The sequence below is a fragment of the Tateyamaria sp. Alg231-49 genome, assembly GCF_900143535.1.
GTDB lineage: Bacteria > Pseudomonadota > Alphaproteobacteria > Rhodobacterales > Rhodobacteraceae > Tateyamaria.
Genome location: NZ_FRFA01000004.1, coordinates 1 through 57,671 on the forward strand (window position 1 = coordinate 1; position 57,671 = coordinate 57,671).

54 protein-coding genes and 1 pseudogene (1 of these 55 running past the window's edge) are annotated in these 57,671 nt (G+C 56.7%); 45 read left to right on the forward strand and 10 right to left on the reverse strand.

What is annotated here, in order from left to right:
• Positions 1–227 (reverse strand): annotated as a pseudogene (locus DHN60_RS22605) (IS110 family transposase); the annotation flags it as partial.
• Between the two features lie 339 nt (positions 228–566).
• Between DHN60_RS22605 and DHN60_RS07880 the strand changes: the two are divergent.
• Complete coding sequence (locus DHN60_RS07880) at positions 567–1,487, forward strand: DMT family transporter (RefSeq protein WP_108836757.1); 921 nt, start codon at positions 567–569, stop codon at positions 1,485–1,487.
• Here the strand turns inward: DHN60_RS07880 and DHN60_RS07885 are convergent.
• On the reverse strand, positions 1,453–2,238 hold the full coding sequence (locus DHN60_RS07885) for a hypothetical protein (RefSeq protein ID WP_159089150.1): 786 nt from the start codon (positions 2,236–2,238) through the stop codon (positions 1,453–1,455). The two genes, DHN60_RS07880 and DHN60_RS07885, sit on opposite strands and share 35 nt — an antisense overlap.
• A 247-nt stretch (positions 2,239–2,485) precedes the next feature.
• Entirely contained in the window at positions 2,486–3,778 is a 1,293-nt protein-coding gene (gene pncB, locus DHN60_RS07890; RefSeq protein WP_108836759.1) for a nicotinate phosphoribosyltransferase, read from the reverse strand.
• 169 nt (positions 3,779–3,947) lie between these two features.
• On the opposite strand from pncB, the gene DHN60_RS07895 reads away from it, so the two are divergent.
• Positions 3,948–4,565: a hypothetical protein gene (locus tag DHN60_RS07895; protein WP_108836760.1), complete on the forward strand. Its 618-nt coding sequence runs from the start codon at positions 3,948–3,950 to the stop codon at positions 4,563–4,565.
• A gap of 3 nt (positions 4,566–4,568) precedes the next feature.
• Here DHN60_RS07895 and pncA read toward each other — a convergent pair whose 3' ends face one another.
• Positions 4,569–5,165 (reverse strand): bifunctional nicotinamidase/pyrazinamidase, encoded by a 597-nt coding sequence (gene pncA, locus DHN60_RS07900; RefSeq protein WP_108836761.1) that lies wholly within the window; start codon positions 5,163–5,165, stop codon positions 4,569–4,571.
• Positions 5,166–5,277: 112 nt separating this feature from the next.
• A complete protein-coding gene (locus DHN60_RS07905) occupies positions 5,278–5,670 on the reverse strand; it encodes a hypothetical protein (RefSeq protein WP_108836762.1) in 393 nt (130 codons plus the stop codon).
• Positions 5,671–5,735: 65 nt separating this feature from the next.
• On the opposite strand from DHN60_RS07905, the gene DHN60_RS07910 reads away from it, so the two are divergent.
• From DHN60_RS07910 to DHN60_RS07960, 11 genes are all read left to right on the forward strand, one after another.
• On the forward strand, positions 5,736–6,659 hold the full coding sequence (locus DHN60_RS07910) for a rhodanese-related sulfurtransferase (protein WP_108836763.1): 924 nt from the start codon (positions 5,736–5,738) through the stop codon (positions 6,657–6,659).
• 105 nt (positions 6,660–6,764) lie between these two features.
• A complete protein-coding gene (locus DHN60_RS07915) occupies positions 6,765–7,604 on the forward strand; it encodes a flagellar motor protein MotB (RefSeq protein ID WP_108836764.1) in 840 nt (279 codons plus the stop codon).
• A gap of 103 nt (positions 7,605–7,707) precedes the next feature.
• Positions 7,708–9,009, forward strand: coding sequence for a flagellar hook protein FlgE (locus DHN60_RS07920; protein ID WP_199913646.1), 1,302 nt, complete (start codon positions 7,708–7,710; stop codon positions 9,007–9,009).
• A gap of 44 nt (positions 9,010–9,053) precedes the next feature.
• A complete protein-coding gene (flgK, locus tag DHN60_RS07925; protein WP_108836766.1) occupies positions 9,054–10,508 on the forward strand; it encodes a flagellar hook-associated protein FlgK in 1,455 nt (484 codons plus the stop codon).
• Between the two features lie 2 nt (positions 10,509–10,510).
• A complete protein-coding gene (locus tag DHN60_RS07930; RefSeq protein WP_108836767.1) occupies positions 10,511–11,518 on the forward strand; it encodes a flagellin in 1,008 nt (335 codons plus the stop codon).
• A 20-nt stretch (positions 11,519–11,538) separates the two neighbouring features.
• A complete protein-coding gene (locus DHN60_RS07935; RefSeq protein WP_234423573.1) occupies positions 11,539–12,615 on the forward strand; it encodes a flagellar basal body P-ring protein FlgI in 1,077 nt (358 codons plus the stop codon).
• 483 nt (positions 12,616–13,098) lie between these two features.
• The gene (locus DHN60_RS07940; RefSeq protein WP_108836769.1) at positions 13,099–15,198 is read left to right on the forward strand and encodes a hydantoinase/oxoprolinase family protein; all 2,100 of its coding nucleotides are present in this window, start codon (positions 13,099–13,101) and stop codon (positions 15,196–15,198) included.
• The gene (locus DHN60_RS07945; RefSeq protein ID WP_108836770.1) at positions 15,195–16,844 is read left to right on the forward strand and encodes a hydantoinase B/oxoprolinase family protein; all 1,650 of its coding nucleotides are present in this window, start codon (positions 15,195–15,197) and stop codon (positions 16,842–16,844) included. The genes DHN60_RS07940 and DHN60_RS07945 overlap by 4 nt, the downstream gene beginning before the upstream one ends.
• Complete coding sequence (locus DHN60_RS07950) at positions 16,841–17,923, forward strand: histidinol-phosphate transaminase (RefSeq protein WP_108836771.1); 1,083 nt, start codon at positions 16,841–16,843, stop codon at positions 17,921–17,923. The genes DHN60_RS07945 and DHN60_RS07950 overlap by 4 nt, the downstream gene beginning before the upstream one ends.
• Positions 17,920–18,699 carry an Asp/Glu racemase gene (locus DHN60_RS07955; RefSeq protein WP_108836772.1) on the forward strand — a complete coding sequence of 260 codons (780 nt, stop codon included), beginning with the start codon at positions 17,920–17,922 and terminating at the stop codon, positions 18,697–18,699. Before DHN60_RS07950 ends, DHN60_RS07955 begins: the two co-directional genes overlap by 4 nt.
• A complete protein-coding gene (locus DHN60_RS07960; RefSeq protein WP_108836773.1) occupies positions 18,692–19,660 on the forward strand; it encodes a D-2-hydroxyacid dehydrogenase in 969 nt (322 codons plus the stop codon). Before DHN60_RS07955 ends, DHN60_RS07960 begins: the two co-directional genes overlap by 8 nt.
• A gap of 3 nt (positions 19,661–19,663) precedes the next feature.
• Here the strand turns inward: DHN60_RS07960 and DHN60_RS07965 are convergent, their stop codons facing one another.
• A complete protein-coding gene (locus DHN60_RS07965) occupies positions 19,664–20,053 on the reverse strand; it encodes a carboxymuconolactone decarboxylase family protein (protein ID WP_108836774.1) in 390 nt (129 codons plus the stop codon).
• A 129-nt stretch (positions 20,054–20,182) separates the two neighbouring features.
• Between DHN60_RS07965 and DHN60_RS07970 the strand changes: the two genes are divergently transcribed.
• The 3 genes from DHN60_RS07970 (at position 20,183) to DHN60_RS22270 (ending at position 22,310) form a co-directional block, all read left to right on the forward strand.
• Positions 20,183–20,872, forward strand: coding sequence for a glycine cleavage T C-terminal barrel domain-containing protein (locus DHN60_RS07970; RefSeq protein ID WP_234423574.1), 690 nt, complete (start codon positions 20,183–20,185; stop codon positions 20,870–20,872).
• Positions 20,761–21,813 (forward strand): alcohol dehydrogenase family protein, encoded by a 1,053-nt coding sequence (locus DHN60_RS07975; RefSeq protein ID WP_234423582.1) that lies wholly within the window; start codon positions 20,761–20,763, stop codon positions 21,811–21,813. Before DHN60_RS07970 ends, DHN60_RS07975 begins: the two co-directional genes overlap by 112 nt.
• Positions 21,814–22,163: 350 nt before the next feature.
• The gene (locus DHN60_RS22270) at positions 22,164–22,310 is read left to right on the forward strand and encodes a hypothetical protein (RefSeq protein ID WP_159089151.1); all 147 of its coding nucleotides are present in this window, start codon (positions 22,164–22,166) and stop codon (positions 22,308–22,310) included.
• Here the strand turns inward: DHN60_RS22270 and DHN60_RS22890 are convergent.
• A complete protein-coding gene (locus DHN60_RS22890) occupies positions 22,307–25,018 on the reverse strand; it encodes a calcium-binding protein (protein WP_159089152.1) in 2,712 nt (903 codons plus the stop codon). The two genes, DHN60_RS22270 and DHN60_RS22890, sit on opposite strands and share 4 nt — an antisense overlap.
• 258 nt (positions 25,019–25,276) lie before the next feature.
• Here DHN60_RS22890 and DHN60_RS07990 point away from each other — a divergent pair, with 258 nt between their 5' ends.
• From DHN60_RS07990 to DHN60_RS08020, 7 genes are all read left to right on the forward strand, one after another.
• Positions 25,277–26,266 carry a DUF2793 domain-containing protein gene (locus DHN60_RS07990; RefSeq protein ID WP_108836777.1) on the forward strand — a complete coding sequence of 330 codons (990 nt, stop codon included), beginning with the start codon at positions 25,277–25,279 and terminating at the stop codon, positions 26,264–26,266.
• A gap of 175 nt (positions 26,267–26,441) precedes the next feature.
• Complete coding sequence (gene rfbC, locus DHN60_RS07995) at positions 26,442–27,002, forward strand: dTDP-4-dehydrorhamnose 3,5-epimerase (RefSeq protein WP_108836778.1); 561 nt, start codon at positions 26,442–26,444, stop codon at positions 27,000–27,002.
• Positions 26,999–28,042 (forward strand): dTDP-glucose 4,6-dehydratase, encoded by a 1,044-nt coding sequence (rfbB, locus tag DHN60_RS08000; RefSeq protein ID WP_108836779.1) that lies wholly within the window; start codon positions 26,999–27,001, stop codon positions 28,040–28,042. Before rfbC ends, rfbB begins: the two co-directional genes overlap by 4 nt.
• Positions 28,039–28,890 carry a dTDP-4-dehydrorhamnose reductase gene (rfbD, locus tag DHN60_RS08005; RefSeq protein WP_108836780.1) on the forward strand — a complete coding sequence of 284 codons (852 nt, stop codon included), beginning with the start codon at positions 28,039–28,041 and terminating at the stop codon, positions 28,888–28,890. The genes rfbB and rfbD overlap by 4 nt, the downstream gene beginning before the upstream one ends.
• Positions 28,887–29,759: a glucose-1-phosphate thymidylyltransferase RfbA gene (gene rfbA, locus DHN60_RS08010; protein WP_108836781.1), complete on the forward strand. Its 873-nt coding sequence runs from the start codon at positions 28,887–28,889 to the stop codon at positions 29,757–29,759. The genes rfbD and rfbA overlap by 4 nt, the downstream gene beginning before the upstream one ends.
• Positions 29,760–29,955: 196 nt before the next feature.
• Entirely contained in the window at positions 29,956–32,274 is a 2,319-nt protein-coding gene (locus DHN60_RS22895; protein WP_108836782.1) for a M10 family metallopeptidase, read from the forward strand.
• Positions 32,275–32,353: 79 nt separating this feature from the next.
• Positions 32,354–33,220, forward strand: a complete 867-nt coding sequence (locus DHN60_RS08020; RefSeq protein WP_108836783.1) for a sulfotransferase — start codon at positions 32,354–32,356, stop codon at positions 33,218–33,220.
• 13 nt (positions 33,221–33,233) lie between these two features.
• On the opposite strand, the gene DHN60_RS08025 is transcribed toward DHN60_RS08020, so the two are convergent.
• A complete protein-coding gene (locus DHN60_RS08025) occupies positions 33,234–34,037 on the reverse strand; it encodes an ABC transporter permease (protein ID WP_234423575.1) in 804 nt (267 codons plus the stop codon).
• Between the two features lie 92 nt (positions 34,038–34,129).
• Between DHN60_RS08025 and DHN60_RS08030 the strand changes: the two genes are divergently transcribed.
• From DHN60_RS08030 to DHN60_RS08135, 22 genes are all read left to right on the forward strand, one after another.
• Positions 34,130–35,482, forward strand: a complete 1,353-nt coding sequence (locus DHN60_RS08030; protein WP_234423576.1) for a capsule biosynthesis protein — start codon at positions 34,130–34,132, stop codon at positions 35,480–35,482.
• 9 nt (positions 35,483–35,491) lie between these two features.
• On the forward strand, positions 35,492–36,178 hold the full coding sequence (locus DHN60_RS08035) for an ABC transporter ATP-binding protein (RefSeq protein WP_108836784.1): 687 nt from the start codon (positions 35,492–35,494) through the stop codon (positions 36,176–36,178).
• Complete coding sequence (locus tag DHN60_RS08040; protein WP_108836785.1) at positions 36,175–37,380, forward strand: hypothetical protein; 1,206 nt, start codon at positions 36,175–36,177, stop codon at positions 37,378–37,380. Before DHN60_RS08035 ends, DHN60_RS08040 begins: the two co-directional genes overlap by 4 nt.
• Positions 37,381–37,523: 143 nt before the next feature.
• On the forward strand, positions 37,524–38,741 hold the full coding sequence (locus DHN60_RS08045) for a glycosyltransferase (RefSeq protein WP_108836786.1): 1,218 nt from the start codon (positions 37,524–37,526) through the stop codon (positions 38,739–38,741).
• Positions 38,728–39,681: a glycosyltransferase family 2 protein gene (locus tag DHN60_RS08050; protein WP_234423577.1), complete on the forward strand. Its 954-nt coding sequence runs from the start codon at positions 38,728–38,730 to the stop codon at positions 39,679–39,681. Before DHN60_RS08045 ends, DHN60_RS08050 begins: the two co-directional genes overlap by 14 nt.
• 108 nt (positions 39,682–39,789) lie before the next feature.
• Positions 39,790–41,121, forward strand: a complete 1,332-nt coding sequence (locus DHN60_RS08055; protein ID WP_108836788.1) for a UDP-glucose/GDP-mannose dehydrogenase family protein — start codon at positions 39,790–39,792, stop codon at positions 41,119–41,121.
• The gene (locus DHN60_RS08060; RefSeq protein ID WP_108836789.1) at positions 41,121–42,134 is read left to right on the forward strand and encodes an SDR family NAD(P)-dependent oxidoreductase; all 1,014 of its coding nucleotides are present in this window, start codon (positions 41,121–41,123) and stop codon (positions 42,132–42,134) included. Before DHN60_RS08055 ends, DHN60_RS08060 begins: the two co-directional genes overlap by 1 nt.
• Positions 42,135–42,237: 103 nt before the next feature.
• Positions 42,238–43,440: a 3-oxoadipyl-CoA thiolase gene (gene pcaF / locus DHN60_RS08065; RefSeq protein WP_108836790.1), complete on the forward strand. Its 1,203-nt coding sequence runs from the start codon at positions 42,238–42,240 to the stop codon at positions 43,438–43,440.
• Between the two features lie 3 nt (positions 43,441–43,443).
• Entirely contained in the window at positions 43,444–44,421 is a 978-nt protein-coding gene (paaA, locus tag DHN60_RS08070) for a 1,2-phenylacetyl-CoA epoxidase subunit PaaA (RefSeq protein WP_108836791.1), read from the forward strand.
• 4 nt (positions 44,422–44,425) lie between these two features.
• Positions 44,426–44,710 (forward strand): 1,2-phenylacetyl-CoA epoxidase subunit PaaB, encoded by a 285-nt coding sequence (gene paaB / locus DHN60_RS08075; protein ID WP_108836792.1) that lies wholly within the window; start codon positions 44,426–44,428, stop codon positions 44,708–44,710.
• Between the two features lie 20 nt (positions 44,711–44,730).
• A complete protein-coding gene (gene paaC / locus DHN60_RS08080) occupies positions 44,731–45,426 on the forward strand; it encodes a 1,2-phenylacetyl-CoA epoxidase subunit PaaC (protein ID WP_108836949.1) in 696 nt (231 codons plus the stop codon).
• On the forward strand, positions 45,420–45,887 hold the full coding sequence (gene paaD / locus DHN60_RS08085; RefSeq protein WP_108836793.1) for a 1,2-phenylacetyl-CoA epoxidase subunit PaaD: 468 nt from the start codon (positions 45,420–45,422) through the stop codon (positions 45,885–45,887). The genes paaC and paaD overlap by 7 nt, the downstream gene beginning before the upstream one ends.
• Entirely contained in the window at positions 45,884–46,948 is a 1,065-nt protein-coding gene (locus DHN60_RS08090) for a 2Fe-2S iron-sulfur cluster-binding protein (protein ID WP_108836794.1), read from the forward strand. Before paaD ends, DHN60_RS08090 begins: the two co-directional genes overlap by 4 nt.
• A 13-nt stretch (positions 46,949–46,961) precedes the next feature.
• On the forward strand, positions 46,962–48,974 hold the full coding sequence (paaZ, locus tag DHN60_RS08095) for a phenylacetic acid degradation bifunctional protein PaaZ (protein WP_108836795.1): 2,013 nt from the start codon (positions 46,962–46,964) through the stop codon (positions 48,972–48,974).
• Entirely contained in the window at positions 48,967–49,722 is a 756-nt protein-coding gene (locus tag DHN60_RS08100; RefSeq protein WP_108836796.1) for a PaaX family transcriptional regulator C-terminal domain-containing protein, read from the forward strand. Before paaZ ends, DHN60_RS08100 begins: the two co-directional genes overlap by 8 nt.
• Before the next feature lie 42 nt (positions 49,723–49,764).
• Positions 49,765–50,379 carry a ribonuclease D gene (locus DHN60_RS08105; RefSeq protein WP_108836797.1) on the forward strand — a complete coding sequence of 205 codons (615 nt, stop codon included), beginning with the start codon at positions 49,765–49,767 and terminating at the stop codon, positions 50,377–50,379.
• Complete coding sequence (locus DHN60_RS08110; protein ID WP_108836798.1) at positions 50,376–51,359, forward strand: KpsF/GutQ family sugar-phosphate isomerase; 984 nt, start codon at positions 50,376–50,378, stop codon at positions 51,357–51,359. Before DHN60_RS08105 ends, DHN60_RS08110 begins: the two co-directional genes overlap by 4 nt.
• A 10-nt stretch (positions 51,360–51,369) precedes the next feature.
• The gene (locus tag DHN60_RS08115; RefSeq protein ID WP_108836799.1) at positions 51,370–51,966 is read left to right on the forward strand and encodes a hypothetical protein; all 597 of its coding nucleotides are present in this window, start codon (positions 51,370–51,372) and stop codon (positions 51,964–51,966) included.
• Between the two features lie 7 nt (positions 51,967–51,973).
• Positions 51,974–52,462 carry an LptA/OstA family protein gene (locus DHN60_RS08120; RefSeq protein WP_108836800.1) on the forward strand — a complete coding sequence of 163 codons (489 nt, stop codon included), beginning with the start codon at positions 51,974–51,976 and terminating at the stop codon, positions 52,460–52,462.
• On the forward strand, positions 52,462–53,220 hold the full coding sequence (gene lptB / locus DHN60_RS08125) for an LPS export ABC transporter ATP-binding protein (RefSeq protein ID WP_108836801.1): 759 nt from the start codon (positions 52,462–52,464) through the stop codon (positions 53,218–53,220). Before DHN60_RS08120 ends, lptB begins: the two co-directional genes overlap by 1 nt.
• A 231-nt stretch (positions 53,221–53,451) precedes the next feature.
• A complete protein-coding gene (gene raiA / locus DHN60_RS08130; RefSeq protein ID WP_108836802.1) occupies positions 53,452–54,015 on the forward strand; it encodes a ribosome-associated translation inhibitor RaiA in 564 nt (187 codons plus the stop codon).
• A 38-nt stretch (positions 54,016–54,053) separates the two neighbouring features.
• Positions 54,054–54,518 carry a PTS sugar transporter subunit IIA gene (locus DHN60_RS08135; RefSeq protein WP_108836950.1) on the forward strand — a complete coding sequence of 155 codons (465 nt, stop codon included), beginning with the start codon at positions 54,054–54,056 and terminating at the stop codon, positions 54,516–54,518.
• A gap of 31 nt (positions 54,519–54,549) precedes the next feature.
• On the opposite strand, the gene DHN60_RS08140 is transcribed toward DHN60_RS08135, so the two are convergent.
• Together DHN60_RS08140 and DHN60_RS08145 are read right to left on the reverse strand one after the other, a co-directional pair.
• On the reverse strand, positions 54,550–55,977 hold the full coding sequence (locus DHN60_RS08140) for a nodulation protein NodH (protein ID WP_108836803.1): 1,428 nt from the start codon (positions 55,975–55,977) through the stop codon (positions 54,550–54,552).
• Positions 55,978–55,983: 6 nt separating this feature from the next.
• A protein-coding gene (locus DHN60_RS08145; protein ID WP_108836804.1) for a beta-1,6-N-acetylglucosaminyltransferase crosses the window boundary here: on the reverse strand, positions 55,984–57,671 show its 3' portion. Its footprint extends 10 nt past the window's final position; 1,688 of the gene's 1,698 nt are visible here — the last part of the coding sequence; the start codon falls outside the window, past its right edge; it ends in the stop codon at positions 55,984–55,986.

Genomic DNA, 57,671 nt, shown 5'->3' on the forward strand with positions numbered 1-57,671 from the left:
GCCAAAGGGAGTCGCCGAGAAAGTGCGCGTTCAAAACGTCTGTGATACGGACCAGTGGCCTCAAATACGACACGAGCAGGTATGTCCGCGCCCAACCATGCTGAGAGGGCACGGAAACCGGTAGGTGCATTGGGAAAGCGCGCTGTGCCTCCATCGCTTAACCGATGCGCTTCCAGAAAGTCCTTCGAAATATCAATGCCTATGCTATCATCTGTCATCATCGTCATGTCCTATGCTTGTCATGCAAGCCCATGAAAAATCCAGCTTGCGTATCCGTTCAGGCCTCATGCGAAGACGGCGGCTGACCATACTCGAAAACGGTCCCTCACGACCAAGCCCAAAGCGATCCAGCCGCCACCACTGCCAGCCATAAATGGCTTGGCCGGCAGTGGCTCAATCTTTGCAGATCGATAAGGAAAGCATAAGACAAGCCTTAAAGGCGTTTGCGCGCGGGCCGACGACGATAAACCCTCGCAAATGTCCGTGTTCGCGCACTCGCTGCGTGACACAGGCTGCAAACAGCGTAACGTCGCCAACGAACACTTCTTCACCAAATCGAGTTTCCCTTGCGCCCCAACGATCGCACCGGCCTGGCCATTGTTCTCAGCCTCGTGGCACTGACCCTGTTTGACGCGATGGGGTTGGTGATCAAACATTTGTCGGTCACCTATTCGGCCGCAGAACTGTCAGCATGGCGCAACCTGTTCGGGATCATCCCGGCGGTGGTGGCACTGGTCTTGTCCCGACAATGGCATACAGATGGGCGACGGCTGCGCATCCGACAGTGGAAGCTGGCTCTGTTGCGCGGTGCGATCGTTACGTTTGCCCAGCTGTTTTTCTACTTTTCTTTGGGGGTGATGGCCTTTGCCACCGCTTCAACGATCACCTACGCCAACGCACTGTTCATGACGGCGTTGGCTGTTCCCCTGTTGGGCGAAAAAGTTGGGTGGGTCCGATGGGGCGCTGTTTTGATCGGCTTTGTCGGCGTCTTGCTGGTGATGCAGCCGGGTTCAGACACCTTTTCACCCGTCGCGCTGTTACCCCTTGGCGCGGCCGCGTTTTATGCGTTGGTTGGGGTTACGGCGCGCATGATGGACGACGATGTGCCCAGCCCTCTGATCAATCTGTATTCGACCGTCACATCCCTTGTCGGAGCATTCCTGCTTGCCCTGTCCTTTGGCGGATTCACTCCGATCCAAAGCGGCACAGACCTGGCATGGATTGTTGCCATGGGTGGGTTTGGTGGCACAGCGGTGTTGTTTTTGGTGATCAGCTATCGGATGACCGAACAAAGCAATCTGGCACCGTTCAGCTATTTCGGCATCCCGCTGGCTTTCCTGCTGGGTTGGTTGTTTTTTGGCGAAACACCATGGGATGCATTGTTCCCCGGCGCGCTGCTGATCGCCGCCGGGGGTCTTTTGATTATCTGGCGCGAACGCCAGCGTAGCCGTATCAGCGAAGTTCGCCAGGACGTGGCAGGAAATTGATTTGATCTGCCGAGACGTAAACCTGTGCGTTTGAGGCGACGTAATCCTGAACAACCGGCGCTGACTGTTCCAGCAATCCAAGTTGGGCCCGCGCAACCTCTGCTTCGCGGGCCAGCTCTGCTGTCGCACTCAGATGCCAATCAAGTCCAGCCTGTCCACGCTGGCTGGCGGTTTGCATGTTGAAATTGGCCAGTTCAGCTTGGGTTGCGGTCAGGGCCAACGCGGCATCAAGGCGTGTGCGGATCTGATTGATCGCTGCGACCTCTGCGTTGAAGGTGGACTCTGACACGGCACCCTCTTCGCGGCGTGCGTTCAGTTCAGCAAGCTCTGCGTCTTGCTGTGCAATCAATGCAGGTAGGCCGGTTTCAACCGCATCCATTTGACCGCTGATGTCCTGAATGTTGTCGACAAGCGCAACCGCTGGAACCAGTTCCACGTCTTGGTCACGTCCACCCATCGCCCGACGCTCACCACCAAGGTTGCACCCCGTCGCCTTTGCCGGAGCAAAGATCGCAACCCCGCAAGACACAAGGGCGCTGTTATACGCCCGCGGCAGTGCGGAGTCCTGCGCAAGTTGATCTGTCATCTGCTGTAACGCGTCGGCCTGAATCTCGATCGCAGTCGCATTCGGATCTTCGCGAAAGCTCAACGGATCCAATTCGGCGCCGGTGGTAATTTCATTGGCCGGGGCACATGCGCCCAAAATCGCCATCACGGACAACGACGAAAATAGAATAGTAATACGTTTCATTTTGCCTGCCTCAGATTTTTTGTGTTTTTGTTGGCTGAGGGGTAGGAAGCAAATGTGACCACTTTGGGGCAAACCGCCCAAATCCCGCCACAATTGCCTTGTTTCTAAATGTGTGTGTTCTAACGACCACAGGCCGATTTTCGCAAAAAGTGTATGTTTCATTCCCGATAGACTCATCAATCAGGCCGGAGAAAATATCATATTTGCAAGAGTTTAGAGGGTTTTAACCCAATATTTACAGGCTTTCTTAGACCTCGACACCCATTGGTGATTGTTCTCCGACCCCAAACACACGCTTGTAACGCGCGATCTCTGTTGCCGGACCCATTGCCTTATTCGGGTTGTCCGAAAGCTTCACGGTGGCGTTCCCATTGGCCGACACAGCCTTGCAGACCAACGAGAATGGAGCCAGTCGGTCGTCGTTGGTCAGCCCTTTGAAATCGTTGGTCAGCATAGTGCCCCAACCAAAAGAGACCCGCACACGGTCTGAAAACTGGTTGTGGAGTTCGATGATCTTGTCGGCATCCAATCCATCCGAAAAGATCACCAGCTTGTCACGCGGATCCTCACCACGTGCCTTCCACCAGTTGATCGCAGTCTCTGCCCCTGTCGCCGGATCGCCGCTGTCGATGCGGATACCGGTCCAGCCCGCCAGCCAGTCCGGGGCAGCATCCAGAAATCCCTTGGTGCCGTAGGTGTCCGGCAGGATGACACGCAGATTGCCATCATGTTCCTCTTGCCAATCACTCAGAACATCGTACGGAGCGTGGGCAAGCGCCGTATCATCCTCGGCCAGTGCAGAATAGACCATCGGCAACTCGTGGGCGTTGGTGCCAATGGCCTCAAGATCGCGGTTTTTGGCGATCAGACAGTTGGACGTGCCCGCAAAAGCACTCCCTAACCCCTCGCCCATCGCCTGCACGCACCAATCCTGCCAAAGGAAACTGTGCCGCCTACGTGTGCCAAAGTCAGCCAGACGCAGGCCTTCAAGCGTGCGCAGGCGCTCAATCTTTTCCCATAGCTTGGTCATCGCGCGGGCATAAAGCACCTGCAACTCAAACCGACCCATCGTGTTCAGAACTGCGCGCCCCCGCAACTCCATCAGTACCGCAAGGGCAGGGATTTCCCACAACATGACCTCGGGCCATGATCCTTCAAAGGTCAGCTCGTACTGATCTCCGCGCCTCTCCAAATGGTAAGGCGGCAGGCGCAAAGCTTCGAACCAGTCCATGAACTCCGGGGTGAACATCTGGCGCTTGCCGTAAAATGTGTTCCCCCGCATCCACGTGCTTTCCCCCCGGCTGAGCGATAAGGAGCGAATATGGTCCAGCTGCTCACGCAACTCACCTTCATCAATCAGTTCGGCCAAGGGAACGTGCTTTGATCGGTTGATCAGGCTGAAGGTCACCTGGGTGTCAGGCTTGTTGCGAAACACTGACTGGCACATCAACAGCTTGTAAAAATCCGTGTCGATCAACGAGCGCACAATCGGATCGATCTTCCACTTGTGGTTCCAGACTCGGGTGGCAATGTCGACCATAACGGGCTCTTTTCCGGCTAAGCGCGATGCCGTTGTGCCAACTCACAAGGTCAGGGGCAAGTGCCCAGCAAAACATAGGTCAACTTGCATTTTTTGCTATTTCGCTGCAGTTTCGTCCCACATACATTTGACGACCATTTTTTTAAACGTTCTTTGAAAGGTAAAAATCATGGCTGAGGCCGAAAACCCTCTCATTCCTGTTCAGGCCAAAGTTGCACGCATTCACGCACGGCTTCTTGAGTTCTTTCGAAACGTCTTGATCAAAATCAAACCGGTGATGATGTCGCTCAAAGGGTTTCTGGTGAACCTCAAGAAATCTGCGAAGGAGATCGGCCAAACGGTGGGCAAAGCCGCCGTTGATAGCGTGATCAAGGCAGGGCAAAAACTGCTTCAGATTGTGGCATTCGTCGAAAAGAACACGATAGTCGCGATCAAGATGGCGACGAAAATGCTCGCCTTCATTAAGAAGTCTATGAAGTTCCCGGAAAAGGTTTTTAAGGCGGTCAAGGCGATGGTCGCCCGACTGGCAAAGGTTTTCCGCCTCATCGTCACAAAGGTGCATGAGGTGATGGTCATCCTGAATCCGATCGATACGATCCTTCAGGTCATCGATAGGCTGAAGATGATGCTTCAGCTCATTTTCAAGTGGATTACACAGGTCAGTGGTATTTCCAACGGCGTCAAGAAGGCGAAGGCGCTGATCAAAAAGTCAGTGAAGATGCTCAAGTCTGAGGCCAAACAGGTGACCGAACTGGTCAAAGAGGTAAACAAGCTGAAGCCAGCTTGAACCTCAATCCAGCGTTACGCCCGCGGCCTTCATTCCTTCTTGTGCTGCGCCCAAAGATCCATTCAGATCGATGGCGCGGCACAAATCCGACCTGACCGTCGCGTCAAACCCCAACTTCGCCGCGTCTACCGCAGAAAAGTTCACACAGAAGTCCGTCGCCAGTCCCACCAGTGTCAACTGAGTGATCCCACGCGTGCGCAAATATCCCTCAAGCCCCGTTGGGGTCGTTTGATCGTTCTCAAAAAACGCAGAATAGCTGTCGATTGCTGAACGATACCCTTTGCGCACAATCATATCGGCGCGGGTGACATTTAAATCGGCGTGGAACGCCGCTCCGGTTGAGCCTTGGATACAGTGATCTGGCCACAAAACCTGCGGCCCATAAGGCATATCGATAACCTCATAAGGAACTGCCCCTTCGTGACTGCTCGCAAATGAAGAATGCCCGGCAGGATGCCAATCTTGGGTGAGAACAACGGCATCCGCCTGATCCATCAGCGCATTGATGCCGGGCACAATTATGTCGCCCTCTGGCACGGCCAGCGCACCTCCGGGGCAAAAGTCATTCTGGACGTCGATCACGATCAGGGCGTGTGTCATTGGCTGCTCTCTTTAGGGACTATGCCGCAGACTAGTCCCAATTCACCAATGACGAAAAGCAGATAACCCACCTAGGCTAACCCCCAAAAGGACTGGCATCACGCACGGCGCGTTATATCCCCAGAACACAATATGGGCACAACGCGAGGAAGCTACCGACCAACACGACGCCACCCACAACTTCCCCTACAGAAACTGAACCATCTTCATTCATATCAAACATTTTGGATTCCGTTGTTTCTGATTCGGTGACATCTGATGAAAACTGCTTTGCTTGCGGAACTTCCTGCTGGATTTCGGTGGAAGGCGCACTGGCGCCCAAGGGCAGACTGACGGCAACCACAAGGGTAAAGGTTTTTGCATTCATCATTTTTGTATCACTTTCAATATCATAGCTCGATGTTGGCCGAGCAAATGCTGCTCCAAAAGTGTGGAATACCAGACCCTGGGCGCAGGTCGCTGGCAGGCCGGTTGTGTTGAATGGCGCGCCGTTGCAACCAGTCACTTTCAGGAGACGGCGGCATGGCGAAAGGCTTGCAGGGCTAGGCGGACAAGCGTAATTGAGCGCGCATGTTCACCATCGCAGCTCTTTATCACTTCACTCGCTTTGCGGATCCGTCTGCGCTGAAACCGCCGCTCTTGGCGTTGTGTCAGGCGCAAGACGTGACCGGGTCCTTGTTGCTTGCGCCCGAGGGGATCAACGGCACGATCGCCGGCCCGCGCGCGGGCATCAACGCTGTGCTGGCCCATATTCGCGCCTTACCTGGCTGTGCAAATCTTGAGTGGAAGGAAAGCCACAGCCCATCTCCTCCGTTCGGCAAGATGAAGGTCCGCCTCAAGCGCGAAATCGTGACCATGGGCCAACCTGACGTCGATCCCGCAGCGCGCACAGGTCACTATGTCGAGGCCACTGATTGGAACGACCTGATCAGGCGTGAAGACGTGGCTGTGATCGACACCCGCAACGATTACGAAGTCGCCATCGGAACCTTTGACAGCGCCATAGATCCTGAAACTGCAAGTTTTGGCGAGTTCCCTGCATGGTGGGAGGCCAACAAACACCGATTTCACAACAAGAAAGTGGCGATGTTCTGCACAGGCGGCATCCGCTGCGAAAAATCCACCAACTACCTACTCGGCCAAGGCGTAGAAGACGTCTATCACCTCAAGGGCGGCATCCTGAAATACCTCGAAGAGGTGCCGCCGGAAGACAGTTCATGGCAAGGCGAGTGTTTTGTCTTTGACGGCAGAGTCAGCGTTGGGCACGGGCTGGAAGTGGGGCCACATATGCTCTGCCATGCGTGTCGCCGCCCGATCCTGCCCGCAGATCGCAATCGCCCGGAATATGAACAGGGGGTCAGCTGCCATCACTGTGCAAATGAGACCTCAGATCACGACAAAGCGCGGTTTCGCGAACGACAGAAACAAGTCGCGCTGGCCAAAGCCCGCGGAACGGACCACCTGACCGGCAAAATGGTCCCGGACAAGGGCTAGCCCAATGCACGCTCTGATCGGCAAAATCAGCGCAATTGTATTTGTTAACAATCGTGAAACTCTGACGCTGTAGGACCATCCTCGGGTGAAAATGAGGTGTGGGATATGAGCGTGCAAGCCAATGCGCGGCCGATCATTATTAAACGCAAGAAAGTCTCGGGTGGTGATGGCCACCATGGCGGCGCTTGGAAGGTCGCTTATGCGGATTTCGTGACCGCGATGATGGCGTTCTTTATGTTGATGTGGTTGCTGAACGCGACGACCGAACAACAACGCAGAGGTCTGTCCGACTATTTTTCGCCAACGATTCCAATCAGCCGGACGTCTGGTGGTGGTGAAGGAAACTTTGCCGGAGACTCTGTTTTTTCCGAGGACACTCTGCCACAGAATGGTGTCGGTGCTTCAGCTGATCGCCCGACAGAATCCAATAAAGCACGTGGTGCATCAGGCATGTCTGAAGACGAAGTCGGCGAGGCGCAAGATGAGGTCTTTACCTCGCTTGAAGCTTTGTTGACTGGCCACGGTGGCGAGTCCCAAGTGATGGAAAACGAACTCCGCCATATCACGACGCGCCAGACCGACGAGGGTCTTGTGATCGAACTGTTCGCGACCAAAGAAACGCGTTTGTTCGAACCGGGAACGAATACACCCACCGGTATGCTGCGCGGGCTTGCTGACCTGATCGCCGACACCGCGCGTACTGTGTCCAATGGGATCGCTGTCAGCGGCCATGTCGCGGCGGAGCCTGTCGTTTTGGCCAGCAACCAAACGTGGGACCGCTCCTCCGATCGGGCGACGATCATGCGCTTGCTGCTGGAAGAGGCGGGCATTCCTCCCAATCGCGTCAGGCGCGTCGCCAGTCACGCGGATCGCGAACCGGCCGTGAAGCGTAACCCTATGGCCATACGCAACAACCGCCTTGAGATCATTCTGTTGCGAGAGTGACGATCTGAGAGGGAATATATTGAATTGTATCTGTTAGCCTGACGTTAAGTGGGCGCCCCTATCTGTAGGCCAACTTTGGTTGATACAGCAGAAAGGCGTGTCCATGACCATTTCTTCTTCTCTAAATGCAGGTGTCGCGGGCCTACAAGCGAACGCGACGCGACTTGCGGCCATTGCGGACAACATCGCGAACTCATCCACGTATGGATACAAAACTGTAGAAACCGATTTCAGTTCACTGGTAATTTCGTCAAGCGGTGGGTCGTATTCTGCAGGTGGGGTACGCGCAACCACTGTGCGTCTCATTGATGAAAGTGGTTCGCTCGTATCAACATCGAGCGCGACCGATTTGGCGGTGCGCGGCGGCGGCATGTTACCCGTTGCGCAAATCAGCGAGATCGAAGCTTCAAATGGCATGCCCAATATGCTCCTGACGACAACAGGGTCATTTGGGACAGATGCCGACGGATATCTGGTTTCTGACTCTGGCTTGGTTTTGCTGGGCTGGCCCGCTCTGCCTGACGGGACAATTCCAAATTTTCCCCGCGATACTTCAGACGGCTTGGAACCAGTTCAAATCAACGTCAATCAGGTCTCTGGCGAGCCAACGACGCAAATGTCCCTTGGCGTAAACTTGCCAGCGACCGACACCGACGCCGGATCAATCGGAGACGTGCAATATTTGTCCGTGGAATACTTTGACAATCTTGGGACGTCTGAGAACATCAACATCAGCTTTACCCCAACAGTCCCGGCCACCGGTTCTTCAAATGAATGGACGGTTGTGATAACGGATTCGGCGCTCGATAACGCGGTCGTCGGGGAATATGTGCTGACATTCGACAACAGCCGTACCTCTGGCGGCACGCTTGCAAGTGTGACCACGATCAGCGGTGGCGCCTATGATGGGGCAACAGGCAATCTGATTATCGCTGCCGAAGGTGGCCCATTGGAAATCAACATCGGCGCACTGGGCGATGATGATGGAATCACACAATTGTCCGACAGTTTTGCACCCGTCTCCATTTCCAAGGACGGTTCACCAGTGGGGAACATGACCAATGTCGAAATAGACGCCAACGGGTTTGTTACAGCATTCTTTGACACCGGCATCAGCCGCATAGTCTACCAGATTCCACTGGTCGACCTGCCAAACCCCAATGGGATGGTCGCACTTGATCACCAAACCTATTTGCCCTCTCCGGAAAGTGGCAACTTCTTTTTGTGGGATGCTGGTGACGGTCCGACAGGCGACATCGTTTCCTATGCACGCGAAGAATCCGCAGTAGACGTTGCCAATGAACTGACAGCCATGATCCAGACCCAGCGCGCCTATTCCTCAAATGCGAAGGTCATCCAAACCGTTGACGAGATGTTGCAGGAAACAACCAACATCAAGCGGTAATCACGCGTGGATGATCATCCACGCCCGTAACAAAGGGTCACGTAATGACCATTTCAAGCGCTCTCAATTCGGCAATGTCTGGCCTTCAAGCAGCCAGTCAGGCCTCCGGGTTGGTATCCAACAACATCGCGAATGCGCTGACGCCTGGATACGCGCCGCGCACTCTTTCGTTGTCGTCTTCCTCGATCGGCACAACGGGCGGCGTTCAGATCAACGGTGTGGTTCGCCACCTCGACATGCAGGTCATCGCCGATCGCCGGTTGGCCGGCGCGGAATTTGGCTACCGGGCAACGACGTCCGACTATCTGAACCAGATCGAGGATATTATCGGAACTCCAGACGAAGAGGCGTCTCTGTCTGGTCTACTGGCAAGTTTCGAAAGCACCCTTATTCTGGCAAGCAGCAGACCCGATGCCGTGGAACGGCTAGATGCCACTACTTTGAGCGCGGACGATTTGGCCAAATCGATAAACGACGTTGCTGATGGTATTCAATCCGCGCGCACGGACGCAGACCAAAGTATCGCTGAGCAAGTCGATCGTTTGAACCAAGCCTTGCAAGATGTTCAAAAACTCAACGAAAGCATAACTGCAGCAAACGTCCAGAAAAACGATGCCTCGGGTCTTCTGGACCAGCGTCAGGTTCTGATTGATGAAATCAGCGAAATCGTTCCGGTCAGAGTGCTGGACAGGGACAACGGAACCGTCGCGCTATATTCGACAGGGGGCGGAATCCTGTTGGACGGGAACGCGGCAGAGGTTGGGTTTGAACCTTCAAACGTTGTTACTCCATTCATGTCCATCGAAGACGGAAGCCTGTCCGGGCTGACAATAAACGGGGTCTCGGTCAACACGTCATCCGACAACGGCCGGTTGCATGGCGGCACACTTGGCGCGCAATTCGAAATTCGAGATGAACTGGCGCCGGAAACACAGACTCAGATCGACGCGCTCGCTCGCGATTTGATCGAACGGTTTGAATCAAGTGCAGTTGATCCAACCCTCGCACCAGGCCAGGCTGGCTTGTTTACAGACCAGGGCGACGCCCTGGATCCAACTCTCGAACTCGGGCTGGCCAACCGGATTTCCCTGAACACGCTCGTCGATCCCACCGCGGGCGGGGAAACATGGCGTCTCAGAGACGGCCTTGGCGCGGTCACTCCGGGAGATACAGGCGATGCCACCCTATTGAACGCTTTTTCAGATGCACTCACTGAAACTCGGGTGCCCCTATCGGGATCATATGGATCGGCAGCACTATCCGCTGCCGGAATAGCAACCAGCCTGTCTTCACAAATCGGAACATCTCGTTTGCGAGAGGACCAGCAGCTCAGTTTCGCTTCGGCGCAGTACTATGAGCTCAGCGAACTGGCGCTCGCCAACGGTGTAGATACAGATGTCGAACTCCAGAACCTCATGGTGATCGAGCAAGCCTATGCCGCGAACGCGAGAGTCATCGAAACGGCCGACGAAATGTTCAACACACTTCTAGGGATCTAAGAATGAACAGTTTTTCTCTTGGCGACCTCGCTCATTCATTCATGCTGCAAAGGCGTGGGGCAGAATTGCAGGCTGAATTTTCCCGTGTGACGGAAGAAGTCGCCAGCGGACAAGTGAGCGATATCAAGTCAGTTCTGGCCGGGAACACCGGATACCTGATCGACATTGAAAACAATTTGCAGGCACTGACAAGCTATGCCGTCGCCACAGTAGAAGCCGCACAATTGGCTGACGCAACCCAAGCTGTGCTTGAGCTGGTGAACACAAGCGTCGAACAGCTGAATTCAGTACTCGTCGCCATGCCCAGCAGCGCTCAGGGCGCTATTCTGGATCAGTTTTCAAATGACGCCGAAATAGAGATGGCGACAATCGTAAGCGCATTAAACACGACTTCGGGTGGACGAAGCGTCTTTGCCGGTCTCGCCACAGACCGGAGCGCATTGGAAGGCGTTGGCGTCATCCTTGATGCACTGCGCGCCGCGACCGCAACAGCGACAACACCAGACGAACTAAAAACACTGGCCGAACAATGGTTCGACGATCCATTGGGCTTTACTGCGGTCGCTTACACCGGCACCGATGAAGCTCTTGCGCCCTTTCGAGTTGGCGACAATGAAACGGTGAGCGTCAACGTCACTGCCAATGACTCAGCGCTGCGTGACATCTTGATGAATGTTTCAGTTGCTGTGATCAGCAAAGATGAGGCTTTCGGGTTCAGCACCATTGAACGCCAAGACCTGCTGCGGGATTCCGGAGAGGGTTTGTTTCAGGTTCAGACCGATCTGACGGCCATCCGGGCATCGGTTGGTTTTGCCCAGGCGAGGATTGACGCCGTATCGACCCGAAATGCGACTGAGGAAAACGGGCTGCTGATCGCAAGGGCCGCCCTGCTTCAAGTTGATCCTTTTGAAGCGGCCTCTGAACTGGAGGCAGTACAATTTCAACTTCAAAGTCTATACACAGTGGCCGCGCGCATGTCCGACATGTCGTTTGTGAATTTCATCCGATGAGATGGTTTCTTTCATTCATAATGGCCGCTTTTTTTGTTCAGGCGGCAGTCGCTGGCCCCGTTCGGATCAAGGACCTCGTTGAATTTGATGGAGTTCGAGGGAATGACCTCGTTGGTTACGGTTTGGTCGTTGGTCTCGATGGGACGGGTGACGGATTGCGCAACGCGCCTTTCACCGAAGACATAATGACGAACATCCTTGAACGGCTTGGCGTGAATATCACAGGGGAACAGTTCAGGCCCAAGAACGTGGCAGCCGTTTTTGTGACTGCGACACTTCCACAGTTTTCCCGCAGCGGGTCGCAAATTGATGTGACCGTCTCTGCGATCGGAGACGCCCAAAGTCTTTTGGGTGGGACGCTTATTATGACACCGCTGAACGCAGCGGATGGTCAGATCTATGCCGTGGCCCAAGGCACCATAATCGCCGGCGGAGCTGTCGCTGAGGGAGATGGCGCACGCGTCACGCAAGGCGTTCCGACGTCAGGTGTCATTCCTTCGGGTGCTCGGGTGGAGCGCGAGATCGAGTTCGAACTGAGCAGTTTGACAGACGTGCGATTGGCATTGCGCAATGCAGATTTTACCACCGCTGCAAGGATCGAAGAGGCAATCAACAATGACTTTAGGCGAGCCGTTGCCACCATGCTGGATTCTGGCACCGTAAGCCTGAATATCCCAAACACGCGTATGCGATCCGTCGCCCACGCCATAGGTCGGGTTGAGAATATTACTGTCGAACCTGAGCGCAAGGCGCGGGTCGTCGTCGATCAAAGATCTGGAACAATCCTCATGGGGGACGACGTTCGTATTTCGCGGGTCGCAGTCTCGCAAGGCAACCTGACGCTCCGCATTCAGGAACAACCCCTTGCCGTGCAACCGAACCCTTTCGCCGAAGGCTCGACCGTTGTCGTTCCTCGCACGACCGCAGACATACAGGATGATGAAGGCATCGGTTTGGCGGAGATTCCGGAGGGCGCTTCGCTGTCAGAGGTTATTGCTGGCCTGAATGCGTTAGGCGTCGCGCCCCGGGACATGATCGACATCCTGAAAAGCATCAAAGCCGCAGGCGCACTGCACGCCGAATTCGTCGTGCGGTAACATAGTCGAAACACCGGCTAAACACAGATCCTTGCTTCATTCGAAGTGCGACAAAGCATAGTTAGCCTAGCGCACAAGCAGCCGATAAAACGGGTGGGCAGTCTCTCGTCAAACTTCGACTTTCCAAGTTTGGGCAAATGCTGATGCCAAGGACGCCCCGTCAAAAGGACTTGAAGAATCCCCTTTTCAAGCAGCGCGGATGGTTTGCGTATACAATGCAATTGGTCCGTTTCGAGGCACCCCAAAAACCGCACGCACAATAGCGGACACTCACCGTCACCAGATCGTTGACATGGCAATGATATGTATGCGTAGAGTTTCGACAGAAACAGAACAAATGGTCGCTCAAATGACACGCGCCCTTCGCAACCCAATGCTGCGCCGCGAGACAGGCTGTGACCTCGTCACCTGACGCTTGCCAGAACAACCGCCGTTCTTTGGCGGGATTGCACCGTTCTTTTTCCTTACGACTGGCACCCCTAAATGACTTCCACAGATGAATACCGTCTGGCGATTGATATCGGTGGCACATTCACAGACACCGTTCTGATCGACGGGGTCCACGGCATCTTGGCCACTGCCAAGACCCCTACAACGACGCACGCGCCAGACCTCGCGGCGATGGAAGGGGCGACGCGGGTTTTGCAAACAGCCGGTATCGGTTGGGACCAAGTCGGGACGTTCATTCATGGCACAACGCTCGCCACCAACGCGCTGATCGAACGCCGGGGCGCATCCGTTGCCACGATTACGACAGAAGGGTTTCGGGACATTCTGGAGATCGCGTTTGAGCGTCGATACAGCCAATACGCGATCAACATCGAAAAACCTGATCTGATCGTGCAACGCAAACATGCGTTCACGATTCGGGGCCGAATGAATGCCCAAGGTGAAGAGGTCGAACCCATCGACTTGAGCGGTGTCGTGGCGCTGGCAGAGACATTGCGGACCCAAAAGATCGAAGCCGTCGCAATTTGCCTTTTGCATGCTTACGCCAATCCGGCGCATGAGCGCGCCTTGCGCAACGCGCTTCTGAAACAGATGCCTGACCTTGTCATCTCACTCAGTCACGAAGTCAGCCCGGAAGCACGAGAGTTTGATCGGCTGTGCACCACTATCGCCAATGCCTATATCCAGCCACTGATGGCCGGATACCTCGCCAATATTCAAACACGGTTCAAGGCTGCGGGGCTGACGTGCCCGATCCTGATGATGACGGCAGGGGGCGGGATGACCACGCTCGAAACCGCGGCACGCTTACCAATTCGTCTTGTAGAGTCTGGCCCAGCGGGGGGTGCCATTTTGGCGGCGCGCATTGCCCGGGAGACCGGGGCTTCTGAGGTGCTGTCCTTTGACATGGGCGGCACGACCGCAAAGCTGTCGCTGATCAATGGTTTTCGCCCGCAGATGTCACGCAAGTTCGAAGTGTCACGCGCCGCTCGTTTTATCAAAGGGTCCGGAATGCCAGTGCGCATCCCCGTAATCGAGATGATTGAGATTGGGGCAGGCGGAGGGTCGATCGCAACCGTGGACACCCTTGGCCGCGTGACTGTTGGCCCGCAAAGTGCAGGGTCCGATCCTGGGCCCGTGGGATTTGGCAAAGGTGGAACCGCTCCCACAGTTACAGATGCAGACATCGCTTTGGGTTACATCGACCCTGACCGCTTTGCCGAAGGGCGATTGCAGATAGACAGGCCCGCATCCGAAGCCGCGCTTGCAGACAGCATCGGTTCTCAATTGGGCCTAAATGCCGGGTCATCCGCCACCGCAGTGACTGAAATTGTCGATGAGGCGATGGCCAGCGCCGCCCGAATGCACGCGGTAGAGTCGGGCAAAGACGTGTCAGAACGGCTGATGATCGCATTCGGTGGCAATGGCCCCCTGCACGCGACTCGGCTGGCGCGTCGTGCAGGAATCAGCCGGATCTTGATCCCGCAAGACCCCGGTGTGGGTTCAGCGGTGGGCTTCCTGTTCGCGCCCGTCTCGTTTGAGATCATTCGTTCGCATTACACAACGCTCGACGAACTTGATCCCGATGCCATTAATTCATTGCTCAGCGATATGCAGGCCGAAGCAACCGAAGTTGTGCGAGCAGGTGCCCCGGCAAGCAAACTGCACGAGCGGCGCGTCGCATTCATGCGCTACAAAGGGCAAGGACATGAGATCGAGATCGAACTGGACCCACGGGCACTGAACGCCTCGGGCATCACAGACCTGACCACCGCCTTTGAAGCAGAGTACCAGCGCCAATTTGGCAGACGCGTTCCCGGCATGACCATCGAAATCCTGAACTGGGGACTGTCCATGTCCTCGACCGCGCCAGCCCTGACAGAAGCGCCGCCACCACCCGCCGCAAACCACATCTCGGCGACCAGCGCGCGCATGGTATGGTGCAACATTGCCGAGGACTGGCGGAACGCCGGAGTGTTTGACCGAGCAGATTTGCAACCCGGAGATACGTTTGATGGACCTGCCTTGATCGTTGAGCCGCAAACGACAACGTTTGTCAGCACCGACTTTCGCGCCAGCATCGACGCTCGGCGCAACATCTGGATGACCACAAGACACGAGGCCGCTTCATGAGCATCTCAAGCACCAAACTGCAGGTCATGTGGAACCGATTGCTGGCTGTGGTCGAGGAGCAGGGACAGGCCCTCATCCGCGCCGCGTTCAGCCCGATTGTGCGCGAATGCGGTGACATCTCTGCTGGGATTTTTGACTTCGAGGGGCGGATGCTGGCGCAAGCGGTGACCGGAACACCCGGCCATATCAACACGATGGCCGAGGCGGTGATCACCCTGCGCGCGCAGTTCCCGGTGCAAGACATGAAACCCGGTGACATCTACATGACCAACGATCCGTGGATCGCATCGGGGCACCTCAACGATTTTCTGCTGCTCATGCCCGTATTCCATACAGATCGCGTCATCGGCTTTACGTCCTGCACGTCGCACCTTGTAGATCTAGGCGGTTTGGGCATGGGACCAGAGGGAAGCGATATCTATGACGAAGGGTTGCTGATCCCACCCTGCAAACTGGTCAGTGGCGGTGAGGTGAACGCCCTGCTGATGGACATCGTCAAGGCAAACTCCCGCGAACCAGTCGCCAATGAAGGTGACATCTATGCCCTCATCGCCTGTTGCGAAGCCGGGGCCACACGCCTGAGCGCTATGATGACCGAGTTCGGGATCGACGATCTGCAGGCCCTTTCGGACTACATTATCGATACCTCACACACAGCGACAGTCGCCGCCATCGCCAACCTCCCAAAGGGCACGTGGCACAACACGCTTACCGTCGATGGATACGACAGCCCGATTACGCTGCGCGCATCTCTTACGATCGCCGAGGATCACCTATTGATCGACTTCACCGGCACAGACCCTTGCAGCGGTAAAGGCATCAACGTGCCGCTAAATTATGCGACTGCCTACACGGTCTTTGCCCTGCGCTGCATCATAGGACCCGAAACGCCGAACAACGCAGGTTCCCTTGCCCCTTTTCGCGTCACAGCGCCCAAGGGATGCATCTTAAACGCTCAGGCTCCCGCTCCAGTCGCAATGCGCCACACGCTGGGGCAGATGACCCCGGACCTTGTGTATGGCTGCCTATCCCAAGCTTTGCCCGACATAGTGCCGGCAGAAGGCGCGTCATGCATGTACGACTTGCCTCTGCGCAACGCCCCGGCCACGGGCGCGCAGTCTCGCGAGCATTTCGCCGTTGAGTTGGTGTTCAACGGCGGGACTGGCGCGCGCCCAAAATTGGACGGCTTGTCCGCCACCGCATTTCCCAGCGGCGTTTGGGGCAGTCAGGTGGAAACCACCGAGGCAGCAGCACCTGTTCTTATCCACCGACGCGAATTGCGCTCCGATTCCGGGGGGGCTGGTCGGTATCGCGGTGGCCTTGGCCAACGGATCGAGCTGAGTTCTTCAATTGACGAAGAGATCATGTTGTTTCTGTCTGTTGAGCGTGTGAACACGCCAGCCCAGGGCCGTTATGGCGGTGAGAACGGGGCGAGCGGACGCATTCGGTTGAACGAGGCAGGAGAGAATTTGCCAAGCAAGGGTGAGTTTCGCATCATGCCCGGCGAAACGTTGATCTTTGAAACACCCGGCGGCGGTGGCTTTGGTCCGCCCGAAGAAAGGTGCAGGGATGCCCTAGGGCGCGACATTGATGCCGGGCACGTCAGCGCCGAGGCCGCCAAAATCCAATATGGTGCCAAGTCATGACCAGTGCTTTACCCCATGTCGCATGTATGTCGCCCTATGCGCTCGCTGATATGGCAGCACCTGAGGGCATCGATCTGGTGTCCTTGTCACAAAACGAAAGCCTTCGCGGTCCAAGCCCACGTGCAATCGAAGCAGCGGCAGCGCGCCTTTTTGATGCATCTGCCTACCCCGATCCGGATTGGTCCGCCCTGCGCAATTCTCTGGCCAAACTCCACGGAATTTCTGCAGATGGCATTCTGTGCGGAAGCGGATCGCTTGACCTGATTGCCTGCATCGCCCGCACCTTTGCGGGTCCCGGGCGCGCAGTGCTGGCCCCAGCACACGCCTATCCGTTTTTCCGTACTGTCGCGCAAATGTCGAATGCACGTTTTGATACGGCCGCTGAAACAGAATGCGTCGCGGATGTGGATGCCCTGTTAGACAGTGTAAAGCCTGATACGGCACTGGTCTTTGTCGCCAACCCGGGCAATCCGACGGGCACGTGTATCACAAGGGATGACCTTGAGCGCCTCAGGACTGGTTTGCGTGACGATATTCTGTTGGTGATCGACGAAGCCTATGGTGAGTTTGCAGACCACTTTGCTGATCCCTGCTGGAACTTGGTGCAGGGCACAAACACAGTTGTTTTACGTACTCTATCCAAGGCTTATGGCATGGCCGGGTTCCGCGTCGGTTGGGGGTTATTTCCGCCACATATCTCCAACGAAGTGCGCAAGGTCATGAACCCGAACAACGTATCGGCACCTTCACAGGCGGCGGCGCAGGCTGCGGTGCTGGATCAAGCGTATATGAAAGAAACCTGTGCAATAACGGGTGCCTTGCGCGACCAAACGATTGAGGCACTGCGCCTCGCAGGTTTTAAGGTCCTGCCAAGCGTCACCAATTTCGCGCTGATCCTTTTTGACAGCGAAAGCGCTGCCCAATCTGCAGACGCAAGCTTGCGCGCCAAAGGTATCTTCTTGCGCCGTCAACAGGGGGCTGGTTTGCCCCATGCCTTGCGCATGACAATCGGTCCGGAAAAAGAGACACAGATGGCCATTTCTCGCCTGAAGTCCTGGCATAAGGAGCATTCCGCATGAGACAGACCCGTGGCCGCGCGCGCATCGGCGTTTTGGTGCCCTTCACCAACGCGAATCTTGAACCTGATTTTATGATGATGTGCCCGCCCGGGATCTCCATCCACACCGCGCGCATGGGGGGATATGACGAAGACGCAGTACCAGATGAGGCCCAGATGCAAGGCCTCGGTGCGGCCGATCTGGACGACCCTCTCCGCCTTTTGGCGGGGATCAAACCAGACGTGGTTGTATATGGGTGCACATCAGCGACGTTAACCCATGGTTCCAATTTTGATCGCGCCTTGGCTCAACAGATCGCGGCAGATAGTGGAGCAAAAACTGTGACCGCTGCCGGGTCTTTGGTACATGCACTGGCCGCGTTAGGAGCAAAGAATATCGGGTTTGCATCGCCTTACGTGCCTGCCATCAACGATATGGCCGTCTCCTTTCTGGACTCGACGGGCGTTCAAACAGTCGCCCGTGCAGAAGTGGATGCCGCCCTTGGCAATCACGAACAGGGCGCGCTGACGCCGGATGAAGTTTTTGCCCTCGGTTTGCGAGCGGATCACCCAAGCGCAGAAGCCATCGTGCTGTCCTGCACCGAAATGCGCAGCGTAGAGACGATTGAACGGCTCGAGACTGCTCTTGGCAAACCTGTCGTCACCTCGAACCAAGCGATGATGTTCGAGATTTTGGGAGTTCTTGGGGTGCATGATCCGGTGCCCGGATTCGGGCGTTTGTTGGATGGAGTTGATCGTCAGCGGGTCACGAAAGACGCGGAAACCCATCATGCCTGAGCCTGTTCGCGTCCTCCTCCATAACGCGGAAACATCCGGACTGGCGGCCAAAACACGGGCAACCAATCCGGATGTTATTGTTGAAGAATGCCAATCCTATGCGGCACTGACCGACCACATAGACCGCTTTCGACCCGATGTCGTTTACACAGTTCGATTTGATGGCACACCGGGCTATCCCCGCGACTCACTCTTTGGACCGAATGGCCCAGCTTGGGTGGCCAACGGTGGGGCAGGCATAGACCATTTCAGGGTTTGGGACCCGGCTAAGGTCACGGTCACGAACGCCGCTGGTGTGGCAGCTGACATGATGGCCGAATTCGTGATGGGCACGTTTTTGCATTTCACCCTCGATATCCCAAGCTTGCAGATGGACAAGGTGCACCGGTTTTGGCGCGTGCGCACGGTCAGACCCATCAAAGGTCAGACGCTGCTTATCCTTGGGCTTGGGCAAACGGGCCGCGCGATTGCAAAGCGGGCGCACGCCTTTGGCATGACAGTGATTGGCACGCGAACCAGACCGAAAGAGATGGAAAACGTGGACGAAGTGCATGCAGCGTCAGATCTGCATGACCTGCTTCCAAGGGCGGATTTCATAGCGGTATCGACCCCTTTGACGGAGACGACCCGTGGGCTGCTTGGCAAGGACGAATTTGCGTTGATGAAGCCTGGTGTGATCCTTGCGGACGTCTCACGCGGCGGGGTCATCAACGGCGATGCAGTCCGCGCGGCACTGGACAGTGGTCGGGTGGCAGGCGCCGCCTTGGATGTGTTCGAATCCGAACCACTGCCCGAAGACAGCCCATTCTGGACCGCGCCAAACACCTTGATCTCACCTCATGCATCATCCGTCTTTGACGGATGGGAGGACGCTTCCTTTGACCTGTTCCTGAAGAATTTGGGCCACTGGATCGCCGGCGAACCCTTGTTCAACGTGGTCGATCCAACACGGGGTTATTAGGCTCTAACCGGCGTTTTCTTCGTTCAAGACTTTGCGCGCGACGCGGAAACATTCGAGCGCCTGCGGCACCCCGCAATAAATACCGACGACGTGGATGATGGCGCGGATCTCGTCTTGAGTAACCCCATTGGTCAGCGCGCCCCGGCAATGGATTTCCCATTCCTGCATTTTGCCCAGCGCGCCGATCATGGATAGGTTCATCATCGACCTAGTCTTGGCATCGATCACATCGTCGCCCCAGCCAAAGCCCCAGCACCATGCCGTCATCGCCTCTTGGAAGGGACGGGTAAAATCATCGGCAGCGGCGAGATTCTTTTCCACATAAGCCGCGCCAAGGGTCGCCTTGCGCTGTTCGAGCCCTTTCAAAAACAGATCCTCATCAAATGCGTCCATTGTCCCATCCCTTCATTTTGTTGGTCGGCTGTCGCCCTATCTGCCTAGACCATCGCTGACTGGATCAACGACCAGAGGCCCGAGTACATAGCCGCGCGACTTGAGTCCAACTTGCACAAATTCCACCAGATGAAAATCTTCTGCCACCGTGGTCGCGCGGTCTTGTTTGGCCATGCTCCCCGGACGGTTCCGCGATCTCGAACCATTCGAGCGTTTCAAGTCAGCAACTGGGCCCCAGAACTCTGCAGTTCGACGCGCGTGTTGGGAAACCAGTTGTCCATCGGCTTTGCGTCGGGGTCGAAGTTGACGAGGACGAAGCCAAGCAAGACATCGGTGCGCGCCTCGGTCAGGCATACTTTGGACTTGGCAAACCCCGTTACAGATTTGCCGAGAATTTGCGCCCATCTGGGAAATGAGCCCGACGGTGCGACCGACGGGCAAGGTTGCGAAGCGGTCTTGCTGAGTGGCCAAGGTGTGGGGTCCACAGCGTCTGTGGCCTATGATCCGGCCGTCGGCAGAATCCTCGCATTCGCGTATATCAAACCCCATGCCGCTACGCCCGGAACGGCACAGGAGGTCGTCACTGAAGATGCGTCACATCGCACGCGCGTGCTTGACGAACCGGCCTTTGATCCACACAGTTTGCGGCCACGCACAAAAGCCGCAATGGACCCCACGCAATGCCTCTTCCCAAAACGATGCGCGCTATGGTCACAATGGGCCACGGCGATCTTGATCAAATCGTTCAGCATGATGAATGGCCGCGCCCAGATCCTGCGCCCGGTGAAGTGTTGGTCAAAGTCGGCGCCTGTGGATTAAACAACACCGACGTCAACACGCGGTTGGGGTGGTATTCCAAGTCTGTTACCGGCGCGACCAACACCTCTGCGGGCGCCCCTGCCGAGGAAGACCCCTCTTGGGGTGGAGCCCCCATCGGATTCCCCCGTATTCAAGGCGCAGACGCTTGCGGTGAAATCGTCGCTCTAGGGACTGGCGTTTCCGACGCCCGGATCGGAGAGCGTGTGATCACTGACAACTGGCTGCGTGATCCGACCGACCCACTGAACAAGGAAAAGACGGGGTATTTTGGCTCGGAACGCGATGGCGGCTTTGCGGAATACACAACGATGCCGTCGCAGAACGCAGTGGCGATCACCTCCGATCTGTCGGATGCCGAACTGGCGACGTTCTCCTGTTCCTACTCCACAGCCGAAGGGATGCTGACCCGCGCCAACGTCACCGCCAAGGATACAGTGCTTGTTCCAGGCGCGTCAGGCGGCGTTGGCGGAGCCGTCGTGCAACTGGCAAAGAGGAGAGGGGCAAGCGTGATTGCGTTGGCCTCTGAAGCCAAACATGCAGATGTGGCAGCACTTGGGGCAGATCGCGTTTTGCCACGTGCACCAGATGACCTGCACGCCGCTTTGGCAGATGAGCGGATTACAGTCGTCGCGGATGTCGTTGGTGGGCCTTACTGGGCTACTCTGATCGACGTGCTGGCCCGCGGCGGGCGTTACACCTGTTCTGGCGCAATTGCAGGCCCGATGGTCGAACTGGACCTGCGTACATTCTATTTGCGGGACCTGACACTGCTGGGATCAACCGTCATTGATCCGATCGTGATGCCAAATCTCATTGGCTATATCGAAGCAGGCGAAATCCGACCCGCGCTGGCCGCCACTTATCCATTGACTGAGCTGCGTGCTGCACAAACCGCTTTTGTCGCCAAAAAGCACACTGGCAATATCGTTGTCGTACCATAACGATCACTCGCATATCTGTATTCTAGATCAAACAACCGCTTGAACGCCCTTAGCGGCTGTCCGGCAGAAGCCTGACGTTCGATGCCCTCGCAGCTTGGCACTTAACCCGGCAATCCGATCGCTGCTGCCGCCGGGTTAAAACCATGGACACCCTGTCCCGGCCAATACGACCAATTGCGCAAGCTTGGTCAGCCGGTGATGGACATGCAAAGCAGCGCGTTGGACAGTGCCGGTATCGCCCACCGGTTTTGCGGTGACGCGACCCTTTTTGATCTCTATTTCACCAAAAAAACAGGTCCGGGATTCCCGAAACGCCAAACATACCAACCCGCAGGGCAACGCAGTCTGGAATGCCAGTTCGCAAAAACGGAAATTTCAAACTAGCGGGCCAACTCTATCCGGTGCGTGCACTGTCCGATGCGGGTCTGGAACAAACCGGGCAAGCTTTTGTCTTTGCCGCCAAGGCTTGTGGGGAACATCAGAAACAAGCTGCCTAAAAGACGAAATCGTCAGCGCCTAGATCTGCCAGAGTGACGTCGATCAGCAGGATCGAGCTTTCGACGCCCGTGGTGATCAACACATCAGCGCCGTTTTGCTGAGCAGACGCCAAGACGGTGTCAACTGAATCCAAGGCTGCAAAGTTGGAGAAATCCATCAACTCAAAGCCATTGGTGGCCTCAAAGCCCTCGATGGTGTCATTGCCATGGCCCGCCTCAAAAACAAATCGGTCTGCGTTGAAATCACCTGCCATCAGGTCATCGCCCGCCCCGCCGACCAAAGTGTCAAACCCAGCGCCGCCATAAAGCGAGTCCTGCCCTTCCTCGCCCATCAGTATGTCGTCCCCGGTACCTCCAAAAAACCGATCCTCACCCAATCCCCCCCAAGCCGTGTCATTGCCCTCATCACCAAAGTGGCCGTCATTGTCAGATCCGCCAATCAGCAAGTCATCGCCCGCGCCACCGAACAACCGATCAAGGCCCTGACCGCCAAAAATGATGTCATCGCCTAACTGTCCAAAGAGATTGTCAGCCTGATCGCCGCCGTCCAGCACATCATCTCCATCGCCACCGTCAAGCAGATCAAAACCGGCATTCCCAAACAGCGTATCGTTTCCAGCGTCGCCCCACACGCCATCCACAGTCATTCCAATGTTGGTCCCAGCGCTCAACCAGTCATCACCATCACCGCCATAAAGGCGGTCTGCGTCATCACCAGACCACAGGCTATCATTCCCAGCCCCACCAAAAAGCTGATCAAACCCTGCGCCACCAATCAAAATATCATCTTGATCGCCGCCATAGAGGGAATCCGCACTTTCCCCGCCGACGATGGTATCCGAGCCATCCTGGCCAAAGATCGTGTCAAACCCGATGCCACCAAAGACGATATCTTGGCCTGCGCCGCTGTCGATCAGGTCTTCGCCTCCGTCTCCGCTTAGGCTGTCATCGCCCAAATCACCTACAATCGTATCGTTCCCGGCATTGCCAAAGATAACGTCGTCGCCGTCCGTGCCATTTGCCTGTTCGGAGCCCGCGCCCCCCTGCACTGATCCAAGTGGATCAGGCAAATCGAATGAAGGCGCATCAATCCAGATGGGCGCCACGGGCTGCGGCCCCGCGGTTTCCGTCGGCGGATGCAAAGGGGGGATATCCGGATCGTCGACGACATAGGCGGACGGGTCTGTCGGGGGGCGGTTGCCCACAATGATTGCGTCGCCATTGAAATCTGCCGCAGACAAGGATGCACCATTGGCCGACCGCACCTCGATCACGGACGTACCATACCGCAATTCGGCCCCCAAACTGGTCGATGAGACGATCAGGTTTTCAACGCCGCCGACCACACCAAGTGCCGAGATATCAATGCGGTCTTCGCCGGGTTGGTAATCAAGGATAACGTCAATTGCGTCGTCCTGAGTAAACACGAACACATCAGCACCGGTATCGCCGCGCAAGGTGTCGCTGCCTTCACCGTCAATCAGGATGTCATTGCCAGCGCCCCCTTGAAGCAGGTCAGCGCCGTCTGCCCCGTTCAGGATATCGTCCCCATCTGTACCATTGAGTGTCCCGCCCCCGGAGGACGCCACCTGTGTCTCGCCCGGTGCGTCGGCGGTGATTTCGTATTCAACCAAATACGGGGCCGATTGGGTCGTGACGAACAGGCGGGCACCGTTGTCCGTGTCTACCGCTTCGATGCCCGAGATATTGTTCAAAGGGCTGTCGAGGCTGCCTGCAATCGTCTCGACATGCTGGAGCCGCCCACCGTTCAGCATCACAAATAGGCTGATGCCGGAATCCGTCCCGGCCGCGACCACAAATTCCTGCCCGTTGATCGTGACTGTGTCGACAAAGCTGGCGTCGTCAAACCGTGTGTCGAGCGTATCAAGCACATGATCTACGATGCGCATGTCATCCCCATCTGCGTCGATGGCAAGGACCGACAGCGATCCGCTGCCTGACGCAGTAACAACAACATAAAGCGCACCATCGGCCCCGATCACCGTCGTCATCGCTCCGGGCTGTTCTGCCCAGAACCCGTGATCCACATTCAGGTCAGCCATGTGTTGCATCTGGCCATCGCCTGCCATTCGAAACAACGACACAGTGTTGTCCGCTCCGTAGCTGACCACCGCCACAGTCTGGCCCCCATGGGTCGCCGTCACAATGTCACTTGCAACCTGGTCATTCATGGCTGTGCCCTGCCCAACAGACTCGATGCCCATCTGCGTGCCACTCGTGAACGTTATCTGCGCCAACCCACCACCGCGTATCGCCACCAGTCCGCCGGTGGCATCGCTCCACAAAGCCATCTCGGTGATATCACCGGCATCAAAACCACTCTCAGTTATGCTCGTGGCGCTGCCAAAAATGCCTGAGATCTGACCCGCTGTGACCGAAACGCCTTGCAATGCGTAACTGTCCAGACCCGCAAGATAAAGCTCAAACCCGGTCCCACTGATCTGGCGGATCTCAATGTCCGTGCTTTCTAGTTGCAGATACGAAGACGAAATGGACCAACTGTCTACCTCGTTGGTGTCGCCGGCATTTGCGCCAAGTTCGAAGGCGGTCAGCCATCCGTCACCGCGCGTGGCAGCAAAGAGGTACGTGACCGCCGTGGTCTGAACCACGTCCAGATCCATCACGCCAACAACGGCACCTGAATTTGCAACTGTTACGGCGCCATACGCCGTTAGTGACATCCGCATCTTTACCCCCCAAAGGACTTGCGTTCTTGAGAAGGGTAAATGCCAATACGAGGTGCAGGCTTGTGGTCGCATTTACGGCGTTTCTGCGACCCATGAAGCGGATTTTAATGGATCAAGTCATGCTCCATTTACCATGCACGGCAATGGACGCCGTTGCAGGCACGCAGATTGCACCGTTCGCACCCTTTTGCCCAAGTTAACCCCGAGAGAGGAACGTACGCCGGATTAACCAGCGATTTTCCTGAAAGGACCGCCTGCATGTCTGAGACTTCTCCAATCCTGTCTTTGCCCTATATTCAACCCTCGCAGGCCCAAAAGCATGTCACACACAATGAGGCACTGCGTGGGCTTGATGCCATCGTGCAACTGGCCGTCATTTCCGCTGAACTGACGGCACCACCCGTTACGCCATCTGAAGGCGACAGGTACATTGTTGGCAATGGTGCGACCGGTGGCTGGTCAGGTCAGGACAACGCAATCGCCGTATGGGCCGACAACGCGTGGACATTCCATTTTCCCATCACCGGTTGGCGCGCGGATGTGCAAGGCAGTGCCAGCCTGTTGCGTTTTGATGGCAGCGGCTGGACCACACCCGGCCTCGCGCCCTTGCAGAACGTGCCCCACGTGGGTGTGAATACGACCGCGGATGACACAAACCGTCTTAGCGTGTCGTCGTCGGCGACTCTGCTGAACAACGTCGGCAGCGGCCACCAGCCGAAGCTGAACAAGAACGCTCAGACCGATACCGCCAGCCTTTTGTTCCAAACCGGGTTTTCCGGTCGGGCTGAGATGGGTACCGCCGGCAATGATGATTTCGCGGTCAAAGTGTCGTCCAACGGCACGCTGTTCAACACGGCCCTTGTGGCTGATGCCACCGACGGCGCGGTCCGCTTCCCGCAGGGCAAATGCTACTTTGATGAAGTCTTCATCGCGGATGATGCGGCGTATGGCTTTGACATACCATTTTCCGATCCGGCGCGTATCATGATGTGGCTCTCGCTTGATCTGGCGGGGCAGTTCTATCTGTTTTCGATCACGGGTGCGTTGAGCGGAGCCAGCAATCTGGCCGCGATGTTCACAAGCCCGACGGGCAACTTGAATTTCCTGACCGGGCCACTGGATGGCACAACGGGGTCGGATAATGCGATCAGCATATCCATCGACGCCTCAGGCGCGGTTCCGCGCATGTATCTTGAAAACCGTTTGGGATCAGATCGCACGTTTACGATGTCGACCCTTGGTAAATAAAACGGTTTGCGCAGGCCTCCCAATATTGGCCTGCGCAAATATGTTTAGTCACATGGGCAATCCTCGACAAAAGAGCGGCACAGCGCCATTTTCTTGAGCGCCAAATCACATCCACCGTGACAACCAACCCCCGCTTTGCTATGCGCCAGCCTGCATAACAAAAGGGTCTTCCCTCGTGAAAATTACCGAGACTGCATTGCAAGGCGTCCTGCTGATCGAACCGCGCCGCTTCGGGGATGCACGTGGATTTTTCAGCGAAAGCTGGAACAAGAAGGCCATGGCAGACCACGGTATTTACACGGACTTTGTTCAAGACAACCATTCGATGTCTGGCGCAGTTGGCACCGTACGCGGTCTCCACTTTCAAGCCCCTCCGTCGGCACAGGCCAAACTGGTGCGCTGCGGGCGCGGGGCATTGTTTGACGTCGCCGTCGACATCCGGCGCGGATCACCGACTTATGGCGCTTGGGTCGGTTACGAACTGAGCTTTGACAACGGTCTTCAGCTTTTGATCCCCGAAGGGTTTCTTCACGGCTTTGCCACCCGCGCACCGGACACCGAAATCATCTACAAATGCTCGGACTACTACGATGTGGCGGCCGATGGTGCAGTGGCATGGGACAGTTGCGGGATTGACTGGGGCGTGACTGGTACGCCAATCCTGTCGGATAAGGACGCATTGGCTCCCGCGCTCGCAGATTTTGACAGCCCCTTCATTTATGAGGCCCCACAATGAAACTTTTAGTCACAGGCGGCGCTGGGTTTATCGGGTCAGCAGTGGTGCGTCAGGCCGTCGCCGCAGGTCACCACGTCGTCAATCTTGATGCGCTGACATATGCAGCCTGCCTTGAGAATGTCGCGCCGGTTTCGGATGATCCCAATTACACCTTTGTAGAGGCTGATATTCGGGACCGCGCAGCACTCGACGCCATTCTAAATACGCACCAACCCGACGCCATCATGCATCTGGCGGCCGAAAGCCATGTGGATCGATCCATCGATGGTCCAGGCACCTTCATCGACACAAACGTCATGGGCACCTTCCACCTTCTTGAGGCCACGCGCAGCTATTGGGAAAAGGCAGGTCGCCCCGCTGATTTCCGGTTCCATCACATCTCAACGGACGAGGTGTTTGGCTCACTTGGACCCACGGGCATGTTCACTGAAGACACACCTTATGACCCGCGCAGTCCCTATTCTGCCTCAAAGGCCTCGTCCGACCATCTGGTCCGCGCATGGTGTGAAACCTATGGCCTGCCTGTCATTCTGACCAACTGCTCGAACAACTATGGCCCCTACCATTTCCCCGAAAAGCTGATCCCGGTCATTATCCTCAATGCGCTGGCGGGTAAGGCGCTGCCGATCTACGGCGACGGGTCGAACGTGCGCGACTGGCTATATGTCGAGGATCACGCGGACGCGCTGTTGCTTGTGGTGCAAAAAGGTGAGGTCGGTCGGTCCTACAACATCGGTGGGGAAAACGAGCGGTCGAACCTCGAACTCGTCAATACGCTGTGCGCGATACTGGATGAAGTGCGGCCCAAAACGTCCGGATCGTACTCCGATCAAATTACATTTGTGACCGACAGACCCGGCCACGATGCACGCTATGCCATCGATCCAACGCGCATCCGCTCCGAACTGGGCTGGTCCCCCTCGGTGACGGTCGAAGATGGGCTGCGCCGCACTGTGCATTGGTATCTTGAAAATGAGGCGTGGTGGCGCGCCTTGCAGGATCGCTCGGGCGTCGGGCAGCGGCTGGGCACAGGTACATGACAATCCTCGTCTTTGGATCAACCGGGCAGGTATCGGCTGAATTGGCGGCCCTGTCGGACACCATGTGTTTGGGGCGCGATGTGGCTGACCTGACCGATCCGCAAGCCTGTGCACAAGCGATTCTCACCCACGCACCCGACGCCGTTATCAACGCAGCCGCATATACCGCAGTAGATCGCGCCGAAAGCGAAGAAGCGCTTGCAACAAAAATCAACGGTCATGCGCCAACTGCAATGGCCACCGCCTGCGCCGAATTAGGCATTCCGATGATCCACATCTCGACAGATTATGTGTTCAACGGCACCGGCACCAAACCGTGGGCACCGCAGGATGTAACCGCCCCCCTTGGCGCATACGGACGTTCCAAACTGATCGGCGAAAACGGGGTACGTCAATCCGGGGCGACGCATGCAATCCTGCGCACGTCATGGGTGTTTTCCGCGCACGGCGCCAACTTTGTCAAAACGATGCTCCGCCTTGGGGCCGAGCGCGATGCACTGACCATTGTTGCCGACCAAATCGGCGGACCAACCCCTGCACGCGACATTGCCAAGGCCTGCTACAGCATGGCAACGCACCTGATCAGTAACCGTGATGCTTCTGGCACCTATCATTTTTCTGGCGGCCCAGACTGTTCATGGGCAGATTTTGCGCGGGCCATTTTTGAGGTGGCCAATATCGACTGTGTTGTGACCGACATTCCGACGTCGGCCTATCCGACACCTGCTGCACGACCGGCAAACTCACGGATGAACTGTGCATCCCTGACAGATACCTTTGGCATCAAGCGCCCTGACTGGCGCGTTGGCCTAATCGACACCATTAAAGAGCTAGAGGCCACATCATGACCAAACGCAAAGGGATCATTCTGGCAGGTGGATCAGGCACGCGACTGTACCCAATCACGATGGGCGTCTCAAAACAGCTCTTGCCGATCTATGACAAGCCGATGATCTACTATCCAATCTCCGTGCTGATGCTGGCAGGCATCCGGGACATCGCGATGATCACTACGCCGCAGGATCAAGATCAGTTCAAGCGCACCCTCGGAGACGGCAGCCAGTGGGGCATCTCACTGACGTATATCGTTCAGCCCTCACCAGACGGGCTGGCCCAGGCTTATATACTGGCAGAGGACTTCTTGGATGGCGCACCTTCGGCCATGGTTTTGGGCGACAACATCTTTTTTGGGCATGGGCTGCCCGACTTGCTGGCGGATGCCGATACGCAAACCCAAGGTGGTACCGTATTCGGGTATCACGTCTCTGATCCTGAGCGTTACGGTGTGGTCGGGTTTGACGATGACGGAACTGCACGGGAAATCATCGAAAAGCCAATCAATCCACCTTCGAACTACGCGGTTACGGGGCTCTACTTCCTCGACGCTGATGCGCCGAAGCGGGCGCGCGCCGTAAAGCCTTCTGAACGGGGTGAGCTTGAAATCACCACACTTCTCGAGATGTATCTGGCCGAGGGTCTATTGCGTGTGAACCGGATGGGGCGCGGATACGCATGGCTGGATACTGGAACCCATGGCAGCCTTTTGGATGCTGGTAATTTCGTGCGGACCTTGACCAACCGGCAAGGGCTGCAAACCGGCTGCCTCGAAGAGATCGCGTTTGAAAGCGGCTGGATAAGCAAGGAAGACCTGCAAAAACGTGCAGCCCTTTTTTCCAAGAACGACTACGGCACTTATCTGAACAGTCTTTTGGACTGATCAAGGGGCGCGTGGAAATGCGCCCTACATTTTGGTTCTCGCACCACGAACAAAACGCGCCATCACGATAGACACAAAACGTTTGTCTCAAATCGTTGGAATTTCATCGCCCCAAACGCCAAATTTGCGCCCTATTTCTAAATGAGATCGACAGTAAAGCTTCCTCGTCTTTGACTGTCATAAGGGCCTCAATCACATGTGTTCGATCTGTTTCGCCACCCGTACCTTTGATCCTGTGCGACATCAGGACGGGGCAGACCCTGCATTTGCCAACCTGACCGAAGATCCAAATGCAATTGACGGCATCACGACCACAAACACGATGGCAGTTGGGGATATATTTTCTGGAACGTTGTCAGAAAGCGGAGACGAAGATTGGGTGGCCATCAATCTGACAGCCGGGGAATCGTATAAATTCGCTTTGGACGGTGGGACATTGAGCGACCCGCTGGTTCGGTTGTTCGACGCATACGGCAATCAGGTTGCAGCCAACGACGATGGTGGGCCGGGTCTGTTTTCGCTGCTGGAGTTCGAACCGGATACCTCTGGCACATATTACGTGGTGGCGGATGCGTTTTCGACGCAGACCGGCACATATTCTCTCACCGCCACGGGCGAATCTGGCGCTTCACCTGATCCGGTATCTACCGGCACACTGAACGACATGGCGCTGTACCTCACCGAAGGTTTTTGGGGAAACCGGGAGATCAGTTTTGATACCGACCAATCCAACGTCATCACCGTTAGCATTGCCGGGCTGACGGCAGCAGCGCAGCAACTGGCCCAGTGGGCGATGGAAGCATGGGAAATGGTGGCCAATCTCGATTTTCAGATCGTCACCTCGGGCGAGATGATCACCATGGACGACGAGTTCAGTGGCGCATTTGCCTACGCGCCCAACTCTGGGTCCAACGGTGGTGTCGAAATGAATGTGTCCACCGGCTGGATCGACTCCTACGGCATCACAATCGACAGCTACAGTTTCCAGACCTTTCTGCATGAAATCGGCCATGCGATCGGCCTTGGGCATCAGGGTGGCTATAATGGCGGTGCCAGTTATGGCAGTGACGCGCTTTTTGCCGAAGACAGCTGGCAAATGTCGGTCATGTCGTATTTCAGCCAGACCGAAAACACGTCGATCACAGCCAGCTATGCGTTCGTCACCACTCCGATGATGGTCGATATTCTTGCGATTCAGAACATCTATGGCGCGGCGGGTCCTGACAGTGTCACAGCGGGCGACACCGTCTATGGCGCAGGCTCTGACCTTGGGAATTACCTTGATTCTATCTTTGACCGGCTGGCGGGCGAGGGCACCTCGTCTGAAGTGTCAGGAAGTACCGTCGCCTTCACCCTCTACGATCAGGGCGGCAGCGACACGATTGACCTCAGCTATATGACAGACGCCGCCCGTCTTGATCTGCGGGATGAAACGTTTTCAGACTTTGGCAACATGATTGGTGTGATGGGCATTGCCAGCGGCACCATCATTGAAAACGCCATGCTGGGCGATGGCGCGGATGACGTCACCGGTAACGACGCCGCCAACACAATAGATCTTGGCATCGGCAACGACATTGCCCTGGTCGGGGCAGGGAATGACTCGGTTTTAGGCGGCATCGGCTTTGACACCATAGAGGGTGGCGCTGGCGATGACACGCTGCTCGGCGGGAATGGCGCGGACTCATTGATGGGCGGCGATGGCGCAGACCTGTTGGAAGGCGGCGCTGGCTATGACCAGATCCAAGGCGGGGACGGCAATGACCGGATCCTCGCCGGCTCCACCGCTGACCGTGTCTATGGCGGCGACGGTGACGATTGGATCAGTGGCGGGTCCAACGAGGGTATCACAGTTGACGGCCTTTGGGGTGAAGAAGGCAATGACACAATCTTTGGCGACGGTGGCTTTGACCTGCTGGACGGCGGGGCAGGTAATGACTTGCTTGATGGCGGCGATCAGGCGGACAACCTTCTTGGGGGCGACGGCAATGATATCCTGCGGGGTGGCCTTGGCCTGGACCGATTGTTTGGCGGGGCGGGCGACGATCTGGCCGAAGGGGGTGAGGGCAATGACGGCCTCTTTGGCGAAGATGGCGACGATTTGCTCTATGGCGAGGCAGGAAATGATAACTTTTTTGGTGGTAGCGGAAATGACTTTCTTAGTGGCGGGGAGGACAATGACACGATGGATGGCGGCTCTGGTTTCGACACACTGGACGGCGGAACCGGCGATGACGAGATGTTTGGAAGATTCAACGCTGATACTTTCGTGTTCTCCGATGGGCACGGCAATGACACAATCGGCGATTTCAGCGCACTGAACGATTTCGAAGTAATTGATCTGAGCAGTGTGAGCGCGCTGACCGCGCTTAGTGATCTGGACCTTGGCAGCAGTTCAGGCGGGGCGGCGACCCAAGTCGGCAACGACGTGATTATTGCCACAGGCGCGACCTCCTCTATCACGTTGTCAAACGTGATTTTGTCGGAGTTGGACACGCTTGATTTCATCTTCTGACGCATAAGCCATCATTGATGCCCGAAAGGCAGACCATAGTTACTGGAAATTAACCAATTCGGCGAAAAGTGTCCGCAACATGCAGACACTCAAACCTTTCGAAAATCTGTTTCTCAGCATCGGCGCGATGAAGGCTGGTACCACATGGCTTTATGCCGTTCTGGGTCGCCATCCTGAACTGCATTTCGCGATGGAGAAGGAGGTTCACTACTTCTATCACCGCTTCGTCAACTCCAATCAGCTTAGTGAAAAGCGTCGGCTGAAAGAAGCGTATGATCGTTACATCCCGCGCTTTGATCCCAAGACCAGCCATGTGGACGTGGTGCGTCAAAACTTGCGCTGGATCGCCGCCTATCTGGATCGGCCCGTGGATGATCTGTGGTATCGCAACCTGTTCCAGTTGCGCGATCACGAGACTTATGCGTGCGATTTCTCCAATCTGAACGCACATCTCCCTGCCGAGGCATGGCCACGGATTTCTGACAGCAGTCAGAAATTGCGGGTGCTTTATACGTTGCGCCATCCGGTCAAGCGGCTCTGGAGCCATACGAAGTTTCACCTCGAACTGACCGGCCGCGCGGACAAACTTGACCATTGGGGCCCGCATGAATTTGAAGCCTTTTTGCGCCAGCCCCACATCTGGGAAAACGCAGAATATGGCGCAGTTCTGCGCCGTGCAGGCGCCGTACTGCAACCAGATCAGTTCAAGGCCATCTTTTACGAAGATCTGCACGCCGACCAACGCGGCACATTGGCTGATATCGAACAGTTCCTGGGCGTGGCAGCCTTTGACTACCCAAAATCCTTGCTGGAAAAACGCTTCACCGAAAGCGTGAAGCGGCCGATGCCTGCCTTCTTTGCTGACTTGGTGGCTGACGACGTTGCCCGGATAACTGCCGAAGTCGAAGCCCAAGGCTACACCATTCCAGACAGTTGGCGCAGTTGACCGTCACCCAGATCTATTTATCCAAAATGTCCCGGTGATACCGGTTCAGCAAAAACAACCCGGCCAAACCAAGACCGCCGCCCAGCGCAATCGGGTAAATCACTGACACGTAAGTGGGCTGATAAAATGGATAAAACCCGTCGCGCATCATGCCGACCACATGCACCAGCGGATTGAACCACAAATAGTCTGCATGTGGCTGCGGCACGATTTCAAAGTTGAAAAAGATACAGGAAATCAGAAAAAGCGGACGGTTCAAAACCGCCCATGCCGTCTGCCACACCGGGTAAGCCAACGTCAGAAAGCTGTTTAGTGTCCCGACCCCAAAGCCCAGCGCCAACAGCATCACATAAGCCAACGCAATTTTTGACACATCAAACGTTGTATCCGGTTGCTGCATCACAAGGATAAACCCCAGTACCAGCCCGTGCACCACCAGGTGCGTCAACATATTGAGCAGGAATCGCGCCATCAGTGCATCCAGAAACGTGACACGCGGATAGGCAAGAAGGGCGCGGCTGAACTGGATCGTCTGCCCCAATTTGCCAGAGATGTCCGAATACATCAGGAACGGAAGAAGGCCCGCCGAATAAAACAAGGCAAAGTTGGTCCCCAACGGCGGACTGCGGAACCCAACAGAAAAAATCAGCGTCAGCAGTGCGATACCCCCCGCCGGTTCCAGAATAGCCCATACATATCCACCCGGAGAGCGCCCGTAGGTTGTCGAAACCTCGCGCAAGATCAACGCAAAGACGGCGCGCAAGGTCGACAGACGCATGTTGTGTGCAGCCACCGCCGGAACCGGACTGAGATGCATGTGTTTCCCCTCGCATCTGTAGAAAATCTTAAGAAGTTCAGGCTAGCCAAGTGAGAAGAACAAACACTTAACCCGCGGTGGATTCGGCCAGCATGGCACAAATCAGCACGAAAACAGCCGAAGCGGATGTTGAATATCCGACGCAAAAACCGCGGGTCCTGCGTGCCAAACAGCGCACCGAAGCGACGTTCGGCGGCATAACGTCGGACACCGGCAAATTGTCTGCGCATTCCAAACCTGCACCTACCTTGCCTGCCCATCCGGCAGAGGTTGCACGTAAAACCAAAATATCTGCACAGCATACCGTTCCAAGTCCCGCGCCAGCGCGCCGTGCGCAGACCCGTGGACGCCACCGGTTTTTGGCGCTGTCCTTCATCTTGTTCTTCGCCGCGCCGGTGATCCTGACCGCCTATTACCTTTGGACTTTCGCTGCAGACCAATACGCCTCGAACCTCGCATTTTCCGTGCGCTCAGAGGAACAAGGGTCAGCCATTGAGCTGTTGGGCGGCGTAACGGAACTGTCAGGATCCAGCACTGCGGATACAGACATTTTGTTTGCCTACCTCACAAGTCAGGAATTGGTCTCAAAGGTGGACGACCGTCTTGATCTGGCGCAGATCTGGAGCAAGGTGACCGTCAACAACGATCCGTTCTTTGCCTATGATCCGAGCGGCACGATTGAAGATTTGCTGGCCCATTGGCAGCGCAAGATATCGATCATCTATGACAGTGGAACCCGCCTGATCGACGTCCAGGTGCTGGCATTTGACCCCGCCGACGCACAGGCTGTGGCCCAAGCCGTCGTGGAAGAAAGCACGGCGATGATCAATGCGCTGTCCGACACCGCGCGGGACGATGCAATCAAATATGCCCGCGAAGAATTGGTCGTCGCCTCGACCCGTTTGAAAGAGGCGCGTCAGGCTCTCACTCTGTTTCGCAACCGAACACAGATCGTGGACCCGGACATCGACACCCGAAATCAAATGGGCGTTCTCGTAACCCTCCAACAACAGTTGGCCGATGCGCTTATCGATTTTGATTTGTTGCAAGACACGACCCGGTCTGGCGATCCACGTATCGTACAGGCCACACGGCGCGTTGACGTCATTCAAAAGCGTATTGACGCTGAACGTCGCAAGCTTGGTTTAGGGGCGGGCGCTCAAGAGGGTGTCGTGTTTGCCGACCTTGTCGGCGAGTATGAAGGGCTCATCGTGGACCGTGAATTTGCCGAAGCTGCTTATACCAGCGCGTTGGCCACCCATGACGCCGCACTCGCCGAGGCGCGACGCCAAAGCCGGTATCTTGCGGCCCACATCCGCCCGACGCTGGCGCAACAGGCCGAGTATCCTCAACGGCTCAAGATCCTTCTGCTGGTGGCGCTTTGCAGCTTTCTTGGCTGGAGCATTTTGAGCCTTGTTTTCTACAGCTTGCGCGACCGCAGATAGGGGAAGCCGATGATCGAACTGGATCGTTTAACCAAAGTGTTTTGGGTCAAAGGCGGGCGCAAGCGTGTGTTGGATTCCTTGAGCACTACGTTTCCCACGGGGGCCAGTGTGGCGCTCTTGGGGCGCAACGGCGCGGGCAAAAGCACTCTGCTAAAGCTGATCGCGGGCACGATGCGCCCGACCTCAGGTCAGGTACTGTCGAGCGGTTTGATCTCTTATCCGGTCGGTTTCGCCGGGTCTTTTCACCCGGATATGTCCGGCTTGCAAAACGCGCGCTTTGTAGCGCGCCTATATGGCGTCGACACGGACGAGTTGGTCGATTTCGTTGAGGATTTCGCGGAACTGGGTCCGCATTTCAGGATGCCGCTGCGTACCTATTCATCGGGCATGCGAGCACGTCTGTCATTTGGTGTGTCGATGGGCATCCCATTTGACACATACTTGGTGGACGAAGTGACATCCGTCGGGGACGGCGCATTCCGGGACAAGAGCGTGCGGGTCTTTGACGACCGGCGGCGGACGGCGGGGGCGATCGTTGTTTCGCATTCAGAGGTTATGGTCCGGCGTATTTGCGACATGGCTGCGGTGCTCGAAAACGGAAAAGCGACGCTTTATTTGGACGTTGATACAGCTCTTGAGCATCACGCTGAAAATCTTGCCAACCCACCAGCACATCAACAGCGGTTGGCATCATGACAGCGATTGATACAAACATTGCCGCATCCTTAATGCGCGTCCTGAGGCAAGCTGTACGTCTGCCTCATCTGCGCCGTTTTGGGTCAGCGGTCCGTCAGGATGGCTGGCGCCTCGCTATTGCCAAAGCGCGCCATTTCCTTGGCATGCAGTGGCACGGATCGGCCCACACGGTTCTACGAGAAACGGCACATCCATCCCGGCAATCGCCTCTGTATCTACATGGAATCTGGCGGCAGTTGGCGCGCGGAAACGCATTTCACGTCAGCGCACCACCCAGCGACTCAAACCATCGGTGTGTCGCCATCATCGGTGATCTGAACCTGCCACAGTGCCGCAAATATCGGGTCGAACAGCTGGCCGGGTTTTGGCACGAGCAGGATGTGCTTTGCGAGTTTGCGCATTACGAAGACCTGCCAAGGGTCACCCGCCTGCTAAGTCAGGCGACCCATGTGGTTGAGTACCGCCTGCCAGCCACGCCGTTGACAGAGATGCTGCGCTATGAGGCGCGGCGGCTGCGCCTGCCGATCCTTTATGACATCGACGATCCCCTCTTTTCGGTGTCCGCCTACGAGACCTATGGGAATATGAGCGCGGTCGACCCGGTGATGAAACAGCACTTTGTCGCGCAAGCGCCCAAGTTCATGTCAATGATGAACGGCGCCGACATGATCTCGGTCTCCACCCCCGGGTTGGCGCAGCACGCGGCCCTGTATTCAACCCGGCCGATCCATGTGCGCCGCAATTTTGCTGACCCGGTCACGCTTACCGCAGGTGCACGCGCACATGCGGAAAGACCGGCAAGCGACGGTGCTTTTCGTGTGGCCTTTGCCAGCGGCTCCAAGGGCCATGAGGTCGATTTTGCCGAGATAGCAGACGTGATCGAAGCATTCATTCTGGCTGCGCCCAAACGCCGTCTTCTTCTGCTTGGGCACTTCAACACAACGAAGTTGCCAAAAACCCTCTTCGCGCGCACAGATGTCGTGCCGTTTTCGACATATGAGGCGTATCTGGCCGTCCTTGCCCGCGCAGATTGCGCCGTGATGCCTTTCGTCGATGATCTGTTCAATCAATGCAAAAGCGCGGTTCGCGTGATTGATGCCGCTGCGACGTCAGTTCCATCCATAGTAGGCCCAGTTGGCGATCTGGCGCCCATGATCACGCACGGCAAAACGGGTTACATCGCGCAAAATCCCAAGGATTAGCTGACGCACCTCACATCGCTGGCAGATAGGCCTGATCAGGCGCGTGAAATGGGCCTTGCCGCGCGGCAAGTGCTCGAAACCGACTGGAGCGGGCAAGCCAGCGCGCACATCGTTGATCCCGAGATTTTGGAGTGGGTTAAGCGATGAACAAACGCCACATCCTGCTGGCCAACGTTTTCTTTGCGCCATTTACATACGGTGGTGCAACCATTGTGGCCGAAGAGCTGGCCAAGGCGCTTGTCGCGCGCGGAGATTACCGGATTACCGCGGTGTCCCTGTGCAGCCGAACCGAGCTTGAAACATATACTGTGATGAAGTCAGAGCGTGACGGCATCGTGAACTACGTCATCAACGTTCCCCAAGGCCGCAGCTATCATGAGATGTACAACAACCCGCAGGTCACCGCCCTTTTAGGAGAGTTGATGGACGGGCTACGCCCTGATCTGGTGCATGCCCATTGCGTTCAAGACATTGGTGCGGGCATCCTTCAGGCCGCTCATGCGCGAAACATTCCCATCGTTCTCAGCGTCCATGACTTTTGGTGGATTTGTGAACGGCAGTTCATGATCCGTCCAAACGGGAGCTATTGCGGACAGTCGCCAGTGCGCATTGACGCCTGCCGCGGATGTGCGAGCGACATGGGCGCAGCACGCACACGGTTTGATCACCTCGGAATGATGGGCGCACTGGCCGATTGCGTGACCTATCCCAGCCAATTTGCACATGACCTCGTCTCGTCTTCCGGCTTTGCGCCCGGGCGAGGAATCGTGCTGGAAAATGGCGTGCGGCTGCCCGACCCTGATTTTCCTGACGCGCAGGGGGCGCGGCGCGCACGCGATCCGCGCCTGACATTCGGGTTTGTTGGCGGCCCCTCACAAATCAAGGGTTGGCCGACGATCCGCGCCGCATTTCAAATGCTCGAACAAGAGGACTTTCGCGTCCTTCTGGTAGACGGCAGCCAAGATGGAACGTGGTGGACACCTGCTCATACAAAAGGGCTCAAGGGAGATTGGCAAATTTTCCCTAGATTTGAGCAAGCGAACATGGATTCGTTTTACGCTCAAATCGACGTGTTGCTATTCATGTCCCAGTGGAAGGAAACATTTGGCCTCGCCGTTCGCGAGGCACTGGCACGTGGGATCGACGTCATTCAAACCGACAGTGGCGGCACGGTAGAACACAAGGCAGCCCATAGTATCGATCCGATCCCAATTGGCGCACCGGCATCCGCACTGCAAGAACGGCTCGCCACCGCTTTGGCACAACACCCACAGGCACAGGTGCATACACCCGTTGCCGGATACGCAGATCAAGCACGCGCGTTCCACCAAATTGTGGAGAATGTTCTTGGCGCTGCCTGATCCAAGGGCCGAAACCGTTGATATTCTGATGGCCGTGTACAACGGGGCAGACACACTGCCGGCTCAACTCAAGAGTTTCGACGCGCAGTCGCACTGCAATTGGCGGCTGTTGGCCAGCGATGATGGGTCCAGCGACAAAACCGTGCAGGTATTGAATACCTTTGGCAGAGCGCACCCTCGCGGGCAGGTCAAAATGATCAAGGGCCCGCAACAAGGGGCGTCGGAAAACTTCCTCGGGCTTTTGCGCCACGTGGCCAATCAAAATCCAGAACCCCGCTGGATCGCCTTTTCTGATCAGGATGATGTTTGGCTTCCCGACAAGATCTCTCGGGCCATGACGACGTTGGGGCAGTGCGATCCATCCCTTCCAGCCCTTTATTGCAGCCGCACTTGGGTCACCTGCCGCAGCCTGTCGAACCGCCGGATATCCGCGCCGCGCCCCCGTGCCCCACATTTTCGCAATGCACTGGTGCAAAACATCGCAGCGGGAAACACGATTGTTTTGAATCCGGCTGCGGTTTCGCTTGTGTTAGAGGCGGTCAAATACGTTGGGCCCGTCGTTGTACACGATTGGTGGCTCTATCAATTGATCTCTGGGGCTGGAGGAAGGATCGTTCATGATAATGTGCCCGGCCTTCTTTATCGTCAGCACGAAGCGAACCAAATTGGTGTAAATGACACGGCCAATGCCCGATTGCGGCGATTTCTTCAGTTACTGCGCGGGGACTTTCGCGCGTGGAATCAAACCAATATTGCCGCCCTGCTCTCTTGTGGTGCGGTTTTGCGCCCCGATCACCTTGCAATGCTGGAGTCGTTTGCACGACTTTCGACGCTGCCGGTGTTACAACGGATGCTGTTGCTCAAACGGCTTGGCTTGTACCGCCAAACAGTCGGCGGCACGATGACGCTGTGGTTTGCGGTCTTGTTTCGATTGGTGTGATACTGGGCACAGTCCTCAGAGTCGTGTGGGTATACGTTACTCAAGCCTTGCGCTGCTTGGCGTTCTGCACAAAACAGGGCCAGTGCACAGAATCCATGGAGTTTTGTCGTGAAAATTGCAGTGATTGGGACGGGCTATGTCGGCCTCGTCTCGGGTGTGTGCTTTTCGGACTTTGGTCACGACGTGGTTTGCGTCGACAAGGATTCCACTAAAATTGAGACGCTGAAGCAGGGCGAAGTGCCAATTTACGAGCCCGGTCTTGATGCGCTGATGATCAAAAATGTTGAGGCAGGCCGCCTGTCTTTTACAGTCGATCTGGCCAGTGCCGTAGAAGGCGCAGAAGCTATTTTCATCGCCGTGGGTACACCGACCCGGCGTGGCGACGGGCACGCCGATCTGACATATGTGATGGCTGCGGCCGAAGAAGTGGCGAAACTTACCAAAGACTATGTCGTCGTCGTTACCAAATCGACCGTCCCTGTGGGCACCAACCGGCAGGTCAAACAAGTGGTGCGCAAAGCCAACCCAGACCTCGACTTTGACGTGGCCAGCAACCCCGAATTCCTGCGCGAAGGGGCCGCAATCGACGACTTCATGAAGCCTGACCGCGTCGTCGTTGGCGTTCAGAACGATCGCGCTGCCGAGGTGATGGCTGAAATCTACCGCCCCCTTTTCCTGCGAGATTTCCCGATCGTCACCACCGATCTGGAAAGCGCCGAGATGATCAAATACGCCGCCAACGCATTTCTGGCGACCAAGATCACATTTATCAACGAAATCGCCGCCCTGTGCGAACGCACCGGTGCCGATATTAAACAGGTGTCCAAAGGAATGGGCTTGGACGGACGCATCGGGAACAAGTTTCTGCACGCCGGTCCAGGCTATGGCGGATCTTGTTTCCCCAAAGATACCAAAGCGTTGGCCCGGATCGGGCAAGAGCATGCGGTTCCCATGCAGATCACTGAAACGGTGATCAAAGTGAACGAAGAAACCAAACGGCGCATGATCGACAAGATTTTTGACCTGTGTGACGGGCAATTGGCAGGCAAAACCGTCGCCGTCTTTGGGGTCACATTCAAACCCAACACAGACGACATGCGCGATGCGCCCTCGCTTACAATTGTGCCCGCCTTGATCGGCGCAGGGGCCAAAGTGCGCGTCACAGACCCGCAAGGTCACCATGAAGGCGCAGCTTTGCTTCCGGGCGTGCAGTGGGCTGAAGACGCATACAAAGCGGCCCAAAACGCCGATCTGGTCGTAATCCTGACAGAGTGGAACGAATTCCGCGCTCTCGACCTCAAGCGATTGGCGCGACGCATGGCAACCCCGCACATGGCTGATTTGCGCAATATCTACTCTGCACAAGACGCAAAACGCGCCGGTTTCACCGCCTATGACAGCATTGGGCGCGCTGCGTGGACGGCGGAGAAGGACGAATAGTGCCCCGCGTTCTGATCACTGGCAGTTCCGGCTTTATCGGCTACCATCTGGCCAAACGGTTGCTGGAGGACGGTTTTGAAGTGATCGGGCTGGATGCCATGACCGATTACTATGACGTCACCCTCAAAGAACGTCGCCAACAAATGCTGTCTCAGAAACCCGGCTTTCGCGCCATTAACGCGCGGGTCGAGACCGACAACGTGCTGGCTGACCTGGTTGCAGAGGCAAAGCCGAACATCATCGTTCATCTCGCGGCCCAAGCCGGGGTGCGGTATTCGATCGACAACCCACGCTCATACGTCGACTCTAACCTGATTGGCACCTTCAACTTGCTTGAGGCAGTGCGGGCTTGCCCCTGCGACCATTTGCTGATCGCCTCGACATCCTCTGTATACGGCGCCAACGCAAAGATGCCTTACGCAGAAACGGACAAGGCTGATCTGCCAATGTCGTTCTACGCCGCCACGAAAAAGGCGACCGAGGCGATGGCTCATTCCTATGCCCACCTCTACGGCATGCCGGTCACGATGTTTCGGTTTTTCACGGTTTATGGCCCGTGGGGCCGCCCCGACATGGCGCATTTCAAATTCACCCGCGCGATCCTGAACAATGAACCAATCGACATCTACAATCACGGCGACATGTCCCGCGATTTCACCTATATTGACGATCTGGTTGCAGGCATTCGTGGGCTGATGGACGCTCCGCCGCAGCGCGTCGCCGACGCCGCTGAGATCAACGACGGCGACAGTCTGTCAGCTGTTGCTCCTTACCGCGTGGTCAATGTCGGCAACTCGGCCCCCGTTCCCTTGATGGAATTCATTGCGGCGATTGAGGCCGCGCTGGGCCAGACGGCACAAAAGAACTTCATGGAAATGCAGCCCGGCGATGTCCCTGCAACTTGGGCTGATGGCACCTTGTTGTCTGATCTGACGGGATACGCGCCAAAGACATCCGTGCAGGATGGCGTGGCACAGTTTGTAGCGTGGTACCGGGACTATTATCAGGTCTGATCTGTTAAAACGTTACAGAATTTCCAGATCGACCATTCGTTCGTAACATTTTAATTGCTGCGACTCGCCTCCTCCTCTACATTCGCGAGGGGAGGAGTATTGTATGGACGCTTTCATCTGCGACGCGCAACGCACGCCGATTGGCCGCTATGGCGGGGCGCTGTCAACCGTGCGTGCCGATGATCTGGCCGCTGCGCCCATTGCCGCGCTGATGGCGCGTCATCCGACTCTCGACTGGTCAGCAATCGACGATGTCGTCATGGGTTGCGCCAATCAAGCGGGCGAGGACAACCGCAACGTGGCCCGCATGGCGGCTCTGCTGGCCGGAATGCCTGTGGACGTGCCGGGTATCACCGTAAATCGCTTGTGCGCCTCGGGCATGGACTCCGTTGGGATCGCCGCGCGTGGCATCAAGGCTGGCGATCTGGACTTGGTCATCGCAGGCGGTGTTGAATCAATGACTCGCGCACCATTTGTCATGCCAAAGGCGGACACCGCATTCAGCCGGGGCGCAAAAGTGTTCGATACGACCATCGGTTGGCGCTTTGTGAACCCAGCGATGCAGGCCGCCCACGGGATCGATTCAATGCCTGAAACGGCGGACAACGTCGCCGAAGACTGGCAGGTCAGCCGTGCAGATCAAGACGCCTTTGCCGCAAGGTCGCAAGCCCGCTGGGCCATCGCACAGGCCAAGGGCGCCTTTGTTCAGGAAATTGCGCCGGTCACCATACCGCAACGCAAGGGCGACCCGGTGATCGTGGATACCGATGAACACCCACGTCCGAATACAGATGCCGCCGCTTTGGCGAAACTGCGCGGGATCAACGGCGCGGACAAGACAGTCACCGCGGGCAATGCGTCTGGCGTAAACGACGGCGCGGCGGCCTTGTTGATCGCCTCAAGCGACGCTGCCGCAAAACACGGGCTGACACCGATGGCTCGAATTGTCGGAATGAGTGCAGCTGGCGTTGCCCCCCGCGTCATGGGTATCGGCCCAGTGCCTGCCAGCCGCAAGGTGCTGGAACGCGCGGGCCTATCCATCGATCAGATGGATGTCATCGAATTGAACGAGGCCTTCGCAGCCCAAGGTCTCGCCACCTTGCGCGACCTTGGGGTGGCGGACGACGATCCGCGCGTGAATGCCCAAGGGGGCGCCATTGCAATTGGTCACCCACTGGGAATGTCCGGCGCGCGACTGGTGATGACAGCCGCCTACCAACTTCAACGCACCCAAACCCGCTATGCGCTGTGCACCATGTGCGTCGGCGTCGGGCAAGGTGTGGCCATGATACTCGAAAGGGTCTGAGATATGTATGCACAGATGATCAAATCCGAAGCGTCCAAGGACGATCCCGAACAGCTTGCTGCCTTTCAGGCGCGCATCGATGCTGGTGACAAGATTGAGCCAAAGGATTGGATGCCACAGGGCTATCGCAAGACCCTAATCAGGCAAATTGGCCAACATGCGCATAGCGAAATTGTCGGCCAACTGCCCGAAGGCAACTGGATCACGCGGGCCCCGACACTTGAACGCAAGGCGATCCTTTTGGCCAAAGTTCAGGACGAGGCGGGGCACGGATTGTACCTCTATTGCGCTGCTGAAACACTGGGGGTCAGCCGGGATGAGTTGACCGAAATGCTGCTCGACGGGCGGATGAAATACTCGTCCATCTTTGCATACCCAGCGCTGACATGGGCAGATATGGGCGCTGTTGGCTGGCTGGTCGATGGGGCGGCGATTATGAACCAAGTACCTCTGCAACGGACAAGCTTTGGTCCTTATGCCCGCGCGATGGTGCGCATCTGCAAAGAGGAGTCGTTCCACCAACGGCAAGGGTTCGACATCATGATGAAGATGGCAAACGGGACCGAGGCACAGCGGCGCATGGCGCAGGATGCGTTGAACCGGTTCTGGTACCCGTCCCTGATGATGTTCGGCCCCTCAGATTCTGAAAGTGTGCATTCCGAACAGTCCATGCAGTGGAAAATCAAGATGAATGGCAACGACGAGTTGCGCCAGAAGTTCGTCGACCAGACTGTGCCGCAGGCGGAATACCTTGGCTTGACCGTGCCGGATCCCGATTTGCAGTGGAACGACGACAAAGGCGGCTATGATTTTTCCGGCCCTGACTGGTCTGAATTCTTTGACGTGCTGAAAGGCAACGGCCCATGTAGCACCGAGCGGATCGAAGCCCGGCAAAAGGCTTGGGATGATGGCGCATGGGTGCGTGAAGCCCGCCTTGCCCACGCGGCCAAGAAACGTGTCCCCAAAGTCGCGGCGGAGTAAGACGATGTCCAACGAATGGCCCCTGTACGAAGTCTTTATCCGAGGGCAACACGGTCTGAGTCATAGGCATGTCGGATCCTTGCATGCGACAGATGCAGCTCATGCGATCCAGAACGCACGTGACGTCTATACCCGTCGTAAAGAAGGCGTGAGCATCTGGGTTGTGCCGGCAGCGGAGATCACTGCATCCTCTCCAGACGATAAGGGTGCGCTTTATGACCCAGCGGATGACAAAGTTTATCGCCACCCCAGCTTTTTCGACATTCCTGACGACGCAGGTGCGATGTGAGCGTCGCAGGGCTCATCCGGATGGGCGACAGCGCTTTGGTTTTGGGTCAGCGCCTGTCTGAATGGTGCGGCCACGCCCCAGCGCTGGAAGAAGATATTGCATTGGCCAACATCGCGCTGGACCTGATCGGCCAGACCCAACTGTGGCTGGGTCTCGCGGCAGAGCGCGGAGCGGGGGCAAGTGCTGACGCCCTCGCCTTTCACCGCGACGCGTGGGATTTCCACAACCTGCTTCTGGTCGAACAACCCAATCGCGACTTTGCGGTTACGATGATGCGGCAGTTTCTGTTCGACGCCTGGCATTTCGAAGCACTCACCGCGCTTGCGGCCCATGAAGACGCAGATGTGTCAGCGATTGCGCAAAAGTCGCTCAAAGAGGTGACGTATCACCGTGAACGCTCAACCGATACGGTGATTGCGTTGGGCGACGGAACAGAAGAAAGCCGTGCGCGGATGCAGGGCGCTTTGGATCGGCTGTGGCCCTATGTGGGCGAAATGTTCATCACGGACGCAGATGATCTGACTGATGTTGCGGCGCTGCGCCCGTCATTTGAGGCTCATGTGCATTCTACTCTGGATGCGGCAACACTGATCGCTCCCACTTCGGATTTCGCCCATCAGGGCGGCAAAACCGGGGTGCGCCACACTGAACACTTGGGCCATATGCTCGCTGTGATGCAGTCGCTGCCACGCAGCTATCCGGATGCGACATGGTAGGCGCTCAGGCACCCGTTTCGGACGTATGGGAATGGCTGGCCGAAGTACCAGACCCGGAAATCCCCGCGATATCCCTCGTTGATTTGGGCATCATCCGCGATGTGTCATGGCAGGGCGATACGCTGGAGATCACAGTGACACCCACCTATTCCGGTTGCCCCGCCACATCCGTAATCAATTTCGAGATCGAAGCGGCGCTACGCCGTAATGGCATCGAAAATGTGTCTCTAAAAAAGCAAATTGCGCCCCCATGGACCACCGATTGGCTGTCAGAGGACGGGCGCAAGAAACTGGAAGCCTACGGCATCGCACCGCCTCAACCGGCAGGCGGACCACAGAACTGCCCGCATTGCCAGTCCAAGGCGGTTGAGCGGATCAGCCAATTTGGCTCGACTCCATGCAAGGCACAGTGGCGCTGCACGGATTGTCTGGAACCCTTTGACTACTTCAAATGCATATGACCGATTTCCAACCCCTGACCGTCACCAATATCCATCGCACCATCCGAGATGCCGTAGTGCTGACACTCAAGCCAAAAAACCCGGCTGCCTTTTCCTTTTCCCCAGGACAGTACCTGACGTTCAAACAGGATTTTGACGGCACCGAACTTCGGCGCAACTATTCTATATGTGCAGGCCTTGATGACGGCACATTGCAGGTGGGGGTCAAACGCGTAGATGGCGGCGCATTTTCAACCTTTGCCAATACCGCGCTTAGTGTCGGGGACACCCTGCACGCAATGCCTCCGATGGGCCGGTTTGGAGTGGAAATTGATCCCGATAAGGGAAAATCCTATCTTGGCTTTGCGGGTGGATCGGGCATCACACCTATTCTGTCGATCCTGAAAACGATTCTGGCCCGCGAACCTGACAGCAGTTTTACCCTGATCTATGCCAATCTCGCCGTGCACACGATCATGTTCCGCGATGAACTCGAAGACCTCAAAAACCGCTACATGGAACGGTTCACGCTGATCCATGTTCTGGAAACCGGGCAGGACATTGATCTGTTTTCGGGTCGTGTCGATCAGGAAAAATGTGCCGCTATGTTCAAATCGTGGATCGATATCGCATCGGTCGATACGGCCCTGATCTGCGGTCCTGAGCCGATGATGCTGGCGATTTCTGCCGCGTTAGAGACACATGGACTATCCAAGGATCAGATCAAATTCGAACTGTTTGGTGCAAGCCAACAGGGGCGATTGGCGCAACAGGCGATTAAGGACAAAAGCAAAAACGCACCCGACACGCGCGCCAATATCACCATCGACGGCACCACCCACCACCTTGAGGTGGCCAAGGATACATCTGTGCTTGAGGCTGCAATTGGGGCCAGCCTTGACCCTCCATTTGCCTGCCGTGCGGGCGTTTGCAGCACGTGCAAGGCCAAGGTGACGGAAGGGGAATACCAGATGCTGACCAATCACGCCTTGGAAGATTACGAGGTTGAGGCAGGATTTGTCCTGACCTGCCAATGCTACCCACTCAGCGACACGCTGACACTCGATTACGATCAGCATTAAGGGGGCTCGCACCATGCGTCAGGTTCACAGTTTCGCCGCAGGTCAGTGGATCGCGCCCAGAGCAGGAGCGCGGCCCATTGAAAGCGCCATTACAGGGGATGTGATTGCTGAGGCCGGGAATGACGCGCTGGACGTGACTGCAATGCGCGGTTTTGCCCGCGAAACTGGTGCCCCTGCTTTGCACGCAATGACGTTTCATGACCGCGCCCGGATGCTCAAAGCCATCGCGCTACATCTGCGCGAGCATCGTCAGGTGCTCTACGATCTCAGCTTTGACACCGGTGCGACGCAATCCGATCACCTGTTCGACGTGGATGGCGGCATTGGGACAATGTTGGTGTTTGCCTCAAAAGGCCGGCGGGAGATGCCGGATGCCCACATCTATCTGGACGGTGCTGTTGAACAACTGGGCCGGTCGGGGCAATTCATGGGGCAACACATATGCACGCCGCTGCAAGGTGTCGCGGTCCACATCAATGCCTTCAACTTTCCGGTCTGGGGAATGCTGGAAAAGCTTGCGCCAACTCTGCTCGCCGGGATGCCTGCAATTATCAAACCCGCAACAGCGACGTCTTATGTGACGGAGGCCTGTGTACGCCTGATCATCGAAAGTGGTCTGTTGCCCGATGGCGCTTTGCAGTTGATCGCGGGGGGGACAGGCAATCTGCTGGATCAGCTTGATTGTCAGGACGTGGTCACATTTACCGGGTCGGCAGACACCGCAAGCCACCTGCGCGATCATGAAAACCTGCGCAAAAATGCAGTGAGATTTACGGCCGAACAGGACAGCCTGAACGCCACAGTGCTGGGGCCGGACGCGATCCCCGGCACTCCAGAATTTGACGTGTTCATCAAAGAAACCGTGACCGAGATGACGACGAAGGCTGGCCAGAAATGTACAGCCATTCGACGGATCATGGCGCTCGAAGCGCAGGTTGAGGCGGTGATCGACGCACTCAGCCAAAAGCTGGCCGGTATCACCGTCGGGGACCCGCGCGACGCGGGCACCCGGATGGGTGCACTGGTGTCTAATGCGCAGAAAATGGATGTTTTGGCCAAGTCTGACCAACTTGCGACGCAGGCCGAACGCGTTTTTGGCGATCCCGAAAGGTTCAGCATGGCGGACAGTCCGGGCGCCTTTTTGCCCCCTATGCTGTTTCATTGCGCGGACCCGGATGCAGCGACCGTGGTGCATGACGTCGAAGCGTTTGGACCTGTGTCCACGGTCATGCCGTACCGCGATGTCAACCACGCAGCCGCTTTGCTGAACAAAGGCAAAGGGTCGCTGGTTGCCTCTGTCATCACGCGCGATGTGCACGTCGCGCGTGACCTCACTCTTGCATCAGCCCGGTTCCATGGACGGCTCTACTTTAACAACCGGGACTCCATGGCAGAGGCGACGGGACACGGCGCACCCTTGCCCCACATGGTTCACGGCGGACCGGGTCGCGCTGGCGGGGGTGAAGAGCTGGGCGGCGTGCGTGCCGTCAAGCATTACATGCAGCGCACAGCCATTCAGGGCAGCCCGGACATTCTGACCGGCATCACCGGCCAATGGGTGCCCAGCGCAGCCGAGGCGGTCGAAGACGCCCACCCGTTCACCCGACCCTTTGCAGACCTCAACGTTGGCGACACGCTGCACACACCTGCGCGTACGATCACCATGGACGACATCGACACTTTCGCCCATTTCACAGGCGACACGTTCTACGCCCACATGGATGAGGAAGCCGCCGCGGCCAATCCGTTCTTTCCCGGACGGGTGGCGCATGGCTATCTGCTGCTCAGCTTTGCTGCGGGGTTGTTTGTGCAACCTGATCCGGGTCCGGTATTGGCAAATACCGGGCTCGATAACTTGCGCTTCATGAAACCGGTACAGGCGGGCGATAGCATTAAGGTGCGCCTCACGGTTAAGGCCAAAACACCCCGTAACGATGACTATGGCGAAGTACGCTGGCACGTGACGCTCACCAATCAACTGGATGAAGCCGTGGCAGAATATGAACTGTTAACGATGAATGCGTGAACAGGCCTACACACGGGCTGTCACCGCCCTGAGTACGCTTGGGCCAATACGCGTTTGGTCCCTGTTAGTGACTGTTTTTGGCGATTTGGCACCGGATTGCTCGCTAGAGGGGCCCACCTTGTCGGCACTGATGGACGGGATCGGGATCAAGCCCGAAGCGACACGCGTAGCGTTGCACCGACTGCGGGCTGACGGGTGGATCACCTCGCAGAAACAGGGGCGGATCAGTCAACACCGCCTGACGCCAAAAGGACGGCAAGACAGCGAAGCCGCGCGGCCCCGGATCTATGGACAAACGGAGACTGCAGGAACGCGTGCGAAGGCGGTTCTGGTACGCAATGGCGCAGAGGCACTTGACCCGGCCCTTTTCGCCTCAATCGGACCCACCCTGTTTTTGTGTGCACAAGACACGCCCACGCCACCCGACGCCATGATCCTTGCGGTCGACGACATTCCGCGCTGGCTCGGAGCTCAGATCGAACCACCCGCTTTGGTGGCCAGCTATGAAGCTCTTTTTGGTGTCCTGGCCCAGATTGATTCCGAGGTCACAGAACCAATATCACCCCTTGAAACGGCGGTATTGCGGGTAATGATCGTGCACGCCTGGCGTCGCCTTGTACTGAAACACCCCAACCTGCCCCAAAGCGCTCATACACCTGAATGGCGCGGGCATGACTGTCGCGCGCTGGTGACCCAGCTGCTGGGTCGTTTTGAGCGGCCCGCCTTAGACGAGCTGGACACGCGATAAACCGCGCTTTCCCAAGCCCTACACACGCGGTATAGCGGGCCTATGACAAACCATCTCCATATCTCCGACCTGCCTGATGACCTTGATCTGGGACCGATCGTGGCCATCGACTGTGAAACCATGGGCCTGCACCCGCATCGCGACCGGTTGTGTGTCGTACAGCTGTCTGGCGGCGACGGCGACGCACATATTGTGCAGATCAAACTGGGGCAGACAGAGGCGCCGAATCTATGTGCGCTGCTGACGGACCCCGATGTACTCAAACTGTTTCACTTTGGCCGTTTTGACATCGCCGCGATGCAAAACGCCTTTGGCGCTGTCACGGCACCCGTTTATTGCACCAAGATCGCCAGCCGCCTGATCCGCACCTATACGGACCGTCATGGGTTAAAAAATCTGCTGCAAGAACTGCTCGACGTCGACATCTCAAAGCAACAACAATCAAGCGATTGGGGTGCTGACACGCTCAGCAAGGCGCAGATCGAATATGCCGCCTCGGATGTGTTGTACCTGCACCGCCTACGCGAGGTTCTGAACGAAAGACTGGTGCGCGAAGGACGGATGGAGATGGCGCAGGCGTGTTTCGACTTCCTGCCCATGCGGTCAAACCTTGACCTTGCCGGGTGGCCTGACACCGACATCTTTGCGCATTCATGAGTAGCAATACGCCCTTCATAGACACTGCACGTGACGTGATCCGCACCGAAGCGGCCGCACTTGAAACCCTCGCCAATAGCCTTGATTCCAGCTTTCGCGCCGCCATCGACCTGCTGCTGGCCACAAAGGGGCGGGTGATTGTCACAGGTATCGGCAAGTCGGGCCATATCGCCAACAAGATCGCGGCCACACTGGCCAGCACCGGCACACCCGCGCAATTTGTGCACCCCGCCGAGGCCAGCCACGGCGATCTGGGGATGGTGACGCGCGATGATGTAGTCCTTGCCATCTCGAACTCGGGCGAGGCGCCAGAACTGGCCAATATGATTGCTTACGCTGGGCGCTTTGACATTCCGCTGATCGGGATTACCAAAGCGCCGGGCAGTGCCTTGGGCCGTCAATGCGGCGTGGTTTTGCAACTCCCAGATATAGGCGAAGCCTGCGGCAGCGGCGTGGTGCCGACATCTTCGACAACAATGACATTGGCAATGGGCGATGCACTGGCCGTGGCCCTGATGAAACATCGGTCATTTACAGCCGAACACTTTCGCGACTTCCACCCCGGTGGAAAACTCGGCGCATTGCTGACGCGGGTGTCGGACTTGATGCACAAGGACGACGCCATACCGCTGGTTCCCGAAGATGCACCCATGCAAGAGGCGTTGATCGAAATCTCCCAAAAAGGGTTTGGCGTTGTCGGTGTGACAGACCCGAAAGGCGCATTGACTGGAATCATCACCGACGGTGACCTGCGCCGACATATGAGCAATCAGCTGCTGGACTTGAAGGCGCGGGATGTGATGACCACATCTCCCAAAACGATCTCACCAGACCTGTTGGCGCAAGAGGCGGTGGGAATCATGAACGGCAAAGATGGCGAACGCGCGGTGACATGCCTGTTTGTGACCGAAAGAGATCAGGCAGAACGACCTCTGGGATTGATCCATATTCACGACTGCCTGCGAGTCGGGCTCGGCTAGGAAAGATGGCATGGACGGCTATTCACGACTGGTCGCATGGCTCAAGGTGCTGCTGCCGCTGATGGCGCTGCTGTTGTTGTCGACGCTGTTTTTGCTGTCGCGCAATGTCGACCCTGTGACCACATTGCCTTTTGCCACTACTGAAATCGATGAAAGGGTGAGTGAACAACAGATCACAAGCCCCTTCTTTTCTGGCACGACCAATGGTGGGGATCGGGTTTCGCTTACGGCGGACACGATGGCCACGCGCAGTGGGCTCAACAACGAAGCCGTGGACCTTTCCGCGCAGATCGATTTGGTCTCCGGAACGCGGATAATCCTCATGTCCGATCAGGGCCAGTTTGACATGGAAGAAAATATATCCACGCTTGTGGGGAACGTGGTGATCACGACGTCGTCCGGGTTTAACCTGTCCAGTGAAACGCTGATTGCCGACTTTGACTCGCTGTTGTTGGAATCCCCTGGTGCCGTCCAAGGCTTTGCGCCGTTTGGCACGATAGATGCTGGGCAGATGCGCCTGCAACGCGAAGAGGCAGGGCCCAACGCCCATTTGGTTTTCACAAACGGGGTGAAGCTGATATACACGCCGCAGATAAGAGAAGAGTGACTAATCCGTGATATTCCTGCGCACCCTCGCACTGCTCGCGCTGCTTGGACTTTCGTCGCCAGCGATTGCCCAAGGCACCCAAGTCGCCTTTGGCGCGATCAAACAGGACACGTCAGCTCCGGTCGAAGTGACGGCTGATGAGTTGAATGTGGATCAAACCACGGGCGAGGCGGTATTTACCGGGAATGTGGTGATTGCTCAGGGCGTTATGCGCCTGTCAGCTGCCCGCGTTCTCGTGATTTATCGCGAAGAAACGGCAGGCATTCAGCGGATGGAGGCGACAGGCGGCGTGACATTGGTATCAGGCCCAGATGTCGCCGAAGGGCAGCGCGCCGACTATGATATCGATTCCGGCGTGATCGTCATGACGGGCGACGTCTTGTTGGTGCAGGGACCAAGTGCGCTCAGCGCAGACCGCATGAACATTGATCTGAATGGCGGCACAGCGCGGATGCAGGGCCGGGTCAAAACGATTCTTGAGACCGGCGGAAACTAATGGCCAAACCAGATTTGAAGTTGGCCCAAGGAACCTCAGGGCTCAAAATCTCGCATCTGCGGAAATCTTACCGCAAAAAACTGGTGATCCGCGACTTTTCGATGGAAGTGCAGCGGGGCGAGGTCGTCGCGCTGTTGGGTCCGAATGGCTCTGGCAAAACAACGACCTTTTACGCGGTCGCTGGCCTCGTGACTCCTGAGGGCGGCACTGTCTTGCTGGACGGGGCGGATGTGACAGCGCTTCCGATGTATCGCCGGGCACAGATGGGCATCGGGTATCTGCCGCAGGAAATGAGCATCTTTCGCGGCCTCAGTGTTCAGGACAATATCTTGTCGATCCTCGAAATCGTTGAACCAGACCGCCACAAACGACGTGAGCGGTTAGAAGAGTTGCTGAGCGAATTTTCGATCGAACATATGCGGCGCGCGCCCGCTTTGGCCCTGTCGGGTGGTGAGCGTCGGCGGGTGGAAATCGCACGATCACTGGCCGCTAATCCCAAGTACTTGCTGCTTGATGAACCATTTGCTGGTGTTGACCCGATCTCTGTTGGCGACATCCGCCACTTGGTGGCCGATCTGAAAAAACGGGGAATCGGGGTTCTAATCACAGATCACAATGTACGCGAAACTCTCGAAATTGTGGACCGCGCCTATATCCTGCACGATGGGCAGGTGCTGATGTCGGGCACACCCCAAGATGTTGTGCAAAACGAAAATGTACGGCGTGTTTATCTGGGCGAGAACTTTCGCATTCAGTAGGAAATGACGGTGCCTAAGCCTCCACTTTTGATTGACAGGACGGGTGTTTGTGGCGTGCAATGGTGTCATGGCTTTGATGCTGTTCCTGACTCCCCAAACTTTGACTGCACGCGTTGTGTGCATGGGACGCCATAACAGCACACAGCCCACTCCGTTTAACTGACACCTGTAGGTGGGGCGCACCAGCGACCCGCCCGTGTTGTCCGTTCGGAGCCAATAAAAGGAGAGACTATGCAGTATCAAATCAGCGGCAGACAGATCGACATCGGAGACGCACTACAGACGCATGTGCGGGATGACCTGGGAAGCGTGGTGCAAAAATACGCCGAACGGCCCACAAGCGCACAAGTGATCTTTTCCAAGTCCGCGCACGAGTATGTATGCGAAGCCACCGTGCATCTGTCGACCGGCCTGACGGCCCAGGCCAAAGCCCATGCCACTGAAATATATGCAGCATTTGACGCGTGCTCTGCGAAAATGGAAAAGCAGTTGCGCCGTTACAAGCGCCGCCTCAAGGACCACCACAAGGAGCGGGCACAGCCTGTTGAACTCTCGGGCGCGTCCTCGTATATCCTCGCCTCTGACTCGGATTCGGAAGAAAATGAACCCGAGAGCCTGCAGCCAATCATCGTGGCCGAGATGGAAACAAACATTCCATCCCTGTCCGTGGGCGAGGCCGTGATGCAGATGGAATTGGCGGGGGCACCGGTCTTGGTGTTCCGAAACGAAGGCAAAAAGGGACTGAACGTCGTGTACCGTCGTGATGACGGAAACATCGGCTGGATTGACCCTTAAAGGATTGGTTTGCGATGGGCGCTGAGGAGACCAACAAAATGACATTTGGAAGTCTACTGAAACCCGAAGCGGTGAAGGTTGTGATGTCTGTCACCTCCAAAAAGCGCCTGTTGCAAGAGCTTGGTGACCTGGTGCACGGCGCTTATGGCGTGCACGCGGGCCTCGTGGCCGAAGCCTTGATGGCCCGCGAAGCGTTGGGGCCAACTGGCGTTGGTCACGGCGTAGCGCTTCCTCACGCACGCCTTGATGGGATTGACGAGGTGATGGGCGTCTTTGTCCTGCTCGACAAGCCCATCGACTTTGATGCTGTGGACCGCCAGCCAGTCGATATTGCATTTGGCCTGTTCGCCCCCGAAGAAGCCGGGGTTGAGCATCTCAAGGCTCTTGCTCTTGTGTCGCGGACGCTGCGCGATGTCAGCGTGTGTTCCAAGTTGCGCGCGAACCCGGACGCCTCAACGCTCTATGCGATCCTAAACGAATCTAAACCCGCCAAAGCTGCCTAAGCCGACCATTTTCCGACACGTGTCGTGACCTTCAGGTCGGGGTCCAATCCTCAAATCCAAACAGCAGATAGTCCCGGGCATAGGCCGCTCGGGCAAGTTCTTCGATTTCTGAATCGTAGATATCTGCAAGCGTCACATCACCAAAGGCGGATGGGGGTGAAAGAGGCGGTACATCTTTTACTCCAACCGTTTCGGCGAGTTGCAACAATTCTGCATCCAAAGCCTCCTGCCTGATCAGGCGGTCCGGCAGCACAAATTCCGCAAACCCTTCGATAATCTTAGCCTGACTGGCCCAATCCGGATCGACCCGTATCGCTGTTTGGCCAGCAAGATTCGGTTTCAAAAACGCAAGAAATTGCGCGAAGGCGGCACGGTGTTCGACCTTGCCAAATCCGGGATCAGCGGGATCAATCGGCAGTGCCATTTTGTACCGCTTGGTCAGCGTCGTGCGGATGCCACCATACCCGCCCTGTCCGGTGTTCAGGATACGATGGCAAAACACCGCATGCGCGCGTGTCAGCGGGTGGCGCAATACCGAAAAACTGCGATGCCCGGGATGCGCACGCATCCACTCACGCAGATCGTTTTGCGTTTGCTTGGTGACAGGTTTGCTTCCATGCGCGCGATCCAACGCCTTGAGCCACGCGACCACCGGGTCTTGGCCCCCACCTCGGATCGGCAGATAGACCAACGGAGCCTGCGTGCTGGCAAAATAAGTGGGTACCGCGGCCCCGCGCCTTGGTTCAAAATTCGGAGTGCGGGTCAGGTTAAACTGGTCCGCCGCAGCCAGTGCTTCGCTCATCTGATCAAAGTTTGACACTTTTTCGGACAGCGCACTTGGGTTTTGCACCTTGAGATCTTTGTCCAGACCCTCAAGCCGGCCATCAACCCCAAGCCATGCCGCCAACCCGTTCATCACATCGAGGTTCTGCAAATCTTCGTAGGCCACGTAGAACGCTGTTTGCCCAGACACCTGTAACCGGTTCAGTAGGGTAACTTGAAACGCCTGCAACGCCGAAAGATGCGCCATGAATTCGTCTGCATCAAACTGCGCCTTGGCACCTTTGCGCGCCTTGGCATCGGTCAATTTCCACTGCCCCGTCGCCTGAGCGATTTTCCACGACACATAGCTGTCCACAGGATTCCGGGTCAGCACGATCTTGGCGCATTTGCGATCGTCCATAATCTGATCGAACACGCGCGGGTCGTGGTCGTGAAAATAGCGAAACCCGCTCAACTCCGGTGTTTGTTTTATAGCACGCAGCAGACGCTTGGGCTGATCATCGCGCTCCGCTTGAGTGATCTCCAAAATGGACTCGCGCTTTGGGTAGCCAATGAAGTGCGGATTGAATGCCTCACCATGGCAGGCAAGCCCATCAAAAGCGTTCAGATTTGCCTCAAGGAAATTTGAGCCTGTCCGCATTTCCGCAAACACCACAAAGTAGTCAAATTGGGCCATGCCAGGCTACCGCACCAAATAGGGTTTTCTCGGGCGATCTTGCGCAGGTTTCGGCCCCAGCACCACCGGAAAGTCGCCCATGAGATAGGGATGCATGCCCTGATTCTTGAGGTTTTGCAGGAACTGGCCAAAACCGGTCAGGTCCACCATCTGCGGCACCTCTGCCAGACGGCGGGCTTGCGTCTGGCCGATCTCGTCCAGAATGCCCTGCAAGGGTTCCATGGGTGCCTCAATGAATTCAGCCATGGTCCAGATCCGAATTCGGGCCTTGGCACCGGGTGAGCGGAGCACATTGAGGTGATCACTTTCGACCTTTTGCAGGCGCGCCGCCTCTTTTCGGATATCCATAAAGTTCAGGTTCGAACGGAACAGCGGCACAGCCCAAGCGCCTGAAATCACCGACACTTGCGCATTGGGATCCCTGGCCATGCGCCAGATCACCTTTTGATTGTCCTCCGGACCGAACTGAAAACACTGCCGCTCTCCGCGCGTGTTCCAGATCAAGTTCGTTAGAAACGCGTTGGCGTTGTAATCGCGCGCTGCCGCACTGTTGGACAAGGCACCGTTCAGTGTCGTCTGCCCTTCGGCATATTCAACACCGTCGGGGTGAAACAAATGGCCATGAACACGGGCGCCAGTGGCCTTGGACAACCACGGCTCAAAATTTTCGAATATCTCGGTAAAGCCCTGAAAGACCGAATAGGGCGCGGCGGTGACCCCGTTTTCCCAGTCCTCATTAGGAAAACGGCTTTGCATGTAAAGACCCGGGCGGCCGCGCGTCCGACGCTCCACCGCTTTGGCAAAAATGCGGTCGATTTTTCCCGGGTTCGGCTCTGTCCGCTTCATCGCGCCGGCAGGATCAGTCAGGAACGCCTCATACAGGCGGGCGGCATGAGGCCAGATCTTGCGCGCCACAAAACAGTCGGACCGGCGCAAGAGCTGGAGGTGATCATCGTAGAAAATGTGCGGTTTGCCCTGAAAGTCGAACTTGGACAGCGTCAGTGACCGACTTTCAATGTTGGTGGAAAACTGGCGTACCAATGTTTGGAAGTAGCTTTCATCAGGGATCCACACATGGCGGAAATAGGCATCGTATTCAGGCCGATCCGCGCCTTGCAATATGGCCGTGAGGGTTTGCCGGGTCAGACACCACCACTGGCTGCCCATGTGGGGCACCAGCCCCTTGGGCATCTTGCGCTTCAGCTTCAGGCAGCGCTGAAGTTCTACGTATTTGTCGAACAGGAATCGCTGGCGTTTCCAAGAAAACGGAAAACGCATTGTGAAGCGCTCCTGATCCAATCCACCAACCGTCCAAGGGACATCCGCCGTCGTCGCGCTTTCGATAAAGTCGGTACGCGGGCGTTCTTCAAGGTATTCGATCAACTCTTCTACCGGGCGCAACGGCAGGCAGGATCCCGAAGCAAGGTAGACATGGCGCACGTCTTTAAATTCCGACAGTATCAACTCGGACGCCGTTTGCGACGCGGCAACTATTCCCCAAGTGCCCCATTCGCATCGGTAGCGTTTGGAAAACAACACAGTCGGGACATCCGACAACGCCTGGACAAAACCGGAATAGATTTTACGCGGCACCATCGCGTCCACATGGATCACAACCGGGCAACCGGCCATGGCCCAATGGCGCGCGGCCTGTTCTGCACGGTCCAGCGCTGTATGCACCAGCATGACGATGC

Excerpts from the sequence above, each read along its gene's own strand:
- DHN60_RS07910 (WP_108836763.1), top strand. The coding sequence starts at position 5,736 with ATGTTCACCATCGCAGCTCTTTATCACTTCACTCGCTTTGCGGATCCG.
- DHN60_RS22890 (WP_159089152.1), bottom strand. The coding sequence starts at position 25,018 with ATGCGGATGTCACTAACGGCGTATGGCGCCGTAACAGTTGCAAATTCA.
- DHN60_RS07935 (WP_234423573.1), top strand. The coding sequence starts at position 11,539 with ATGGCCGCTTTTTTTGTTCAGGCGGCAGTCGCTGGCCCCGTTCGGATC.
- DHN60_RS07955 (WP_108836772.1), top strand. The coding sequence starts at position 17,920 with ATGAGACAGACCCGTGGCCGCGCGCGCATCGGCGTTTTGGTGCCCTTC.
- DHN60_RS07970 (WP_234423574.1), top strand. The coding sequence starts at position 20,183 with ATGAAAATCTTCTGCCACCGTGGTCGCGCGGTCTTGTTTGGCCATGCT.
- DHN60_RS08030 (WP_234423576.1), top strand. The coding sequence starts at position 34,130 with ATGGCACAAATCAGCACGAAAACAGCCGAAGCGGATGTTGAATATCCG.
- pncB (WP_108836759.1), bottom strand. The coding sequence starts at position 3,778 with ATGGTCGACATTGCCACCCGAGTCTGGAACCACAAGTGGAAGATCGAT.
- DHN60_RS07915 (WP_108836764.1), top strand. The coding sequence starts at position 6,765 with ATGAGCGTGCAAGCCAATGCGCGGCCGATCATTATTAAACGCAAGAAA.
- rfbD (WP_108836780.1), top strand. The coding sequence starts at position 28,039 with ATGACAATCCTCGTCTTTGGATCAACCGGGCAGGTATCGGCTGAATTG.
- raiA (WP_108836802.1), top strand. The coding sequence starts at position 53,452 with ATGCAGTATCAAATCAGCGGCAGACAGATCGACATCGGAGACGCACTA.
- paaA (WP_108836791.1), top strand. The coding sequence starts at position 43,444 with ATGTATGCACAGATGATCAAATCCGAAGCGTCCAAGGACGATCCCGAA.
- paaD (WP_108836793.1), top strand. The coding sequence starts at position 45,420 with ATGGTAGGCGCTCAGGCACCCGTTTCGGACGTATGGGAATGGCTGGCC.
- DHN60_RS08100 (WP_108836796.1), top strand. The coding sequence starts at position 48,967 with ATGCGTGAACAGGCCTACACACGGGCTGTCACCGCCCTGAGTACGCTT.
- DHN60_RS08090 (WP_108836794.1), top strand. The coding sequence starts at position 45,884 with ATGACCGATTTCCAACCCCTGACCGTCACCAATATCCATCGCACCATC.
- DHN60_RS07920 (WP_199913646.1), top strand. The coding sequence starts at position 7,708 with ATGACCATTTCTTCTTCTCTAAATGCAGGTGTCGCGGGCCTACAAGCG.
- DHN60_RS07945 (WP_108836770.1), top strand. The coding sequence starts at position 15,195 with ATGAGCATCTCAAGCACCAAACTGCAGGTCATGTGGAACCGATTGCTG.
- flgK (WP_108836766.1), top strand. The coding sequence starts at position 9,054 with ATGACCATTTCAAGCGCTCTCAATTCGGCAATGTCTGGCCTTCAAGCA.
- DHN60_RS07965 (WP_108836774.1), bottom strand. The coding sequence starts at position 20,053 with ATGGACGCATTTGATGAGGATCTGTTTTTGAAAGGGCTCGAACAGCGC.
- DHN60_RS22270 (WP_159089151.1), top strand. The coding sequence starts at position 22,164 with ATGCCAGTTCGCAAAAACGGAAATTTCAAACTAGCGGGCCAACTCTAT.
- DHN60_RS07930 (WP_108836767.1), top strand. The coding sequence starts at position 10,511 with ATGAACAGTTTTTCTCTTGGCGACCTCGCTCATTCATTCATGCTGCAA.
- paaZ (WP_108836795.1), top strand. The coding sequence starts at position 46,962 with ATGCGTCAGGTTCACAGTTTCGCCGCAGGTCAGTGGATCGCGCCCAGA.
- DHN60_RS08140 (WP_108836803.1), bottom strand. The coding sequence starts at position 55,977 with ATGGCCCAATTTGACTACTTTGTGGTGTTTGCGGAAATGCGGACAGGC.
- rfbA (WP_108836781.1), top strand. The coding sequence starts at position 28,887 with ATGACCAAACGCAAAGGGATCATTCTGGCAGGTGGATCAGGCACGCGA.
- DHN60_RS08105 (WP_108836797.1), top strand. The coding sequence starts at position 49,765 with ATGACAAACCATCTCCATATCTCCGACCTGCCTGATGACCTTGATCTG.
- DHN60_RS08020 (WP_108836783.1), top strand. The coding sequence starts at position 32,354 with ATGCAGACACTCAAACCTTTCGAAAATCTGTTTCTCAGCATCGGCGCG.
- DHN60_RS22895 (WP_108836782.1), top strand. The coding sequence starts at position 29,956 with ATGTGTTCGATCTGTTTCGCCACCCGTACCTTTGATCCTGTGCGACAT.
- DHN60_RS07960 (WP_108836773.1), top strand. The coding sequence starts at position 18,692 with ATGCCTGAGCCTGTTCGCGTCCTCCTCCATAACGCGGAAACATCCGGA.
- paaC (WP_108836949.1), top strand. The coding sequence starts at position 44,731 with ATGGGCGACAGCGCTTTGGTTTTGGGTCAGCGCCTGTCTGAATGGTGC.
- lptB (WP_108836801.1), top strand. The coding sequence starts at position 52,462 with ATGGCCAAACCAGATTTGAAGTTGGCCCAAGGAACCTCAGGGCTCAAA.
- DHN60_RS08045 (WP_108836786.1), top strand. The coding sequence starts at position 37,524 with ATGAACAAACGCCACATCCTGCTGGCCAACGTTTTCTTTGCGCCATTT.
- rfbB (WP_108836779.1), top strand. The coding sequence starts at position 26,999 with ATGAAACTTTTAGTCACAGGCGGCGCTGGGTTTATCGGGTCAGCAGTG.
- DHN60_RS08115 (WP_108836799.1), top strand. The coding sequence starts at position 51,370 with ATGGACGGCTATTCACGACTGGTCGCATGGCTCAAGGTGCTGCTGCCG.
- DHN60_RS07885 (WP_159089150.1), bottom strand. The coding sequence starts at position 2,238 with ATGAAACGTATTACTATTCTATTTTCGTCGTTGTCCGTGATGGCGATT.
- DHN60_RS08025 (WP_234423575.1), bottom strand. The coding sequence starts at position 34,037 with ATGCATCTCAGTCCGGTTCCGGCGGTGGCTGCACACAACATGCGTCTG.
- DHN60_RS07975 (WP_234423582.1), top strand. The coding sequence starts at position 20,761 with ATGGTCACAATGGGCCACGGCGATCTTGATCAAATCGTTCAGCATGAT.
- DHN60_RS08110 (WP_108836798.1), top strand. The coding sequence starts at position 50,376 with ATGAGTAGCAATACGCCCTTCATAGACACTGCACGTGACGTGATCCGC.
- DHN60_RS07940 (WP_108836769.1), top strand. The coding sequence starts at position 13,099 with ATGACTTCCACAGATGAATACCGTCTGGCGATTGATATCGGTGGCACA.
- pcaF (WP_108836790.1), top strand. The coding sequence starts at position 42,238 with ATGGACGCTTTCATCTGCGACGCGCAACGCACGCCGATTGGCCGCTAT.
- DHN60_RS08040 (WP_108836785.1), top strand. The coding sequence starts at position 36,175 with ATGACAGCGATTGATACAAACATTGCCGCATCCTTAATGCGCGTCCTG.
- DHN60_RS07950 (WP_108836771.1), top strand. The coding sequence starts at position 16,841 with ATGACCAGTGCTTTACCCCATGTCGCATGTATGTCGCCCTATGCGCTC.
- DHN60_RS08035 (WP_108836784.1), top strand. The coding sequence starts at position 35,492 with ATGATCGAACTGGATCGTTTAACCAAAGTGTTTTGGGTCAAAGGCGGG.
- pncA (WP_108836761.1), bottom strand. The coding sequence starts at position 5,165 with ATGACACACGCCCTGATCGTGATCGACGTCCAGAATGACTTTTGCCCC.
- DHN60_RS07990 (WP_108836777.1), top strand. The coding sequence starts at position 25,277 with ATGTCTGAGACTTCTCCAATCCTGTCTTTGCCCTATATTCAACCCTCG.
- DHN60_RS08135 (WP_108836950.1), top strand. The coding sequence starts at position 54,054 with ATGACATTTGGAAGTCTACTGAAACCCGAAGCGGTGAAGGTTGTGATG.
- paaB (WP_108836792.1), top strand. The coding sequence starts at position 44,426 with ATGTCCAACGAATGGCCCCTGTACGAAGTCTTTATCCGAGGGCAACAC.
- DHN60_RS07895 (WP_108836760.1), top strand. The coding sequence starts at position 3,948 with ATGGCTGAGGCCGAAAACCCTCTCATTCCTGTTCAGGCCAAAGTTGCA.